We start from the raw sequence: 56141 nt of genomic DNA on the forward strand, positions 1-56141 counted from the left end.
CGGGATCCTCCGGCCTGTGGGGACGGGGTCGCGTATCGCGGCCGGTCACCCCTGCCGGTGAACACCACGAGCAACCCGCCAGGCCCCCGGGCACGGTTTCGGCCCCTTTTTCAAAGATGATCTTGCTACCAGAAGCGAAATCGGCGCCGAACTTGCTTCTGGTAGCAAGATCACCGGGGATGGAGTGGTTTCGGAAGCAGCGGACAGCACCAGACGCGGGTTACGGACACCCTGGCTTGCCCAGGGCCGACACCACAACGCTGAACCCCATCCTCACCGCCGGGTGTCCGATGGCACGATTGACCGGCCGCGACACGCGGCCCGGTCCTCGCGGGGCTGGGGGTGCTCCGGCCGAAGGCCGAGGTAGTTGAGCTTGGGCTCCGACCACTCCTCCCCCGTTTCCCGGTAGCCGCCAACCGCCGTCGCATCGGGGGCTGCCGCTGCCGGGCGGATCGACCGCCCTCCCGAACGGGCGCACCGGCGGCTGCGGCGAGAGCTCCGGTGTCAGCCCATGGTGCACGGGCCGACACCGCAGCAAGCGGGACCGTGCCGGATCAACGACCGATGGTCCAGGCCCCGTCGGCCTTGATGTGGATGAACTCGACCGCTTCGGGGCCGTCGAGCAGCGGCAGGTCGCTCATCCTGGTGCTGCCTTCGTAGTCGCCGATCTCGTTGACCATGCTCGCGTAACGGGTTCCGTCCGCGCCGTAGGTCACGATGATGAAGTTGGCGCTGCCGGAGTGGGTGAGCTGCAGGGTCGTACTGTCCGTCAGCGTCCAGTCCAACCGGTAGAACGCGTCACCGGAGCCGCTGAGCCAGTAGTTGTCACCGGCCCAGGTCACGGCCTCGGCGGGGTCCATGGGGAGCTCATCCTGGGTGCCGTCGGCGACGGTCTCCTCGGGCTCGTCCTCGGCGATTCCGTCCTCCTCGGACTGCTCGTCGGTGTCGGTCTCCGGTTCCTCTGCGGAGTCCACTGGCGCGGGCGTGTCCCCGCCGACAGGCTCAAGGTCGCCGAGCTGGAAGGAACACGAGGTCAGGGCCGCTGCGAGAGTCAGGGAGGCGGCACCGGCGGCCGCCCGTGCCAGGAGGGTGCAGCGCGGGGAGCCGGGGTTGAGGTCAAGGTTCATGGTGATGTCTTCCAGGAGAAGTGCGGGGAGCCCGCTTCCCCAGGGCAGGGGGAGGCGTTGCATTGGGGGAAGTGTTGTGTCGGGGGAATCGGTCGTTTGCTGTGACGCGAAGGATCCGGATTCAGTTCCGGGTGTCCGACGGTGACGATCTGACGACCGTGTGCTCCTGTGCAGGTCGGGCCATGGTTCCGGAAGGGATGCTCCGCGCGACGCGGGGTGCGGGCCGCCGCGACCCACACCGAAGCGACCCGACCCACCCCTCTGGGGCCGACCCCTTCATCCCCAAAGGCACGAACCCCGGGGCAACGTTGGCGATCCCGACACGTACCCGCCGGAGCTATCAACAAGAGCACGCCCGCCTGCCGCTCCGGCGCTAGCTCCTCCCTAAGAGGAGCAACGCCCAACGCCTAGCCACGTGTACGCCCCGACAGCGCCCGTGGCGCCAGACACAGCAGTGCCAACCCACAAAGGAATAAAGTGAGAAGTACTGGGAGAAAGCAAAAGAGAGCGGCCCGAGTCCCCTTGACGGGGCCCCGAAAACGGGGTGGTACCCCAGGCCGCCCAGCAGAAGCCACCCACCCACACACATAGCAGGCCAGGAGACCCCACCGCTCTACCCGGCCCCACCCCGATTACGGGAACCCACATGGCAAAACCGACCGAGCCCACCCACCTGGTCACCCTCACCGAATGGGCCCAACAACACGGCTTCAGCGAAAGCTACGCCCTACGCCAACTTCCCTACCAAAACGAGAACTTCCCCGAACCCGAAACCACCCGCACCCTCATCCGCTACCAACACCCCACCCCCATCGACCTCCCCGACCACGACCCCGACACCGCAGTCACCCTCAACGGATTCGCGCGCATCCTCGACGTCTCCGCCCACCTGATCACCCAGACCCGCGACAAGGACCCCAACCTCCTACCCTCTCCCCTAACGAACCCGCCCCGCCCCACCCGAGGCCGCCCCACCCACCACTACCGCCTCGGCGACCTCCTCACCTGGTGGAACAACCGACCCCCCATCACACGCGGCAGCGTCCAAGTCGGCCTCTACGACCCCGCCAAACTCGCCCCCTTCGAACCCCGACGCAACAAACCCGCAGAGCTTCCCGGCCACGACCCCAACAGCGAGGTCACCCTCGGCCGCTTCGCCACCCTCATCGGCGTCAACCGCAGCACCGTCTCCCAGTACAAACGCAAGACCCCCGACGCCCTGCCCGACACCATCGAGGGCTACCGCCCCAACCGACTCCCCCCGCACACCCGAGCGAAGTTCCGCCTCGGTGACCTCCTCGCCTGGTGGAACAGCCGCCCCGGAAGCATCGCCGGATACCGCTCCCCCACCGGAGGCACTGCCTCCCCACGCCACCCCCCTATAACCGATTCGGAGGGTGAATATTAATGGGTGATTTGTCTTCGCTGTCCAAGTGTCAGCAACTTACAGATACTGGTTTCTTGGCCCACTGAACGAGTAGGTCACCGAGGCTGCTCCCCTCGCACGCGGGGATGGGCCCGCCATGTACGCCGGGCCCATCCCCTTTACTTGAACGCTGCGCTGTAGCTGCGGTGGTTAGAGCGGGAACCCGGCCTGGAAAATGGTTTCGCCGAGCGATTCAATTTGGGAGTGGACGAACAACAACGCGGCGCTGATGGCCACGGCGGGCCAGGACCACCACCGACGTGGAGCACGGTGGCGGCCCCGGTTGGGACTGGGCAGGGGCGGGTCTGGTCGACGGGGTTCCCGCTTGACCTGTTCGCGGCGTCGGCGGGTGACCTTCGCCCAGTGCGGCACAGCGTGGTGCTGGAGCCGGTAGGCCAGGTGGGGATCACCTTCCATCTGGCGCAGTAGCCGTTCCTGGCGGTCCTGGTGCGACTCGGGCGGAGCCACCAAGCGGCGGTTGGCGCCAGGGCGGGAGAAGCGGTGGCCCCGGGGCGCGGACAGGCGTTGGCGTACCTCGGGACTCACATGGTGCGGACCGCTCACCGGGCCGCCTCGGGGAGAGCGGCCTCGGGGAGGGTGAACTCGGCCCAGGTCACGGTGCCCAGCCCTTGGCAGAAGGGGAAGTCCAGCACCGAGCGGGTACCCCACCGGTCGGCGAGGTGCCCGATCAGCAGCAGGCCTCGGCCGCGTTCGGCCTGCTCCCACTCCTCGATGGTGTGCTGCGGGGTTTGCGGAGCCTGGAACTCGGCGTGGTCGGTGCGCTGGCCGTCGTCGATGATCGCGACCTGGAGGGTGGAGGCGGTGGGCATGTGCAGGGTGCGGATGACCCGGCCCTCGACGTCTTCCCCCGAGAGGCTGTGATCGACCGCGTTCGAAAACATCTCGCTGGCGCACAGGACGATGTTCTCGCTGGTCTCGGCAGGCAGTCCGACCAGGCGGTGCAGGTCGGCGGTCAGGTCCGCGCGCACCCAGCGGGTCTGGGCCAGGTCGCCGGGGTAGAGGCGGGAGGGCCAGCGACGTCCCGCGAACGGGGGTGTGGGGGTGTGGATGTTTGACACAATGGCCATGTCGGCAACTCGCTTCCTGTTGCAATCGGGTTTGGTTGTCGGCCTGCTCTGGGGGTGTTGTCGCACCCGCCAGAGCTTTCTTATGAGTGCTGAAGGCCTGGAGGGTTCAGCGTGTGGCGGTGATCGTGTGCCCGCAGTAGCGGCAGGTTGCGGTGGCCGTGTTGCCGCGCTTCACGGGTGGCTGGTCCGGGATGTAGTCGTGGCCGTTGCGGTCTGAGCAAGGCGTTTGGTTGTCCATCGCACCCGAGTCATGGGGGTGGGCCGCGCGCCCGCCGGGCCTTGGGGACCGGTGCCACAGCGGGCGCGCGGGGTTGTGAGGGTGAGCCGGACTCAGTTGGCAGGCGGGTTGGTTCCCAGGAGCCGGTAGCCGAGCAGGCGCAGGAGTTCGTGGCGGGTGGGCGCGGTGACACGCTCCCAGCGGTCGCCCTCGCCCGTCCAGTCAAAGGGGCGCCGAGCCACATAGACCTCGTGGGGCGGCTGACCCTCGATGGTCAGGTTCCAGTTCAGGTAGAGCAACGGGCACAGGATGTGCTCGGGGATGGGCAACTCCCCCTCGGCGGGCGAGGGTTGCTGTGCGGGCGTGGGCAGGCTCGCCCCGTCACCGCCGACTACTCGGATCGCGCCGGGCGGGTTGGGGTGCTTGAACATGGCCTGATCGACGAGCTCGGTAGCCAGCTCGGTGTCAGCCTCCTCGTGGGCGATGCGCAGCGCTTCCCTGATCAGGGGTAGCCGGTTGCGCAGGGTGTGGGAGTGCCACTCGGCCCTCTGGGAAGCGGTCAGGTGCGCGGGTGGCTGAAGGGCTTCGTCGATGACGGTGAGCAGGTCCCTGGAGTAGATGTCGCGCATCAGACCGTCACCCCCAGCCGACGCAGCCCCGCCAGGAGCAGCTGAAGAATCTGGAGAGGTGCGGAGTCCAACGGCCGCCGGGGCGCCGGGACCCGTGGCGGTCGAGGTGAGCACAAGGGCTGCCCCAGGATCAGGGCCCGGGGAACCGGGGCATAGGCCCGGATACGTCCGGCCCGACGGGGACGACAGCGGAGCCCGGCGGGAAGGGTGCTCCACGCGTCGTTGATCCTCGAATGGGGCCAGGGGATAAAGTCGGTCATGTCAGCGCTCCAAAGCAGCGTTGGCCAGGCCCCGGACGTGCCAGCGTCGCGGGGCTCTTCTTGCCGCATCGCGAGGGAGACCAGCAATCGGGTCAACCACTCCCCGGTTTGCGGAGATTTCAGTTTCCACCGCGCCTACAAAAAAAGCAAGTGGCTTACACAACTTGATGAAGCTACTCTGTTACGCAAGTCCGTTTCATCCCCTTGTGGCATCCTGGGGGCATGAGCAGCAAGGAAAAGCCACCGCCCACGGTGGCGCGGTGGGTTTTGGCCCGAGAGTTGCGCCGTCTCCGTGGTGATAGGTCCTTCACCGGCGTGGCCAAAGCGATCCGATCCCAAGGCTCATCACTGGCACGTTGGGAGTCAGGGAAGGCCGACGGCCAAGTCCCAGGTGTGCACAGCCTCGAGAGACTCTTGGCGCACTATGAAGTGACCGAAGAGGAAACCGCTCGCCTCATGGACCTCCGAGGCATCGCCCGCACCCCCGGATGGTGGCAGGGGCGCGATATCGGACGGCCCTACGGAACCTTCATTGGGCTTGAAGCGGCTGCCAGCGAGATGGCCGAGTACGAATCCCAGATCATCCCCGGCCTTCTCCAGACCGAGGACTACGCTCGCGCGGTGATCAGGGCAGTGAGCGCACCGGAGCGAGTGCGAGCAGAAGAGGTCGCCGACCGCGTCGCCGTCCGCCTGCGCCGACAAGAAGAGTGGCGCACTCGGAGAACACCTCATCTGTGGGCAATCATCGCGGAGAGCGCGCTCCGGTCCAGAGTGGGTGGGCCCGAGGTGATGCGCGAACAGTTGAAGCAAGTCCTGAGCTTGTCTGAGGAAGAGGACATGTTCACGCTTCAAGTGCTGCCGCACGACACCGGCGCGCACGCGGCCATGGAGATCAGTGCGTTTACGCTGATAGACGTATCCGACGCTGGTTTGGCATCTGTGTATATCGAGGGGCCAACCGCCGATATCTTCATGGACGACCCAGGCGACGTCACAAGTTACCGCCGGGTGGCTGAGCACCTGCGCAAGGCCGCGCTGAGCGGGCCCGGTTCTCGGGCCCTGATTTCACAGATGTTGGAGGATCTTCCCTCATGAGCACCGACCCGAAGTACCACAAGTCCTCGTACAGCGGCGGCAACGGTAACTGCGTCGAGGTCGCCGAGCTGCCTACTGGTGCTGCCGTTCGCGACACCCAGAACCGGCAGGCCGGTCATCTGTCCTTTACCTCCCAGGAGTGGGCAGCGCTGCTGTCCACCATGCGCCCGTAGCCACACACGGGAAAGGGGCCCCTCGTTCAGTGAGGGGCCCCTTCTCAGTTCCTGGACACTTCGCCCTGGGCTGTCCTGGGCGGGAAGTGGGCTCTACTAGCCGTAACTGGTCAGGAGTTCGGGACGTTTTTCTCTGATTCCGGGGCGCAGCAGTGGGGCCGAGACCGTCAGAGGTTGGTGACCTCGGGGTGGGCGGCTCGGCGGACGATCTCGCGTGAGCGCTCTGGGCTGTCGGCGGCCAGGGCGAGCTCGGCCAGGCCACGGCACTCGGCTTTGGAGTGGTGGGCGAGGGCGAAGCGCACGGCGGGGAGCGCCGGTGAGGCCGTGGAGAGGCTGGTGACGCCCAGGCCGACGAGGACCAGGGCGAGCAGGGGATCAGCGGCGGCCTCCCCACAGACACCGACGGATCGGTCGGCCCTTCTACCGGCGTCGCCGACGCTGTCGATCAGGCTCAGCAGGGCGGGCTGCCAGGGGTCGAGCAGGTCGGGCAGCGCCCCCAGGGTACGGTCTGTGGCCATCGTGTACTGGGCGAGGTCGTTGGTGCCGATGGACACGAAGTCCACGTGGTTCAGCAGCCGGTCGGCGAGCAGGGCGGCGGCCGGGACCTCCACCATGACGCCGATCTCGGCGGTGGTGCCCAGTCCGGCGGTGCGTGCCAGGGATGCGAACTCTTCGGCTTCGGCGGGTGTCGAGACCATCGGCGCCATCACCCGGACCTTGGCCTGGTGGTCGGGCTCGCGGGCGGCCGCCGCGATGGCGGTGAGCTGGTCGGAGAGCAGGGTCGGGTGCACACGCGCGGTGCGAAAGCCCCGAACACCGAGGGCCGGGTTGTCCTCCGGGCCGGTCTCGGCGAAGGCCAGGGGCTTGTCCGACCCCGCGTCAAGGGTGCGCACGGTGACGGTTCGGCCGGTGAAGGCCCGGAACAGGCGGGTGTAGGCCTCGGTCTGCTCGGCGATGGTGGGCGGCTCCGCCCGCTCCAGGAAGAGGAACTCGGTGCGCAGCAGGCCGATGCCCTCGCTGTCGTGGGCGGCGGCCTCGTCGGGGTCACCCTCACCGGCGTTGAGCAGCAGGGACACAGGGACCCCGTCGGAGGTGCGGCCCGGTCCGGAGGCGGCGGAGAGCACGGCCCGGCGGCGTTCGACACGTCGGCGGACCTGTTCGGCGACCTCGGGGGCGGGGTCGACCTCGACGGTGCCCGCGTCGCCGTCCACCGCGACGGTGGTGCCGTCGGTCAAGGTGCCGGCACCCACGCAACCCACCACGGCGGGCAGGCCGAGTGAGCGGGCCAGGATCACGGTGTGGCTGGTGGGACCGCCCAGGCGGGTGACGATGGCCAGGACCTGGGAGGTGTCGAGCCGGACGGTGTCGGCGGGCGCCAGATCCTCGGCGACCAGCACGTGCGGGTGGCCAGGGTCGGGCAGTCCGGGCATCGGCAGTCCCAGGAGCACCGCGACGGCGCGGTCACGGATGTCGCCGAGGTCGGCCGCGCGCTCGGCCAGGTAGCCGCCGGCGGCCAGGAGCAGATCCTGGTACCGGCCGCAGGCGTCCCGCACCGCCCAGGCGGCGGCGCGGCCGTTCTGAACCTCCTCCTCCACCTGACGCCGCAGTTCGGGATCGCGGGCCATGAGTGCTTGGGCGTTGAGCACCGCCGCCGCTTCGCCGTCCAGTTCGGCGGCCCGCCCCTCCAGATCCGCGGCCACACTGACCAGCGCCTCACGGGCGACCGACTGCTCCTCGACCGTGTCGGCGACCTCGGGCTCACGTTCGGGGAGCGAGGGCGGGGCCGCCATCCGAGCGACCGGGGCGACGGCCCCGCCGGGACCGGCCGCGATGCCCTTCAGCACAGGCGCGGTGGGGTTCGGGGCGGATTCCGTCTGCTCCATGAGTGCTCTCCTGTGACGGCTGGGGGTGCTGCGGTCGGTCGGGGTGGGGCCGGGTTGGTGGTGGGCATGGCGGTACTGGCGGGACCTTGAGTCCCCCAATAGGTCAAGACAACCCGGAAACGGCCCGGGGCGCCAGACCGGATTCCGAATCTGTGGATAACCGGTCCGGGTGGCACCCGCGGGCCGTTCGGTCAGGGCTGGATGGTCACCTTGACGGCGGTGCCCGAGGCGACGGTCTCGATCGCCTTGTGCACGTCGGACAGGGACATCCGCTCGGTGATGAGATCCGCGACCGGGACCTCGCCGGTGGAGATGAGTTCGAGGGCGCGCTTGTTGTGTGCCGGGCTGGAGCCGTTCGCGCCGAAGATGGAGATCTCCTTGTAGTGCACGACGTTGGCGTCCAGCTGGATGATCGGCGCGTCCTTGGGCAGTCCGCCGAAGAAGCTGATCCGGCCGCTGCGCGCCACCATCTTCAGTGCGTCCTCCTGGGCCCGGCCCGAGGCGGCGGCCGTGATGACCAGGTCCGCTCCTCGGTCACCGGTCAGGCGCAGGACCTCGGCGACCGCGTCGGTCTCCTCGCCGCAGATTGCGGCGTCCGGCTCCACGAGGGCGGCGGACATGTCCAGTCGGCCCCGGTTCAGGTCCACCAGGTACACCTTGGCCGCGCCCTTGGCCCGGGCCAGACGCACGTGCAGGCAGCCGATGGGACCGGCGCCCATGACCACCACGGTGTCTCCCTCGCCGACCCCGGCGATCTCCTGGCCGTTGAGCACACAGGCCAGCGGCTCGGCCACCGACGCCTCGGCGAGGTCCACGTTGTCGGGCACCCGGTTGACCCCGTCCACGGCCAGAACCGCCTCGGGGATGATCATGTACTCGGCGAACCCGCCGTCGTAGTGGTAGCCCATGGACTCCTGGTTGGAGCAGACCGTGAACCGGCCGTCCGCGCACTCGACGCACTTGCCACACGGGATGGCCGCGATGACCTGGACGCGGTCGCCCTCGGCCCAGCCGGTCACGCCCTCGCCCGCCTCGACGATCCGGCCCGCGATCTCGTGGCCGATCACCCGGGGCGGTCGGATGTGGTGGTGGCCGTGCCGAGAGATCTTCACGTCGGTGCCGCAGGTGGAGCAGTTGGCGACGACGATCTTGAGCTGCCCCGGTCCGGGGGTGGGCTCGGGTGCCTGCTCCAGGCGGATGTCACCTGGGGCGTAGAAGCGGGCGACGAGCATGTTCGGGCCTTTCTGGTGGGGCTTGGCCGGGGCGGGGTTCTCCGCCCCGGCCGGTGGGGCGACGGAGTCGGTCAGTGGCGGGTTTCGGGTAGTGACCGGGCTGCGGTTGGTAACCGGGCTGCGGTTTCTCAGCCCGTTGCCGGGGCGAGGAGTTCGAGGACCTCGTCCACTCCGGCGGCGGAGCGCAGGCGGGCCGCGCGTTCGGGGTCGGTGAGCACCCCGGCCAGCGAGGACAGCACCTGGAGGTGTTCGTCTCCGGAGGCGGCGATGCCGATGGCGACGTGCACGGTCTGCCCGCCCCAGTCGACCCCCTCCGGGAACTGGATTACCGCCAGGGCGGTCCGTTTGACCAGCGCCCGGGAGGCGTCGGTGCCGTGCGGGATGGCCACGCCCTCACCCACGAAGGTGGGAATGGAGGCCTCCCGCTCGTGCATGGCGGTCACGTAGCCGGGTTCCACGGCACCGAGCTCCACGAGGAGGGCGCCGCACTGGTCGATGGCGTCGGCCCGGTCCCGGGCGGCGCCGCCGAGCCGCACGGACTCGGCGGTGAGGGTGAGGTCAGTCGGCAAGGGTGCCACCGTCCCGGATCGCCGCCTCCACGCGGGTGAAGGCGGGGTCGCCGAGGAACATCTGGAAGGCCACGACCACCGTGTCGTCGACCCGGTGGCGGGCCCGGTCGACCAGGCCGCTGTGGCACAGGACGAGGTCGGCGTCGTCGGGGATACGGTCGACCGGCGAGTGCTCGACGGTGACCCCGTACGGGGACAGGCTCTTCTTGAGCTGTGTGGTGAGCAGGACGCTGCTGCCCATCCCGGCGTCACAGGCGACGACGACCTTCTTGATGTCGGAGCCTTCGATGGTGGCCATGGGTGCTTCTCCCGGTTCTGTGCTGCTGCCCAGTGGTGGTGTTCGGTGCTTTGTGGTGCTGCTGCGCTGGTGTTCGGAGGGCTACTCGCCCTTGCCGGCCCCTGCCTGCTCGGCCGCCTGGGCCGCCTCGCGTTCGGCCTTGCGCTCGGCCCGGCCGAAGCCGAGGAGGAACGAGGCCACCACGAACGAGGCGATGGTTCCCACGGCGACACCGGCCAGGACACCGAGGTGGTCACCGCGCGGGGCGACGGCCATCAGGGCGAAGATGCTGCCGGGCGCCGGAGTGGCCAGCAGCCCGACGTCGAAGATGAGGAAGGTGGTGATGCCGGACATGCCGCCGGCGATCGCCGCGAGGATGAGCTTGGGCTGGGCGAGGATGTACGGGAAGTAGATCTCGTGGATGCCGCCGAAGAAGTGGATGATGATCGCGCCGGGGGCGGTGGCACGGCTGAGCTTGGGGCCGAAGAGCATGCAGGCCAGCAGGATGCCCAGGCCCGGGCCGGGGCTGGTCTCGATGAGGAACTCGATGGCCTTGCCCTGCTCAGCCACCCGGGCAACGCCCAGCGGTCCGAGGACGCCGTGGTTGATGGCGTTGTTGAGGAACAGGACCTTGGCCGGTTCGACCAGGATCGACACCACCGGCAGCAGTGACATGTCGATGAGGAACTGCACGCCCCGGCCGAGCCAGCCCGCGACGGTGGTCACCACCGGGCCGATGGCGAAGAGCCCGATGATCGCCATGACACCGCCGAGGATTCCGGCGCTGAAGTTGTTGACCAGCATCTCGAAACCGCTGGGGGTCCGGGGCTGGACGAGCTTGTCGAACTTCTTGAGCAGGTACGCGGCGAGCGGGCCGACGACCATCGCGCCGAGGAACATCGGGATGTCCGCGGAGACGATCACACCGACCGTGGCGATCGCGCCGACCACACCGCCGCGCTTGTCGTAGATGAGGTAGCCGCCGGTGTAGCCGATCAGCAACGGCAGCAGGAAGGTGATCATCGGGCCCACCAGCTCGGCCATCTGCTCGTTGGGCCACCAGCCGTCGGGGATGAACAGGGCGGTGATGAGGCCCCAGGCGATGAACGCGCCGATGTTGGGCATCACCATGCTCGCCAGGAAACCGCCGAAGCGCTGGACTCCGGATCGCACGGAGACGAGTCTGCCTTGCTCAGTGGACATGGGGGGGAACCTCCTGGGAGGTCCGGCGGGCGGTCAGCCTCGGCCGGGGTGGGATGGCTGTGGAGCGCGGGCGCTCTGGCTAGACGGCCCGGACGGAGAGTCCGGTCGCCTCCAGTTCGTCCGCGAGCCCGTCTGCGAGACCGTTGTCGGTGATGACCAGGTCGAGGTCCTCGACAGCGGCGAAACGGGCGAAGTGGTCGTTGCCGACCTTGGTGTGGTCGGCGAGCAGGACGGCGCGCCGGGAGGAGGCGATCATGGCCCGCTTGACCTCGGCCTCGGCCGGGTCCGGGGTGGTCAGACCGCGTTCGACGGACACGCCGTTGGTGGCCATGAAGGCCACGTCCACGTAGCACTCGGCGAGGGCGCGCAGGGCCCAGGCGTCGACGCTGGCCTGGGTCCTGGTGCGCAGACGGCCACCGAGCAGCATGAGGTTGATGTTGGTTCGGGGAGTGAGTGTGAGAGCTATCGAGAGCGAGTTGGTGACGACGGTGAGCTCGCGGTCCGTGGGCAGCTGTTCGGCCAGCCGGCCGGTGGTGGAACCCGCGTCCAGGAGGATGGCGCCCTCGTCGGGAAGTTCGGCGAGCGCGGCCTTGGCGATCCGCTCCTTCTCCTGGGTCATGACGGAGTCACGCACGTTGAGCGCGGGCTCGAAACCCAGCCGCTCGACGGGGATCGCGCCGCCGTGGACCCTGCGCAGGACCCCGTGCCGCTCAAGGGCGGTGAGGTCGCGACGGATGGTCTCGTAGGTGACGTCGAACTCAGAGGCGAGCCCCGTGACGTCGACCCGGCCTTCGTGGCGGGCGCGTTCGAGGATCACCTTCTGGCGTTCTTCCGCGTACATGTTGGATCACCTGTGTTTCGGTGTGGTTTTCGGTGAGCTTAATGGTGTTGCCTGGGACACACAAGGGGTATCTCCACCTAATATCCCAGCAACCCCACTCAGGCCGCCAACAGGGGGATCATCCGACATGTAGCTAGCGTGAACAGGAAGGGACATGGCTTGGCCACCCCCCGGATGCCCCGTCCGCGCACCGCCCGACCCGGGCAGCACCATTGACACACACAGGCAAACACACATAATCAAAGGCAGAACCACACCATCGCAGCGTGGAAGCAGCTCTGGGTTGGAAGCAACACAGCACGGCACCACGGCAGAGCCGTCTTCCGGACCGGGCGCGTCACACCCCTCGAAAAGAGCACCCATGATCCTGACCCTCACCCCGAACCCGAGCGTCGATCACACACTGGAGGTCGACAGCCTCGTACGAGGCGAGGTCCTGCGGGTGCACGCCACCCGTGCCCAGGCGGGCGGCAAGGGCGTCAACGTCTCCCGTGCGCTGCTCGGCGCCGGCGTCCCCACCCGGGCCGTCCTCCCGGTCGGCGGTGGCGGCGGCGCCGAGCTCACCACCCTCCTCGGCGACCTGCCCAGGGTCACCGTGCCCATCGACGGAGAGACCCGTGGGAACGTCACCGTCACCGAGGCCGACGGCACCACCACCAAGCTGAACGCCGCCGGGCCCGCCCTCTCCACCGAGGAGGTCGAGGCCCTGCTCGCGGCCCTGGATGACGAGCTCTCCCACTCCCCCGACTGGGTGGTGGCCAGCGGAAGCCTGCCCGCCGGGGTCCCCGACGACCTCTACGTACGCGTGGCCCGCCTGGCCGCCTCCTACGGGGTCCCCCTCGCCCTGGACACGTCGGGCGCACCGCTGGCGGCCGCCGCCTCGGCCGGTTCGATCGCACTGCTCAAGCCCAACCACGAGGAACTGTCCGCGCTGGTCGACCGTGCACTACCCACCGTCGGCACCGTCACCGAGGCCGCCCGCGAGGTGCTCTCCTGGGGCAACGAGGCCGTGCTGGTCACCCTCGGCAGCCACGGGGCGCTGCTCGTCACCGGACAGGACGTGCTCTGGGCGCGCGGCCCCCGGGTGCGCACCCGCAGTACCGTGGGCGCGGGCGACAGCGCGCTCGCGGGCTTCCTCTCCCGTGAGGACACCCCCCAGGAGCGCCTCCGGCAGGCCGTGGCCTGGGGCACCGCCGCCGTCGCCCTGCCCGGAACCACCGTCCCCCAGCCCGACGACGTGGCCACCGACAGCGTCAGCCCGGTGACCGAGCCCGACCCCCTGTGGCGAATCGACAAGCTGTGACCGCCGCACGCTCCACCAGCACCACAACCACCGCCCGCCGCGCACGGGGCCGGACCGCCCGGCCCCGCCCGACACCCTCCAAGGAATGACATGCCCGAGCGCACCGTAGTCATCGGCTCCCTCCTCGGCCTGCACGCCCGACCCGCCGCCCTGTTCGTCCAGGCTGTCAACGAGACCGGCCTACCCGTGAAGGTCTCCCGCGACGACCACAAGCCGGTGGACGCCAGCAGCGTGCTGGCGGTGATGTCGATGGGCGCCGCCCACGGCGAGGCCGTCACGCTGACCTGCGACGAGGAGGGTTCGGAGGAGGCTCTGGACGGCCTCGTGGAGATGCTCGGCAAGGAACTCGATCCGAGGTAGGCACCGAAACCGGTCGCGGGCACCGCCAGAGGCTCCCGGCAGTGCCCGCGATCGTCTTTCGCCTCTTCGCCCGGCCGTCAGTCCGCGTAGCCGTCGAGCATGGGGCGGGTCGGGTTCCAGCCCTGTCCCCGGCGACGCGCGGCGATCCCCGACAACGCCTCCAGCACGACCCGGTTGCCCAGCATCGCGGTGATGTCGGCGTGGTCGTGGTCCGGGGAGACCTCCACGATGTCCAGGCCGACGACCGGCAGCTCCACACAGATCCGGCGCACCGCGTCGAGCAGCTGACGAGATGTGAGCCCGCCGGGTTCGGGAGTGCCGGTTCCGGGCGCCATGCCCGGGTCGACGACATCGACGTCCACCGACAGGAACACCCCCTCGCACTCGTCGGTGGCCAGGGCGAAGGCCTCGTCCAGACAGGTGTTGAGACCCCGGGCGTCCATCTCACTCATCTCGTAGCAGCGCATCCCCTGCCGAGCCATCCAGGACAGGGTCTCCGGCTCAGGCCAGTACCCGCGCAGACCCATCTGGATGAACCGGTCGCCGCGCACGGCGCCGGACTCGATCAGCCTCCGCATGGGCAGGCCGTGTCCGAGCAGGGACCCGAAGTCGATGTTTCCGGTGTCGGCGTGCGCGTCGAAGTGGATCACCGACACGCGGCCCCAGCCGTGGTGGCGGGCGACCCCCTGCACGTCGGGCAGGGCGATGGTGTGGTCGCCGCCCAGCATCACCGGGATCTTGCCGGCGGCGGCGACCCTGGTCACCGCATCGCCGACCTTCTCGACCATCCCCTCGATGTCACCGTTGAAGCACTCAATGTCGCCCGCGTCCTTGGTGTTGAGCTCACGCAGGCCGTCGGTGCGCAGGGCCAGGTGCGGACGCTGTCCGTCGTGGGGCAGGTAGTCGGTGCCGCGCAGCGCCCGAGGGCCGAACCGGGTACCCGCCCGGTAGGAGGTGCCCCCGTCGAAGGGCACCCCCATGATGACGGCCTCGGCATCGGCCCAGGTCTCAGGCCGGTCCAGGTCGCACTCATCGACCCCCAGGAAGGTGTAGTCGGGGCCGAACATCGATCCGTAGCGGGTCATTCCATCTCCGTTGTCGTTGTGACGGGCTGGTCCGGGACCTGGGCGAACGCCGGTCGGCCCCGTACGAGCAGGTAGTAGACGAGCGCGGCGGCGGGGCCGCCGAGCAGGGACAGGTCCGCGCCGAGGGCGGCGGCCAGCGGCCCGACCCACAGCACCGAGTCGGCGGCCAGCGCCGACAGGGCGGTTCCGGCCACCAGGGCGGTCAGGCCGGCCCGGTGGAAGCCCCGCGTGTAGCGGTAGGTTCCGCCCTCGCGGTCGTAGAGCCCCGTGATGTCGAAGCGGGCGCGGCGCAGCCACATGTCGCAGAGGAAGACTCCGGCCCAGGGGGTGAACACGACGACCATCACCGACAGGAAGGCCAGGAGCGCATCGGTGAAGTCGACGACGAACAGTGCGACAGCCGAACCGGCGGTGACCAGGACGACCTGGATCAGGACTGTCCTGGCCCGGTTGAGGGGGACGCCGAGGATCTGCAGGTTCAGGCCGGACGAGTACAGCGTCATGATCGTGTTGGTGACGCAGCCGCCGACCACCACAGCCAGGAAGGGGACCTGGAACCACACGGGCAACAGGGTGGCGACGGCGGTGACCGGGTCGGTGGCCTCGACGACCTCGACCCGGGTGGCGGCGGCGATCCCGATGACTCCCAGGACCGTGGCCGGGACCATCGCGCCGAACCCTGTGGCCAGGGTGATCCCGCGCGCCCGGGAGGCGCGCGGCAGGTAGCGGGTGAAGTCGGCGCAGATCGCGATGTAGGACAGCGGTCCGCCCGCGACGGCGACGAGCAGGCCGACGGACCACGCCCACAACCGCGATCCGTCGGTTCCGCCGTAGGACAGGTCGGCCTGCGGCAGGACCAGGACACCCAGCACGACCGTGCACACGACCAGGCCGATGGCGAGCCAGCGCTGCATGACCTGAACGGTGGCGTGGCCGAGCACGGCGACGCTGGCCGTGCAGGCGATCATCACGACCAGCCCGGCCACCAGCACGGGCGCCCCGGTCCCCAGCCCCGCGGCGGCGCCCAGGACGGCGAGCGCCAGGACGCCCACGACCGTGTTGAGAATGATGTAGCCGACGCTGACCAGCCAATTGAGGACGGCCGCCGGGTAGTTTCCCCACCTCCCGAAGGAGGCCCGGGCCACGACCAGGGTCGGTGCTCCGGCCCGGGCCCCGGCGACCGAGGCAGCACCCACGAGGAAGAACGCCAGGTTTCCGACGGCGAAGATCGCGACGGCCTCCCAGAAGCGGAGGCCGAGGCCGATCACCAGGGCCCCGTTGATGACGAAGGTGAAGGTGAGGTTGGCGCCGAACCACACCCAGAACAGGTCGCGCGGCCCGCCGTGCCGGTCGGTGTCGGGAATCTGGTCCATCCCGTGCGCTTCGACACGGAAGACCTCGTCGGTGGCGACACCGGTGGTCGGCGGGCGGATGCCGTGGGGGTCGGACATGCGGGCTCCTCCGGTTGCTGACTTTAAAATCAGTTACCTGATGTTAAAGTCAGCACCCTCGGCGAGACAAGGGGCAAGTGGTAAAGAATGGGCCCATGACCAGTCCCGACACCCGCACACGCATCCTGGACGCCGCCGTCGAGCTCATCGCCCGCGACGGCTACGACGGCGTACGCCTGGCAGAGATCGCCAAGCGCGCGGGCGCCTCCACCGCCCTGCTGCACTACCACTTCGCCAACCGCGCCCAGCTGCTCGCGGCCGCCATCTCGCACTCACTGGACCGTGAGCGCTCCCGGGCCGAGCGCAGGGCCCACGCCCAGGAGCGCTCCTCACCCGCCGAGCGCGTGGCCGACCAGATCGATTTCTGGCTGCCCATCAGCCCCGACGACGTACGCGAGTGGCTGCTGTGGAGTGAGCTCGAGGGCCGCGCGGTGCGCGACCAGGACCTCGCCAAGGCACTCACCGACCTCTACACGCGGCTACGGGCGCCACTCGTCGAGGCCATCGCCGACGGTGTCGCCACCGGGGACTTCGGCCCCTGCGACCCGGAGGAGAGCGCCGCCGTGGCCCACGCCCTGCTCGGTGGGATGACGGTACGCCTCCTGGCCCGCGACCCCGGGCTGACCCTGCCCTGCGCCCGGGGCCTCGCGGGCCGCCACGTGGCACTCACCGTCGGTTACCCGGGCACGCTTCCCTTCGCCGACCGCGACATCCCCCTCCACGTCCCCGACCCGGGGATCGAACCGGCGCCGCCACGCCGTCGCGCCGCCCGCGCCACACGCTCACAGGGGTGAGCGGCCCCGCCCCGAGGCGGGCGGCGACGCCGAACGGCCGCCCCCGAGGGGACGGCCGTTCGGTGCTTCGGGGTCACTCCGTGCCCGTCGCTACTCCTTGACCCGGTGGATCTTGTGCTGCGCGGCCTGGGCGCGCGGGCGGACCACGAGCAGGTCGATGTTGACGTGCGGGGGCCGGGTGACCGCCCACACGATGGTGTCGGCGACGTCCTCGGCGCTCAGCGGGTCGGGCACCCCGTCGTAGACGGCCTCGGCGCGGTCGGCGTCCCCGCGCAGGCGGTTGAGGGCGAACTCCTCGGTCTTGACCATGCCGGGGGCCACCTCCAGCACCCGGACCGGTTCCCCGCACAGCTCCAGGCGCAGGGTCGCGGCGAGCGTGTGGGCGCCGTGCTTGGCGGCCACGTAACCGCCGCCTCCCTCGTAGACCACGTGCCCGGCTACCGAGGAGACGACCAGGACGGTGCCGTCGCCGCTGGCGATGAGCTTGGGCAGCAGCGCCTGGGTCATGTTGAGCACGCCTAGGACGTTGACCTCGTACATCTTCCGCCAGTCGGCGGGGTCGCCGGTGGCGACGGTCTCGGTTCCGATCGCGCCGCCCGCGTTGTTCACCAGCACGTCGCAGGCGTCCAGGGTCTCGGCGAAGGCATCGACCGCGGCGCGGTCGGTGACGTCGAGGACCTGGGCCCGGGCCGAGTGGCCGCTCTTGGCGATCTCCTCGGCCAGCGCCTCGATCCGGTCGGCGCGGCGGGCGACCAAAACCACGTCGTAGCCCTCGGCGGCGAGCCCGCGCGCGGTGGCGGCACCGATCCCGCTACTGGCTCCGGTGACGACCGCGGTCGCTGTCATGTGGTTCCTCCCAAGGTCAGGTGTCGCGCCGAGCGTATCCGGGTGGGCGGGACGGAGTGCGCGTCGGGCGGACCTGGCGCCATCGGGGGAGGAACACGCAGTTCAGCACAGGGCACTCGAAGCTCGCACTTAGGAAACGTTGCGTTTTCTACAAGACCCGCCTAGCATTAGGGAACGAAGCGTTCTCTAATGATCTGGGAGGTAGGCTCCGATGACCGGTGGGGGCAACGGGGTGGGCACAGCGCGGCGCCGCGGGTCGGTGGCTCCCGTCCTGCCAGGACTCCTTCTGGTGATGCTGCTGGCCCCGCTGGACCAGACCTCCGTGATCCCGGCGCTGCCGGTGATCGCCGGGGACCTGGGCGGACTGGACCAGATCCCCGCGGTCATCACCGCCTACCTGGTGGCTGCCACCGCGGTGCTGCCGGTCTACGGCAGACTCGGCGACCGCTTCGGCCGAAGACCCCTCCTCCTGATCGCCCTGTCCTTCTTCGTCCTCGGCGCCCTGCTGTGCGCCCTGGCCGCCTCCTTCCCGATGTTCGTGGCCGCCCGGGTGCTCCAGGGGGTGGGCGGCGGCGGGCTGATGATCGGTGGGCAGGCCACCCTCGCCGAGATCGTCAGCCCCCGTGAGCGCGGCCGGTACATGGGGCTCATGGGCTCGGTCGCCGTGCTGCCCGCGGTGGGCGGCCCCCTACTGGGCGGGGTGCTGGTCGACCTGTTCTCCTGGCGGTGGATCTTCGCGGTCCACATCCCGCTGGGGGCGGCCGCCTTCGTCCTCCTCGCCCTCACCCTCCGCCTGCCCCGGCCGACCACCCGGAAGCCGGTCGACCTGTTCGGAGCCGCCGCGCTCGCCGCGACCGTGGTCGGTGCCGTACTCCTGGCCGACCTGCTCGCCGGGAACGGGGGACGGCCGGGGTGGGCGGTCCCGGTACTGGCCGGGGCCACCCTCGCCGCATCATCGCTGTGGCTGGTCTCTGCCAGGCTGGCGCGCGACCCCGTGCTGCCCGCCCGGCTGCTGCGGCAGCGGGGGGTCGCCGTACCGGTCCTGCTCAGCTTCGCCGTGGGGTTCGCGCTCTTCGGCATCCTCGCCTACGTGCCGACCTTCGCCCAGGTGGCGCTGGGCACCACCGCCACCCAGGCGGGGTTCCTGGTCACCGCGCTGATGGCGGGCGCCCTGGTCACCATGAACGTCTCGGGAAAGCTGATCACCCGCAGCGGCCGGTACTGGTGGTCCCCGGTCACCGGCACCGGACTCATGGCCCTTGGCCTGCTCCTGTTCGGCCTGCTCGGGGCGTCCGGCGGCGTACCGGGCCTGGTGGCGGTGCTGTTTCTGATCGGCCTCGGGGTCGGGATGGTGATGCAGGTGGTGCTGCTGGCCGCGCAGAACGCCACCGACCCCGCCGATCTCGGCGCGGTCACCTCCTCCGTCCTGTTCCTGAGACAGGTGGGTGCCAGCGTGGGCGTCGCCCTGATGGGTGCGCTGGTCACCCGATCCTTCGCCGCACACTCCCCGGCCGGGGTCGCCGACCCCGGCGACCTCACCCCGGAAGCCATCGCCGCGCTGCCCCCCAACACCCGAGAACTGGTGGAGACCGCCTTCGGTACCGCCGTACCGGCGGCGACCCTGACGGTGGCCCCGCTGCTGGGGCTGGCCTTCCTCTTGGCACTGTTCCTGCCGGCGCTCCCCCTGCGCACCAAAGCACTGACCGACCTCGATCAGGAGAATTCATGAGCTCAACCGCTGTCACTCCAACCCCGTCCGTCGCCCCGCTGACCGCCTTCGGCGCCGAGGACCTGCCCGTCGCCGGAGGCAAGGCCGCCAACCTGGGCGAACTGCTGCGCGCTGGGCTTCCGGTACCCGAGGGCTTTGTGGTGACCACCGAGGCCTACGCCGCCGTCGCGGAGTCCGCGGGCCTGCAGGATCTGGTAGCCGCACTGGAAAGAACCCCGCTGGCGGAAGGCGCTCCGGACGGGAGCGCCCCGGAGAGAAGCGCCGAGGAAGAGGAAGCCCTCAGCCGAGTGGTGGGCGACGGGACCGGAAAGGGTCCCGCTCCCGCGGACCTGCGGGCTGCGCTGGTGGGGGCGGTCGTTCCGGACGCGCTCAGGGAGGGCATCGTCGCCGCCTACGGGCGGTTGGGCGCGGACGTTCCCGTGGCGGTGCGGTCCAGTGCCACCGCCGAGGACCTGCCCGGTGCGGCCTTCGCCGGGCAGCAGGACACCTACCTCAACGTGATCGGCGCCGAGGCGGTGGTGGACGCGGTCCGCCGGTGCTGGGCCTCGCTGTGGACCGACCGTGCCGTGGCCTACCGGCGCGAACGGGCAGTGGACCAGGCAGAGGTCCGGATCGCCGTGGTCGTGCAGGTCATGGTGGACTCCGAGGTGGCCGGGGTGATGTTCACCGCCGACCCGGTGAGCGGGGCCCGGGACCGGGTCGTGGTGGATGCCGGGGCGGGGCTGGGCGAGGCCGTGGTGTCCGGGCTGGTCACCCCCGACCACTACCTGTTGGACCAGCGCGGACGGGTCCTGGAGTGGAAGCCGGGGCGCGGCGAGGTGGTGATCCGCTCGGTCGAGGGCGGCGGGGTCCGGCAGGAGAGTGAGCGGGCGGAACCGTCCGAGGGCGGCGGAGGCGGGGGGTCGCGGAAGGCGCTGCTCTCCGATGACCAGCTGACCGTCCTGGCCGCGCACGCGCGGACCGTCGCCGAGCACTTCGGGCGGCCGCAGGACATCGAGTGGGCCCTGTCCGACCAGCGGTTCCGGATCGTGCAGGCCCGACCCATGACCGCACTGCCGCCGCCCTCCGTCCCGCTCAACCGGCGTCAGCGACTGCAGGCCTCGGTACTCACCGAGTACCTGCCCGTACGCCCCTACCCCATGGACGTCAGCACCTGGCTGGGGCGCGGCCCCACCGAGATGATGCGTAAGATCGCCGAGTACTACGGCCTGGTGGGCACCTTCCAGAACTACCTGCGCGAGGAGGACGGGGTGGTCGTCCAGCTCGTCCCACCCTCCCCGCACCCGGCGCCGCGTGTGGTGCTCACCCCCTGGAAGCTGGCGCGCAAGGCCCTCAGGTTCCGACCCGCCGACTGGGCCAGGGACCCGCGGTTGGCGGACCTGATCGCCGAGGCCGACACCCTGGACGCCCTGGACCTGCCCGCCCTGCCCTGGGCCGAGCTGCTCCAGGTGCCCGAGCGGGCCCTGCGGCTGATGGTTCCCTGCCAGGAGCTGCGGACCGACTACCTGCCCGGCAGCGGCCTGGCACTCGCCCGGATGGCGGTGACCACCGGCCTGCTGGGCCGCCGGGAACTGCTCGCCGACCTGCTGGGCGGGGCCCGCACCCGGACCGAAGACTCCAACGGGGCGCTGCGCGCGCTGGCCGAACGGGTCCGCGCCGAACCCGAACTGCTCCGGCTGTTCAACGACCGGGAACCGGCCGGGGTCATGGCCGCGCTGCGGGAGGAGACCGGGACCAGGTTCGCTGAGTTCCGTGCCCGGCTCGACGCCTTCCTGCGTGAGTACGGCCGGCGGGAAACCGCCTCCCCGCTGCTGGTCAGCCCGCCGACGTTGGCCGAGTCCCCCGAGGTGGTGCTGGGGCTGGTGCGTTCCCAGCTGTCCGAGAGCGCGGGGCCGGAGGACGGGGCCTCGCGGTCCGCGCAGGCGTTGGCGCGGTTGCTTGAACACCCGTTGTTGCGCGGGCGCCGGGCTCGGGCCAGGGTCGGGCGGTGGCTGCGCGCCGCCCAGGACGGGGTGGCCTTCCGCGAGGACAGCCACTTCTACTTCACCGCGATGCTCCCGGCTCTGCGCCGCTCCCTGTTGGAGATCGGCGAGCGGCTCCGGCGGGCCGGGGTTCTGGAAGAGGCCTTCGACCTGTTCCACCTGCGGTTGGAGGAGGTTGGTGAGGTCGAGGACGTCACCGCGATCCCGGCTGGGCAGGCCGAGCGGCTGAGCTCCCTGGTCCGGGATCGGGCGGCCAAGCGCGCCGAGCTGGCCGGGGTGCCGATGATCGATCCGGCCCGGGTCTTCCCGCGCGGGGACACCGGGGACGCCGTGGTCGCGGGGTCACCCGCCAGTTCGGGCACGGTGACCGGTCCGGTCCGGGTGGTCCTGGGCGCCGATGACTTCCACCGGCTCCGGGAGGGCGACGTCCTGGTCTGTCCGTACACCAACCCGGCGTGGACCCCACTGTTCCAACGGGCCGCCGCGGTGGTCGTCGATTCGGGGGCGATCGCCTCGCACGCCGCGATCGTGGCCCGCGAGTACGGCATCCCGGCGGTGATGGGCACCGGCACCGGAACGGCCGTGCTCGCCGATGGAGAGGTCGTGACCGTGGACGGCGGCAGTGGCAGAGTCACCAGAGCTTCGTAGGATGCGAACATGTCCGTCGAGAGCACCGACCACCGCAAACGCCCCCGCCGCAGAGGGGAGGCCCTGGTCAACGCCATCCTCGAAGCCACCATCGAGGAACTGGCGGAGCACGGGTACGCGGCACTGACCATGGAGGGGGTCGCCGAGCGGGCCAGGGCGAGCAAGGCCTCCCTGTACCGGCGCTGGACCTCCCGGTCCACCCTGGTGATGGACGCGGTGTACCACCTGCTGCCCAACCCGTCGGACATCCCCGACACCGGTGAGCTGCGCGGTGACCTGCTGGTGCTACTGCGCCAGACCGCACAGACCCTCTCCGGGCCCGCCGGAGCGGCCCTGCGCGGGCTGCTCGGGGAGGCCCTGCCCTACCCGGAGCACGCGGTGGAGATCCGCTCCCGTTCCCAGGGGATGGGTCGGCAAATGATGGCGGAGGTCACCCGCCGGGCCGTGGCCCGGGGGGAGATCCCCGCCGAGGCCGCCGTGGGCCCCCGGTTGGAGGTGGGGCAGGCGCTGCTGCGCAACCACTTCCTGTTCCGGTTGGAGCCCATCCCCGACAGCCTGGTGGTGGAAATCGTGGACACGGTCCTGGTCCCGCTCTTCCACACGGTGCCGTACACCCCACCGCACAGCACCCGAGGTCCCGCGCCCGGACCGGCCTCGGAACTGGGCGCGTAGCCAGGTCGCAGCCGGGTCCAGGGCCGGGTCCGGGGCCAGGCGCCATGAACCGGTGGCAGGGGCCGGTTTAGGGGCGCCGCTGGAAAAACACGTGGAGTAGTCAGGCACGGGCTGTTAGCGTCGGCAAAATCCCAGCGGCCCCCGGGCCCTGACGGAAGCGGACCGCCTGTGGCCTCCACACCCCCTGCCAGTGAACCCTCTCCAACCGAACCCGCGGCCGCTGCCCCCCTACCGCAGGAAGAGCCTCGGTCCGCTCCCCCAACACCCCCGCCCGTCATCGAAGGCGGCCGGTTCTCGCTGCTGTCCAGGCTCAGCGTCTACACGCTGATCAGCACCGCGGCCGACTTCGCGTTCGGCGCGGTCTTCGTCACCGTGATCCTGGCACGCGGCGCCGACCCCTGGGCCGTGGGGCTGATCCTCGCCGGGGGCCACCTGATAGGCCTGGTCATGGAGGCGCCCAGCGGTGCCCTGGGTGACCGGTACGGCCACCGGCGGCTGCTGACGCTCGGCCTGCTGGTGTGGGGTACGGGTTTCGTGACCCTCGGGCTGACCGACGGGCTCGCGCTCACCGTGGTGGGTGTGTGCCTGGGCAACATCGGGATGTCGCTCAAGTCCGGCACCCTCAACGCGATCCTGATCAACCGGGTCGGTGAGCACGACCGGAACAACCGCATCACGCGGATCGTCCGGGTCGGAGCGATCTCCACCCGGGTGGGTTCGGTGCTGGGCGCGGCCTCGGTGATGGTGGCGGGGACGTGGGTGACCGCGGACGCGATGATCGCCGTGGGCGGTGTTCTGGTGCTGCTGCTGGCGGTGCTGGCCCCGGTGTGCTTCCCGCCGACCCCGGGGCAGTCGGACCGGCGGATCGGGACGATCGTGCTGGAGTCGGTGCTGCTGGTGGCCACCCGGCGGTTCGTTCCGCTGGTGGTGTTGGCGCTGTCCCTGATGTCGGCCACCATGCTGCTCGTGGTGTCCTGGCAGCCGATGCTGCTGGCCGAGTACGGCGGCGAGGACGTGCGGCTGAACGGTCTGGTCATGCTGCTGATGACGGTGTCCCTGACCGCCGGGGCGGTCTGCGCGCGCTGGGTGAACAAGGACCGCCCGCACGTGTGGGGTTCGGTGGCCTCGATGGGGATCGGGCTGCCGCTGGTCCTGGCCGCGTACGAGGTCGTCCCGCTGGTGGTGGGGCTGGTGGTGGCGGAGTTCCTGATCGGGTTGGGCGGCGTGCTGTCCGGGGTGTGGGCGCAGTTGATGTTCACCGACGCCAACCGGAACACCATGTTCTCGGCGGTGACGGTGGTGACCCTGCTCGGCAGTGCGCTCACGACCGGTTCGTTCGGCTGGATGTGGGATGTGTGGGGTATCTCCACCGCGGTGTCCGTGCTGGCGGTATTCGCCTTCGTGTGCTCGCTGGTCGCGCTGTTCCTGGCCCGAATCTTCCCGGAGTCCGCGGACTTCACCTGGGCGGTTCGGCAGAACCGGGCCGCCGCCCGGGGCTGAGCGCACCGCCTGTTAGCCTGCGGCCCAGTTCGCGAGTGAGAAGGCGAGACACCATGAACCTGCCCGAACTCCTCAGGGCGCGTCCGATCCTGCAGGCCCCGATGGCCGGGGGCACCTCCACCCCCGCTCTGGTGCACGCTGTGTCCGGGGCGGGCGGGCTGGGTTGGCTCGCCGCCGGGTACCTGTCCGCCCAGGCGCTGTCCGAGCAGATCGACGCGGTCCGGGAGCTGGGCACCGAGGTGTTCGGCGTGAACGTGTTCGTGCCCTCCGGCTCCCCCGCGCCTGCGCCCGCGGTCGAGGCCTACCGGGCCGAGCTGGCTGAGGACGCCCGCCGCCGCGAGGTGGAGGTCGGCCCGGCCACATATGACGACGACGCGTGGGAAGCCAAGCTCGACCTCCTGCTCTCCGCCGCCGTCCCGGTCGTGAGCTTCACGTTCGGCTGTCCGTCCGCTGAGGTTCTGGAGCGGCTGCGAGGTGCGGGGACGGCGACGGTCGTCACCGCCACCACCGTCGAGGAGGCGCGGACCGCGGTGGCCCGGGGTGCGGACGGGGTGTGTGTCCAGGGGGTGGAGGCCGGTGGGCACCGGGCCACCTTCGATCCCGCGCACGGCGATGACCAGCCGCTGTTGCAGCTGCTGCCCGAGGTCGTCCGTGCGGTGGAGGTGCCGGTGATCGCGGCTGGGGGCCTCATGACCGGCGCTGACATCGCAGCCGCGCGGGCCGCCGGGGCCGGCGCAGTCCAGCTGGGGACAGCCTTCCTGCGCTGCTCGGAGAGCGGTGCCCAGGCCGCGCACAAGGCCGCGCTGGCTGACCCCGCCTTCACCGAAACCGCGTTGACCTGGGCGTTCACCGGGCGTCCGGCCCGAGGGCTGAGCAACCGGTTCATGGGTGAGCACCGTAACGCCCCTGGGGCCTACCCCGAGGTGCACCACATGACCAAGCCGCTGCGGACCGCGGCGGCCAGGGCGGCCGACCCCGAGGGCATGGCCCTGTGGGCGGGCACGGGTTTCCGGCAGGCCGGGGAACTCCCCGCCGCGGACCTGGTCGCCCAGCTGCGCGCTGAGGCCACCGAGGCGGGCGCCCGCTTCTGACAGGCTCTCTCCCCCGGTGATCTTGCTACCAGGAGCAAGTTCGGCGCCGAACTTGCTCCTGGTAGCAAGATCACCGAAGGGGTGACGGTCAGAGTTGACCTGGGGCGGGCGGGCTCGCCGGATTCACCCTTCCCTGAGCGCTCCCGGGTTTGTCAGAGGCGAAAGTTAGGGTGGCGCCGCCCCGGCGACCACCACAGCGAGGACCCTCGTGACCGAGACCCCCGTCCAACGCCGTTCCCTGTGGCGGTTCAGCCGCGACGAACGCACCCTCGTCCTGGGTTCGCTGCTCAACTCCATGGCGTTCTTCGCGGCCCTGCCGTTCGCAGCGCTCTACCTGGCGGACCGCACGGAGCTGTCCGCCGCGGGGATCGGCGCGGTCGTGGGCGGTATTCCGATGATCGCGGCCTTCGGCGGGCTGCTGAGCGGGATGGTCGCCGACCGGTTCGGCGCGGTCCGGCTGATGCGCCTGGGTCTGCTGTTGAACGTGGTCGTCTACGGAGCTCTAGCCTTCGTCGCCGCGCCCGCCGCCGTCGTGATGCTCTTCCTGTCCCTGGGACTGGCACGCACGATGGTCGAGCCGAGCATGAAGAAGCTGCTGTCCCTGGCCGACACCGGTGACGGGCGCATCTTCCGGATCCGCTACATCACCCTGTGCATGGGTGCGATCGTCGGCCCGGCCGTGGGCGGTGTGCTCTACCACGCGAGCCCGGCGGCGTTCTTCCTGGCCCCGGCGGCTTTCTTCGCCCTGTACCTGGTGGTGGTCCTGGTCCGCGGCGGTGAGCTGTGCCGGTTGGAGACCGTCTCGACCATCACCGCCTCGGTCCCGTGGACGAGCGCCCTGCGCGATCCCCTGCTGATGGCCGCGATCGGCGCGGGCACCGTGGTCTTCCTGGTCATGGCGCAGATGGACACGTCCATCCCGCTGTACATGAAGAGCACCTACGGGGACAGCACGGAGTACCTGTTCGCGTCGCTGCTGGTGGTGAACGCCGCCCTGGCCCTGCTGGTGCAGCCCCCGGTGATCTGGCTGTCCGAACGCCTCGCCCGCGGCCCCCTGGTGCTCCTGGGTTGCGTGTTCTTCTCGGTCGCCTTCGTCTGCATCTGGCTGGGCACGACCAACGTGGTGCTGCTGTACGTGGCCATCGTGTTCTGGACCCTGGGCGAGGCGATCCTGCTCCCGCTGCCGGACATCGCGGTGCACTCCCTGGCCACGGACGACCGCAAGGGCACCTACTTCGGCCTGTCCGAGCTGCGCTACCTGGGTTTCTTCGTCGGCCCCGTCATGGGCGGGGTCCTCCTGGACCTGTCCGCGGCGGCCTACTTCGCCACCATGGCCGCCGTCGTCTTCCTGTGCGTCCCCCTGCTCCTGCGCTTCCCTAAGCCGGACCTACCAGTTGGTAACAATTAGAAAAGGGGAACACTGAGACCTAGAGCACGTGAGCCAGGACACCCTAAGGTTCCATCATGGGTGTATTGCGGAAGCGTGTCCTTCTTCGTGTTCTTTTGGGCCTTGTGGCCACTATTGCGTCCCTTGCGTTGATCGCATCGCTTCTGGGCGTTTGGGCGGTGCGGCAGTCGTTTCCGACGACCTCCGGGGAGCTGACCCTCTCCGAGCTCAGCGGACCGGTGACGGTGCTGCGGGACGGGCAGGGGGTGGCGCACGTGTACTCGGACAACGCCGAGGACCTGTTCGTCGCCCAGGGGTTCACGCACGCCCAGGACCGCTTCTGGGAGATGGACTTCCGCCGCCACGTCACGGCCGGGCGCACCGCCGAGCTCTTCGGTGAGGGTCAGGTGGAGACCGACATCTACCTGCGCACCATGGGCTGGCGGCGGGTCGCCGAGCAGGAGTACGACCTCCTGGAAGAGGACACCCAGCGCTACCTGGACGCCTACGCGGCCGGGGTGAACGCCTGGATCGACGACAACCAGGGGCTTTCAGCCAGCCTCGAATACGGGCTGCTCGGGATCACCGCGGACAACTACACCGTGGAGCCCTGGACGCCCGCGGACAGCCTCGCCTGGCTCAAGGCCATGGCCTGGGACCTGGGCGGCAACCTCCAGGCGGAGACCGAACGCGCCCAGCTGCTCGCCAAGGGGCTCGACCGGGAGATGATCGAGGAGCTCTTCCCGGCCTACCCGACCCAGCTGCACGCGCCCATCACCGACACCGACGGGCACAACGGGGCCGAGGTCGAGGCCGACCTGGGCCGCGCCCCCGAGCTTCCGGAGGACGCCCTCGCCGCGCTCGACGGGCTCTCCGAGATCCACGCGGCCATCCCGGACCTCCTGGGCCCGTCCACCAGCCCCGACCTGGGCTCCAACTCCTGGGTGGTCTCCGGAGAGCACACCGAGACCGGCTCGCCGCTGCTGACCAACGACCCCCACCTGGGCGCCTCCATGCCCTCCACCTGGTACCAGATGGGCCTGCACTGCACGGAGCTCACCGAGGCCTGCCCGTTCGACGTGAGCGGCTTCAGCTTCTCCGGCCTGCCCGGGGTGATCATCGGCCAGAACGAGTCCATCGCCTGGGGCTTCACCAACCTCAACCCCGACGTCATGGACCTGTACCTGGAGCAGGTAGACGGCGACGAGTACGTGGTGGACGGCGAGAAGCGACCGCTGGACGTCATCGAGGAGACCATCGTGGTCTCCGGCGGCGCCGACCGCGACCTGACCGTCCGCTCCACCCACCGCGGACCGATCCTGTCGACCACCGCCACCGGGTCCAACCTGAGCGAGATCGGCCAGAACCCGGGCGAGGGCGACGACGGCCCCTACCAGGTGTCCCTGCGCTGGACCGCGCTCCAGCCCGGCAGCGCCGCCGACGCCATCTTCGACATGAACCAGGCCCGTGACTGGGACGGCTTCCGCAGCGCGGCGAGCAAGTTCGACGTGCCCTCGCAGAACCTCATCTACGCGGACAACGAGGGCAACATCGGCTACCAGGCGCCCGGTCTGGTCCCGGTCCGCGGCCAGGGCGACGGCCGCTGGCCCGCCCCCGGCTGGGTCTCGGACTACGACTGGGAGGAGGAGTTCCTCCCCTTCGACGAGCTCCCCAGCGTGTACAACCCCGAGTCCGGGGTGATCGTCACCGCCAACCAGTCGGTGGTGGACGAGGACTACGAGCACTTTCTGACCGCCGACTGGGACTACGGCTACCGCGGCCAGCGCATCAACGACCTGATCGACGAGGCGATCGCCGAAGGCCCGGTGGGCGTGGCCGACATGGAGCGGATCCTGATGGACTCCCACCACGGGGCCGCCGTCGCGATCACCCCGTACCTGCTGGACACGGACGTGCGGGGGAGCACCGCCGAGGCCCAGGCCCTGCTGGAGGACTGGGACCACTTCAACGAACCCGACTCCGCCGGGGCCGCGTTCTACAACGCCACCTGGCGCCAGCTCCTGCCGCTGCTCTTCGACGAGCTCGGTGAGCTGGACATGAACAGCAGCTCGCGCGGCATGTACGTGGTGACCCGGCTCCTGGAGGACCCCGACAACGCCTGGTGGGACGGCAGCGGGGCCAGCGGCCGCGAGGAGGTGCTCGCCGCCGCCATGGACGCCGCCGTGGAAGAGCTCACCGAGCTTCTCGGCGACACCCCCGCCGACTGGCGCTGGGGCGACCTGCACACCCTCACCGCGACCCACGACTCCTTCGGCACCTCGGGGATCGGCCCGGTGGAGTGGCTGTTCAACCGCGGCCCGGTAGAGAGCTCGGGCGGTTCCAGCATCGTGAACGCGACCGGTTGGGACGCGGCCAAGGGCTACGGGATCACCGCGGTGCCGTCCATGCGCATGGTGGTGGACCTGGCCGACCGGGACGCCTCCACGTGGATCCACCTGACCGGTAACTCCGGGCACGCCTTCCACCCCAACTACGACGACCAGCTGGAGCTGTGGGCGCGGGGCGAGACCCTGCCCTGGGCGGTGACCGAGGAGGCGGTCCGGAAGGCCAGTACGGACGAGCTCACCCTCGTTCCGTGACCCTTGGCCCGACCGCGTAACCGAGACACCCGCCGACGAACCGGCCCCGGAGACACCCTGACCGTCTCCGGGGCCGTTCGCTCTTCAGCGCGAAACCGAGTTCTCCGGCGGAACACCGATTCCTACAGCGGGCAACCGGGTCCTACAGCGGGAACGAGGTTTCGGTCAGCTTCTCGGACAGCTCCCACAGCTGCCTTGCCGCTTCGGGGTCCTGGGCTGCCGTGCTCCGGCTGGACGGTCCGGGGGCGCCGTTCATGAACAACCCGGTGGGCCCGGCGAAGGCGGCGCCGGGAACATCCTGGGTGGCGGCGTAGACGGTGGGCAGGGCGCCGGCGGCGGCGCTCTGGGCGACGATCCGGTTGAGGACCCCCATGAACCGGTCCTCCAAGGGCTTACCGGTGCGGCCCTGGAGGTTGGTGGCCGCGTAACCCGGGTGCGCGGCGGTGGCCAGTACCGAGGAGTCGGCCGCGTCCAGCCTGCGCTGGAGTTCCAGGGTGAACAGCAGGTTGGCCAGCTTGGACTGCCCGTAGGCCCGATAGGGGGTGTAGCGCCCCTCCAGGTTCGGGTTGTCGAAGTCAATACGGTTGACCGCCCGGTGCATCCCGGAGGAGACGGTGACGACCCGCCCCGTGACGTGCGGAAGGAGGAGGTTGGTGAGGGCAAAGTGGCCCAGGTGGTTGACGCCGAACTGGGTCTCGAAGCCGTCCCTGGTGCGGCCCTCCGGGACGGCCATGAGACCGGCGTTGTTGATGAGGAGCGCGAGGTCGCCCTTCCACCCGTCGGCGAACTCGCGGACCGAGGCCAGGTCGGCCAGGTCCAGGCGGCGCACATCGGCCTCGCCCTCGACCTCGCGGGCGGCTTCCTCCCCCTTGGCGGTGTCGCGGACGGCCAGCACCACGCGAGCGCCGCGCCGGGCCAGGACCTTAGCGGTCTCCAGCCCCAGGCCGCTGTTGGCACCGGTGATGACGGCGGTGCTTCCGGTCAGGTCGGGCAGGCTCACGTTGGTTTCGCTCATACCGCAAACGTAGGCCCCGTTTCGGAAGTTGTCAATGACAACAATGATGGCGTTGTAAACATCCCGCTATGCTGGTGGACATGGCTGAACGTCCCTACCATCACGGCGACCTGCGCTCCACCCTGCTGACCAGCGCCGAGCGCACGCTCGCAGAGCGCGGCCCCGCGGCGCTCTCCCTACGCGAACTGGCCCGGGAGGCGGGCGTCAGCCACGCGGCTCCCGGCCGCCACTTCAAGGACAAACAGGCCCTGCTCGACGCCCTGGCGCTCAGCGGGTTCCAACGCCTCCAAGTCGCCCTGGAGCAGGCCAAAGACGCCCAGCGACAGGACTCCGCCGGGACGGACGGGACGGACACCGAGGGCTACCTGCTAGCCCTGGCCCGCGCCTACATGGGCTTCGCGCTGCCCAACGCCGCCCTGCTGGATTTGATGTACGCGCGCAAGCACGACAGCGACATCTCCGAGCAGCTCGCCGCCGCCGTCGGCGACCTGCTCGCCATCGTCCTGAACGCCATCGCCGAGGGCCAGCGCGCCGGGGAGATCGTCGAGGGCGACCCCGGGGCCATCGCCTTCACCGTGGCCTCGACCCTGCACGGCTTCGCGTCCTTCAGCGCCAACAACACCGTGGAGGACGTCGACGGGAGCCTGAAGGACGTCGTGCACTTCCTGATGACCGGGCTCAGCCCACGCTGAGTGACGCCCCCGCCTGACCCCGCGGGCGGAGAGCGGCGCCGAGGCCGCCCTGGCGCCCACCTTCCGCGCGGCCCCGAAGGGGTGACGCGACGAAGGCCCACCGGGTGTTCCCGGTGGGCCTTCGTGATGCTGAGGGGCCGGTGCGGCGGTCGCCTCACGGCGGGTGGCACAACAGGGCTCCTGCCACCGCTAAGGTGCGGTATTCCCTGAAGGCGTTGTTTAGAGCCCGGGGGACACTTAAACCGCACCGACCCGCCTCGTGTAACGGCAGTACCCATGGAGCTATTCCGCGACCCCGGAGAGTTTTCTGGAAATCTTGGATCGCCCCGTCGGGATGTCGGCGATGCCCCCCTTTCACCCTTGCGTGGGTGCGGTCACCCGCCTGATTCCGGCTGACGATCGCCTCACCCCGGCTGTTGCTCGAAAGCCTGGGCTGACGGCGCAGGACAACGAGGCCAGCGCCCAGATCAGCGAAGGGTCGGGCAGGCCCTCGGGGCGGCCTGGACCGTGAAACGGCACGACAACTCCTGTGGTGAACGCGAGCGAGCGCGGGTGGCCGGGGCAGGAACCTTCCTACCGTGCCGCGCCGACACCCAGCCGCGCCCACCGACCACCGCCCGTCTCAGGCTCGGGCCCAGTTCCGGTCAGGCGCTGCTGACGGACAGTTTCACCGCGAACCCCAGGAACAGCGCGCCCGCCGCCGAAGTGGCCCCTGCGGAGAGCCGCCTGCGCCGCCCGAAGGCGGCGGCCAGCCGGGTCCCGCTGAAGATCAGCACGGACAGGTACACGAAACTGAGGAACTGGAGCAGGAAGCCCAGCACCAGGAAGGACAGCGCCGGGTAGGCGTAGGCCGGATCGACGAACTGCACGAAGAAGGAGATCAGGAAGAGGATCACCTTCGGGTTGAACAGGGACACCACGAGCGCTCTGCGGAAGGGGCGCTCCCGGTCGGCCGGGCCCGTCTCCGCGTCAGCGGCCCGTTGGTCCTCGGCCCGCTGGTACCGGGAGGTCCACATGGCGTAGGCGGAACGCAGCATCCCGATCGCCATCCAGATCAGGTAGGCGGCGCCCACGTACTTCACTATCGCGAAGAGCAATGGGTTGGTCTGGAGGAGTGTGGCCGCACCGGCCGCCGCGAGCAGCATCAGTACCGTGTCGCCGGTGAAGACGCCCGCGGCCGCCTTGTACCCGGTGCGGGTACCGCTGCGCGCGGCGACGGAGAGCACGTAGAGCGAGTTGGGCCCCGGCAAGAGGATGATCAGGATGAGCCCCGCCAGATAGGCCGGCAGGTCGGTGATACCGAGCATGGGCGGAGTGTTTCATCCGACCACCGGACGCCGGTACCCCGAACGCCTTTTTGTGACCGATCCCCTGGTCAGCACGGCCCGGGCCCGTCTGTCGCCCGGTGAGGCGGGTGCAATGCCTCCATACGAAGAGCCCTACTTCGCGGCCCGGGGACGGAGGCGTTCGCCGGTGCGCACGCAGTGCTCGGAACCGGCGCCGCGGGGGCACCTGACCACGTTCCGGTGTTCAGGCGCCCAGCGCGGGCCATCGTCGTCGACGCTCTGTCGGCGGCGCTCTGTCCTCGGGGCACCGGCACCGCCACCGGAAGGAGCCCGGGTGCCCGCAGTCACTCCGGGGCGGGCATCACCGGGTCAGACCAGCCACCGGTTGGTGATCGGCAGGCGCCGGTCCCGGCCCAGATTGCGTTTGGTGATCTTGGGGCCGGGCGGGTACTGGCGGCGCTGGTGCTCCGCCCGGTCGACCAGGCGTACGACGTGGCGTACCAGGTCGGGATCGAATCCCGCGGCGGTCAGCGCCGCGACGCCCTGGTCGGTGCCGATGTAGGCGTCCAGCAGCCCGTCGAGCATCTCGTGGTCCGGCAGCCCCGGGAACGCGTCGAGTGTCCCCCGGCCGCTGACGGGGTTACGGGCGAGGGAGCCCTCCGGAATCGGCGGCGTGCCGCCCCGGCGATCCTCCTCGGTGTTACGCCAGTGGGCCAGCTCCCACACCAGGGTCTTCCAACAGTCCATGAGCGGTGCGTACGCCCCCATGGCGTCACCGTGGTGGACGCACGACCCCGTCGCCAGTTCGGTCTTGTTGCCCTTGGCCAGGACCAGGTGCCCCTCCTGCCGGGACAGGGCCGTGATGAGGGTTCCCCGCGCCTGGTCCAGGAGGTCCTCCCGGCGGTCCCGTCCGACGTCGATCGTCGAATCCAACGCCTGAAGCAGCTGGCCCAAGGGGTAGAGGCGTCGGGTGAGGCCCAGCCGCTTGATCAGCTCCTCGGCGTCGTCCAGGCTCTCACCGCCGGATTCCGGGTCCGGCATGACCAGGGCGTGTACGTTCTGCGCCCCGATCGCGTCGGCCGCGATCGTCGCGGTGAGCGCGGAGTCCGCGCCGCCGGAGACGCTCACCAGGGCGGAGGTGAACCCGTTCTTGCCGACGTGGTCGCGTACACCCGTGACCAGCGCCGTGTAGATCTCACCGAGGTCGTTCATGGCCTCTCGGCGCGGGGTCACGACCGGGGGAGACGGGTCGTAGGGGGCGGGCGGCTGTTCCGAGACCGTGTACCGGACGACTCGGAAGCCGGCCGCGTCCGTGACTGCCGGCGCGGTGTCCTGCGCCTGGGGCAGGTCCATGTCGGTGACCAGCAGGGATTCCTCGAACTGGGGTGCGCGGGCGACGAGTTCGCCGTCGGCGTCGACGACGAGGGAATCGCCCTCGAAGACCAGGCCGTCCTGGCCTCCGGTCATGTTGACATAGCCGATGGCGGCACCGATCTCCCGTGCGCGCCGCTGGCACAGTACGAGCCGTACGTCGTCCTTGTGCCGCTCGTAGGGGGACCCGTTGAGGGTGACGAGCATCCCCACCCCCGCTTCGGCGACCGCGGCGACGGGGCCGCCGTCCTGCCACAGGTCCTCGCAGATGGCGAAGGCGATGTCGGCTCCGTGCAACCGGAGCACCGGCAGGGTGTCCCCGGGGACGAAGTACCGGAACTCGTCGAAGACCCCGTAGTTGGGCAGGTGGTGTTTGGCCGACACGAGCCGGATCCGGCCCCGGTGCAGCACCGCGAGCGAGTTCTGCGGGGCCCCTGAGGGCTGGCCGAAGCGGGGCCCCGGCCCCTGTCGCCGGTTCAGGAAGCCGACGACCGTCGGCAGGTGTCCGAGTCCTTCCTCGGCGAGCCTCTCGGCGAGCCGGTGGGTGGCCTTGGTGGAGGCGGAGACGAAACCGTCCCGCAGGGCGAGGTCCTCGACCGAGTACCCCGTGACGACCATCTCGGGGAAGACCGCGAGATGGGCTCCAGCGTCGCTCGCCTGACGAGCATGAGCGACGACGCTGTCGCAATTACCTTCCAGATCCCCCACAACCGGGTTGATCTGGGCCAGAGCTATACGAAGTTGCACCACGGCGGCGACAGTAGCGAATGAGTTAACACGGGTGCAACATGTCTCATATTTATAACATTGGAAATTTCGGACTAGCCAACTCGGGGCGGAACATGCATCAAGGCACCATTTTCACGGCACCAAAGTGATATGAACCACAACCCTTCTTTGCAGTTTTGGGCCTGCCGACCCCCTGGAACCCCACTCACCCGACCCCGTGCAGGACCGCCCGAAATACCGACAAACCCCCAGCCCAAAGGCGGTTCCTCGGATCCCGCCCCCGGCTCGCCGCCGACCACGGACACCCCGGGAGGCCCCACCGGGCATCACCCACGGGCCTTCGCACCAAAAATTCCGAATCCGATTCTAATGTGACCCATCTTGCAATTTGCGAGCTTTTGCTTTTATCTAGTCCACGGCCCGCCCACCTCTCGGCCGCCCAGGGCTCCCCGATCGGCGAAGACCTCGCCTATTCGGCATGCCCTGTGTCCGGACACCGCAGATCACAGCGCACCAAATCCCATCCCCCTCCCTGACAGCCGCGGAACACGAACCGGTCGCGGAGCGAGACAACGCCGTCTCCGCCGACGACGAAGGGAAGACCCCCTGTGGGTACCATCAACTCGGGCATCGTCGCCTTCAACGACGGGCTCTGGGCCTATCTGCTCATCCCCCTCCTGATCGTCCTCAGCCTGTACTTCACGGTGCGTTCGGGCGCCGTGCAGTTCCGGCTGCTCCCGGCGATGTTCAGGGCCATACGGGAGGACCCCGGCCTCACCAGCGACGGCGGCCGGCCCATCTCCGCCTTCCAGGCCTTCGCGGTGTCCGCCGCCGCACGCATCGGAACCGGGAACATCGTCGGAGTGGCCACCGCCATCGCGCTCGGCGGCCCCGGAGCGATCTTCTGGATGTGGGTGATGGCGCTGCTCGTGGGCGCGGCGAGCTTCGTCGAGTCCACGCTCGCCCAGCTGTACAAGGTCGGTGGGAAGGGCCTGTACCACGGCGGTCCCGCCTACTACATGGAACGCGGGCTCGGGTCCCGCTGGATGGGTGTGCTCTTCGCCGTCGTGATCACCGTGACCTTCGGTTTCGTGTTCACCAGCGTGCAGAGCAACACGATCTCCACCGCGATCGCCAACACGGCCTCCGCCGTCACCGGCGCCGAGAGCGCCTGGTGGCTCCCGTACGCGGTCGGCGTGGTGCTCGCCGTCTCCACCGGCGTGATCATCTTCGGCGGCGCCCGGCGGATCGCCCGGACCGCGACGATGCTGGTCCCCTTCATGGCGGCGGTCTACCTGCTCATGGGCCTGGCCGTGGTGGCGATGAACATCGACCAGATCCCCGCCGTGATGACCGACATCGTCATGCACGCCTTCGGGCTCCGCGAGATCGCCGCGGGCGGGATCGGCACCGCGATCGTGCAGGGCGTTCGACGCGGCATGTTCTCCAACGAGGCGGGGCTCGGCTCGGCACCCAACGCGGCCGCGAGCGCCTCGGTCAGCCACCCGGTCAAACAGGGGCTCGTGCAAACACTGGGCGTCTACTTCGACACCCTCGTCGTCTGTTCCACCACGGCCTTCATCGTTCTGCTGTCCGACCCGACCTACACCGAAGGGGCCGGTCCGACACTGACCCAGAACGCCCTGGAGGCCAACCTCGGATCCTGGGCGCTGCACCTGCTCACCCTGATCATCCTGCTGGTGGCGTTCACCTCGGTGCTCGGAAACACCTTCTACGGCTCGGCCAACGTGGGTTACCTGACGTCGAACGCGAACGTCATGACCGTGTTCCGCCTGTCGGTGGTCCTGGTGACGTTCCTGGGCGCGATCGGATCGAGCAGTCTGATCTGGAACCTGGCCGACACCACCATGGGGCTGATGGCCCTGGTCAACCTCGCGGCGCTCGCCCTGCTGGCCCCGACCGCCTGCCGGCTGCTCACCGACTTCGTCGAACAGCGCAGGAGGGGTGAGGACCCGGTGTTCACCAGGGACCGCATGCCCGACCTGACCGGTGTCGAGTGCTGGGACCAGGAGGAGTTGGCCCGCCTCAGGAAGGCCTCCGCCAGGGCCTGACCCTCACAGCGCAGCGCGGGCCCCGCTGTCCAGGGGTGCGGTGTCGCGGTGGCGACCCACTCCTCCGTCACTCGCCACCCCGGTCAACCATTGACCTGTCGGACCGCGCTCACGGGGCGGCCGGAGCGGGGGCCGTCCCGGTGAGGGCCCGGTTCAGCGGGGACGCGAGCCGGTTCTCCGGCACCGGGGCGGGCCTCAGCGCTGGCCCGGTGGCCCGGTGTTCTCGGGGTCAACGGCCTGGTCATCGGCGTCCCCGGGGGTGTCGGGCGCAACAGGGCAGGCTCCGGAGTCGGCGGAGACCGGCTCGTCCAGGGTGACCAGGTCCAGGAGCTGGCGGGAATCCGAGAGGGCTTCGGCCAGTTCGGTCTGTCCGGCCTCCGACATCTCGAAGAACGCGTTCTCGATCCAGCCCCGGGTGGTCGCCAGCCAGGTGACCACCCGGTCGTCGCGGGCCCGGGGCACGGTGTGCGCGACCTGGCCGACCAGGTCGGCCAGGGCCCACAGGGCCTGCGGGGTGTTCCGGCCCCACCAGGCATCCAGGTAGGGGGCGAGGTCGTCACCGGTCTCGGCCAGGGTGTCCAGGGGAGCGTCGGGGCGTTCCGTGCCGGCGAGTCCGTCCTCCCACCAGACGGACAGGCAGGTGCGGAGCGCGTCGCGTTCGTCCTCGGGCCAGTCCGTCCACCCGGCCTGGTGGAGTTTGGCAAACAGCCCGTGGAGGTCGCCCTCGCCGCGCAGGGCGAGTTCGAGCAGCCGGGGGAGGAAATGGCGCAGGTCGTCCACGTCGCCCCAGGTGTTGAGGGCCTTGTGGGAGAACCGGCGCAGCCGTTCGGCGTCCAGTTCCCGCAGCGGCGCCCCGAGCAGGTCACGGTGGTCGTTCTCGGTGACGCAGTGCTGGCAGCCCTCCACCCTCGCGGGTCGGGGGTAGCACGCGAACACCCGGTAGACGTTCTCGATCTCGCTCCGCACGACCCCAGGATGACCCAATCGCACCTGATTCCGCTACGGGTCGACCCGGGTGTTGGGGGTATCGGCCCCACCGGAGCCTCCCGTCGCCCCCGGTGCCTGCCCTCGGGGCCCGGTGTCCGGGGCGGTACCGCCGGGTCCGCCTGCTCAGCCCACGCAGTCGCAGTACGGCAGCACGATGTTGAGCAGGGTGGCCAGCGCGGTCAGGGCCAACGGCAGCACCACCACCAGCGCCGCGGCGGCGTTGGCGGCCCACCCCACCGGGGGCTGCGCGGGCTGGAGTTGGCGGCGCACCCGCCGCACCGGGCACGCTCCGGCTGCGGCCAGGGCCGGTTCCGTGCCCTGAGTACGGGGTTGGGCGCGGGCCATAACCCCCAGGGCGTGGGCCAGGACGTGGGGTCCGGTTTCCCGCGCCGCCTGGTCGTCCGCGGCCCACTCGACCAGTTCCGGGAGTTCGGACGCGGCGGCCCGGAGCAGGGGGACCGCGGGAAAGGCATGGTCGAGCAGCCTGGCCCAGCCCACGAGGATGTGGTGGCGGCCGGACAGGTGTGCGCGTTCGTGGGCCAGGACAGCGCTCAGCTCAGCAGGAGTGAGACTGTCCAGGGCCCCTTGGGTCACGACGATGCCGAACTGGCGGCCGGGCAGACAGTAGGCCGCCGTCTCGCTGGTGGGCAGTACCCAGACGCGGTCCGTGTGGACGGTGCGGAGTCGCCCACCCGACTGCAGCCTGCGTACGTGTTCCCTGGTCCAGGCGTTGCCTGCGGAACGGCGGCGCAGCGCCGTCCAGGTCAGCCGCGCCAGTCCGACCGCGCCCAGGAGCAGCGCGGTGAGGACACCGTTCTCGGCACCGTTGTCGTGGATCGCCTGGAGGAGGTCCACACAGGCGAAGACGAACGACTTCACCCCCGGCCCCATCACCCGGGTGACAAGGATGGCCAGCAGGAGGAAGCAGGCCAGGAGCCACAGTGCCGTGGCGAGGGTCCATAAGTGCACCATGACCCGTGCCGTGGGCCGCGCCCGCCTCTGGAAGCCCCGCAGGACGCGGGGCCCGACGACGCTCCAGAGCAGGAGGGCGGCCAAGGCGCCCAGGGACCAGATCATGGGTTCTCCCGCCGGGGGATGTCGGAGAGCAGGTCGCGCAGGACGTCCAGGTCCTGGGGGTCCATCCGGTCGACGAAGCGCAGGAGGGCGGTGTGTGCGTCACCGCTGTCGTCCAAGGCGCCGTGCATCCGGTCCGCGGCGTGTGAGGCGCGGTCCCGGAGCGGTCGGTAGAACCACAGGCGCCCGATCCGCTCCCGCTCGACCCACTCCTTGCGGCGCAGGTTCTCCAACACCGTGGAGACGGTCGTGTAGGCGGGGTCCCGGGCAGCCAGCGCCTCGACCACCTCGCGCACGCTCATGGGCGAGCCCCCGGCCCACAGGGCCTCGACCACCTCGGTTTCCAGGGGCCCGAGCCCCGGGGCCTCTCCACTCATGGACCACCACTTGTCATACGTTTCCTTCCGGCAGGATAGGCGGGAACCCCCGCGGCCACCAGTATCGCGTCACCGCCCCGCCAGGGGCGGCCGGTCCACCGCCAGGGGCGGGGACCGAACCACGCGGACCTCCCCTTCGGTCTAACCGGCGCGGTCATGCTCCTCCTCTTCCGTTGCGGCCCCTCGGCCACGGGTCTTGGACCGGGCCAGGAGCGTTCCGCCGACCGCGAGGGAGACCGTGAGCACCAGAGCGACCACGGCTACCGCGTCGGTGGTGCTTCCCAGCCGGGACAGGGGCGCCTGGGCGCTGAGCGCGAGGTCCTCCATCCACCTCATGCCCGGCAGACCGGAGATGGAGGCTGTGCCGTCGAAGACCAGGAAGAAGACACCGATGAGGACGAACAGGGTTCCCGACACCAGGGCCGTCGTGTGCGTGCGCACGGGCCCGAACTCCAGGCTCCGCCCCCTGAGCCAGCCCTTGCGGCCGAGGTCGAACCGGTCCCACAGCAGCGCCATGAGGAACATGGGCAGTGCCATCCCCAGGGCGTAGGCGGCCATGAGCAGCATGCCGCGGACCGGGGTGCCGGTGGCGGCGACCGTGAGCACCGCTCCGAGGATGGGGCCGGAGCAGAACCCGGCGAGCCCGTAGACGGACCCCAGGCCCAGCACAGAGAGGTTCCCCCGACCTCCAGCGAACCTGCCCTGGGCCCGGGAGAACACTCCGAAGGAGAAACCGATCCCCAGGATCTGTGCGATGCCCAGGACGATGATGAGGCTTCCGGCCACGGTGATGAGGATTTCGCGGTGCCCGTGGAACACGACGCTCACCAGTGCTGATCCCGCCCCCAGGGGAACCAGGGTGAGGCAGAGGCCGAGGTAGAAGACCGCGGTCCGGATCAGGAGGCGGCCCGCGTCGCGGAAGGCGTAGGCGAAGAAGGAGGGCAGGAGCAGGGCGCTGCAGGGGCTCAGCAGTGCCAGGACCCCTCCGACGACGGCGGCGACGAAACCGATGTCCATACGCTCACCCCTCCTGGGCCGAGAGGGCCTCGTCGATGCGGGCGGTGAACACGTCCAGGGGCTGGGCGCCCATGAGGGGTTCGTCGTTGATGAGGAAGGAGGGGGTGCCGCTCAGGCCGAGGCGCTGTCCTTCGCCGAAGTCCCGGTCGACGGCCTCGCTCAGGCTCGCCTCGTTCAGGTCCTGTTGGAAGCGCTCGGGGTCGAGGCCGATCTGCTCGGCGATATCCGTCATGACCGGTTCGGGGTCGCCCGCGGACCTGAGTTCGTCCTGACGCCGGAAGACCTCCTCCTGGTACTCCCAGAACAGGTCCTGCGCGGCTGCTGCCTCAGCGCCGACCGCCAGGGTGTGGGAGCGGTCGCCGAGGTAGGGGAAGGCCCTGGCCTCGATCCGCAGGTCACCGGAGTCCACGTAGCGCTCGGTCAGATCGGGCAGGGTCTCCTGTTCCCAGGAGGCGCAGAACGGGCACATGTGGTCGGCGTAGACGACCATGACCACGGGTGCGTCGGCCGCTCCCAGGCTCTTGGGGTCCTCGGACATAGGCCGCTCGGTCGGTGCCTCGTCTCCTTCAGCGTCTCGTTCCTGCTCGGAGGGGCCGGCGGTGGGTGTTCCCTCGTCCCGCGCGGTGGTGTCGCCTTCGAGGTTGAGGCCGACGAGGACGGCCACGATCAGGGAGACCAGGACCGCCGCGCCCAGCAGCAGGGGAGGAAGGCCTCGGCGTCGGGGATTCTCAGGCATTCGACTCCTCATTTCTATCTTGCGTAGAGAGTAAACTATGCAAGGTAGAAAGTGGAGGCCCCCATGATCCCGCATCGGCTTCGCGAATCCGGGTCCGCCCGCCGCAGAGCCGAACGGCGGCGCGGCGCAGACCTAAGCCCGACCAACCAGCGCCGAAAAGAGGCCGGGCACCGCCGCGGCAAGGACGGTGCCCGCGACCGTCACTCCCCGGCCGCAGCGAGGGCGGTGTCGACGCTTCGGACGAACACGTCCAGTGGCTGCGCGCCCATGACGGGGTCGCCGTTGATGACGAAGGCGGGGGTGGCACTCACCCCGATCTGCTGGCCCTCGACGAAGTCGTGGCCGACCGAGATCCCGCTCCGCTCAGCCCCCAGGTCCTCCTGGAACCGCTCACTGTCGAGCCCGAGCTCCTCGACGATCTCGTCGAGGACCCCATCCGGGTCCGAGGCGGACTTGAGCTCGTCCTGCCGGTCGAAAACGGCCTCCTGGTACTCCCAGAACGCGTCCTGCTCACCGGCAGCGACCGCCCCGACCGACAGTGTCTGGGACAGTTCGCCCAGGTAGGGGAACTCCCGCCACTCGATCCGCAGGTCGCCCGAGTCCACGTAGCGCTTGACCAGCTCGGGCTGGGTCTCCTGGGCCCAGGTGGCGCAGTAGGGGCAGGCGAAGTCGGAGTAGGCGACCAGCACCACGGGGGCGTCGGCGCTACCCAGGGCCATCGGATCGTCCGCGGTGCGCCGGGCCAGGGCCTGCCCCCACTCGCGCTGCTCCGCGTCGATGTGGTCGACCACCGATGCCGCGTCCGGGGACTCCCCGTCTGGGTCACCGCCCTCCAGGCGCAGCCCCACGACCACCGCGACGACAAGGGCCACGACGACCGCCCCGCCGATCAGCAGCGGCGAGACGCCCCCTCGCCTGGCGTCCTTCGGCTTGGCCGGGCCCCCGGAGCCCTTGCCCTTCGTGGCTTTCGCGCTCTTGGCGCCCCCATCGCTCCTGGCGCTCCTGGCGTCCTTCGGCATACCTCTCCCAGCCCCGTTTTCCATGGCAGGCAGAGAGTATCTCTATGCGCCATAGAAATAAGCCGCGGCGTGCCGTCGCACCACCCGAAGCAAACGGTCACGCGCGCGGCGGCCCCAGAGCGCGCCAGCGATGAGCGACGACCTTCGTCGGAAAGGGTGGGGACATCCACACGAGGTGATTCCGGAAGGCCACCGCGGAGAGTTCAGCTCGGGAAGGGCTGCGGGGGCCGGTTGCGGAATCGGCCACCGGACCGCTCGGCGGGTGAACCGGTCACTCGCCGGTGATCATCCGGGATACGTAGAGCACCGCCCCGGCGGCCAGGGCGGCGATACCCATCGACGCCACCAGGGAGGCCAGACCCAGGACCACGCCCTGCAAGGCGACCCAGGACTCCAGGAAGTCCCGGGTGGCGGTCCGAGAGAGCACGAACACACCCATGAAGACGACGAACGCGATGATCGGGGAAAGCTTGTTCACCCGAACATCCTAGGCACCGGCCCGAACCGGTCCGGCCGATGGTCCGTTGTTTCCCCAGGTTGCCCGGTTCATCCCGGCTTCGGGGCGGGTATCACCCGGCTGAGACCGGCCTGGGGGAGGCCGGTCGTCGAACCGCAGGGGAGAGCAGATGCGAGCGATCGTCGGGGACCGCCTGCACACGCACGGGGTCACCAGCTCCAAGGGCGAGCACGAAGCCGAGATCATCGACGTCCTCGGGGCCGACGACGGCCCGCCCTACATGGTCCGCTTCGCCGACGGCGAGGAGAGGGTCATCTACCCGGGCCCCAAGACCGTGGTGCATCCCAGGACGCCGAGCGACTGACCGAGAAGACAGACGGAGCCCCGGCAGACCGCCACCAGGGCGCCGCCGGGGCGCCGACGTGCGCTCTTGACAGTGCGTCGCGGGCAAACGTACCTTCACTGCAAGAAAGCGCTTTCCAACGAGCGGTCCGGGAGCCGCGGTGAGCCCAGAGGCCGAGACCACCCGCCCAAGCGGACCCCCTTCCCTCCCGGGCGGGGTCGGGCTGTCCCGGCTGCGCGTCTACGACTGGCCCGCCGCCCCGGGCTCCGACGGTTTCTGCGGCGGTTCCCCGCACATGCACCTGGCCTGCACCGAGGCGTATGCGGTGACCGGTGGTTCCGGCGCGGTACAGACCCTCACCACAGGCGGGTTCGCCTCCCACCCGCTCGGCGAGGGCGACCTCCTGTGGTTCACCCCCGGAACCGTGCACCGACTCGTCAACGACGGCGACCTGCGGTTGGTCGTCATCATGCAGAACGCGGGCCTGCCCGAGGCCGGTGACGCCGTCCTCACCTTCCCGCCCGACGTCCTGGCCGACCCGACCGCCTACGCCCGAGCCGTCGCCCTCGACCCCGCCGACCCCGAGGGTTCGGCCCGCAAACGACGCGAACTCGCCGTCGCGGGCTTCACCGAACTGCGCGAACGCCTGGACGCGGGTGACGTGAGCGCGATGACCGACTTCCACGCCGCAGCCCTGCGCCTGGTCTCCGCCGGTCTGCCCGCCTGGCGGACCCGCTTCGAACAGGGCCCGGCGGCCGACGTCGCCCGCACCGCCGCCCGCCTGGACGCGCTTGAGGCGGGCGACACCTCCCACCTGACGTCCGCTGCGGTCCTCCGGAGCGAGCCCGCCCCGGCCTGGGGCATGTGCGGACACCTCGAGAAGTTCGAGACCACCGAGCCGACCGCCAATCCCGAGTAGCCCGGGAGGGGCGAGTGCGCCAGGCCCCCTGAGCAAGGCGGGACGCCTGGGTAGGCCGCTCGCCGAACTGGAGCAGGAGGCTCTTTTCCAGCCTCGGGTTCCAGCCCCTACGGATCCCCTCGGTCCTGCGGACCGAGGCCTACGCAGGAACGGTCATGCGTGCGGTTACTCCGCGGCGCCCGGCTGAGATTCTTCAGAAGCTCCTGCAGGACCGTAGGGAGCACGCGAGCCGCTGCCCGGCGAGCGATGACCCCATTCTGGTGACGGTGATCAACTCAGCTGCCCTCGATAACCCCATCTGTATCGGCCCCGTCATGGGAACAGCTTGAGTACCTGCGCACCCTCGCCGCCAAGGAACGAACCACGCTGCGAGTGACCACCTGACGCAAGCACCCTGGCCGGATAGGCTCCTTAGGATGCGTTCCCTCACATCACACGGCCGAATTTCGAAGCCGCCAATCAGGCCACGGAAAGAGGCTCCCTACAGTCATCCGAATCAAGCAAGAGGACTCCACTCAGAGACAAATCAGAGATGTCATCAATGTAAGGACACTCCCCCTCCCTGGTCGCGCAGAATGTCACACTTCCAGTAACGATATTTTCATCGAAAAGCGTCGGTCCTATCGTTACGTACGCGACAGCAGATGGTGCCCCTGGAACTCGCCCCAAAGAAAACAGTGCACAATGAGCAAAAGAATACCCACGTCGAAACAACGTTTCAACTCGACGACTGTCAGCGAAATCGAGGTCAAGGTCAGGAATCGCCCTACCGTTCACCGAAGCCTCGTAGTCAATAAGATCAGAAAACTGCGATTCGACACCTGCATAACCTCCCCGAAGGGACCGGAGCACCCAAGCTCCACTATCTTCCTTGAGCCACCCCGCTTCAAGAACGTTCTTATGGAAATCGGTCAAATCGTCTTCCGAAACCGCACCAGAAAGACTCGTGTCAATCATACTCTCAAGCATCGAGTTGAACATCAAAACAATCGCCACCAAAAACGTCTTCAAAGTTCACAAGAACCGGGGAATTATGGAAACTTACTTCGACGGAGGATCGATAAGCAGACCTCCTCAGACCCGCGTCCCTGCCAGAGTCTGACCCCAAAACGCGCTGGCCTGGTCAATCTGCAACTCTGACACCAGAGAATACAGCAGAGCCATACATCCGGATAAATATAGCATCAGCATACTGCCACAAAACAACCCAGACGAAGGCCCCGAACTCGTGAGCATTATTAGATCCTGGATTGAAGCCGAGAGCGCAACGCGTCTCGAATTGTTCCTGCGCGAATGGTACGGAACCCCCACCGGGAAGCCGATAAATGAGACCCTCGCCAGAGAAATTCCCGAACCGCTGAGAAGGTGGCACGAACTATATCAACTTTGGGAAACCAGGATCACACACCAGAACCACGCAATCCCAGTAAATGAACTCGCGCCAGAGAGAGGAAAAATACCATTTTGGTCAGAAAACCAAGGGAACTTCCTGTGGGCCTTCGACCCAGAGAATCCAGATTCAAAAATATATGAATATCAAAGCGACAACTCCTGGAGAGGAACTCACGTCGACATATCCCGTTTTCTTGACGTTTCCACAGTGAATGAAGCCGCTTACGGGTCCCCCATCAAAAAATTCTTTGAGACCCGCGACCCTTGGAACCTCTTCTTCTCCGTTGAGGCTTTGCAGATCGCACCACTAAAACTCGGATGGCCCCACCCTGAATCCAGGACAGTCCTAGGTTCGGACTGGCTTGCCCTTGTCGATCCAGGACTGAACCCAGGAACATACGAAGTAATCATCGCCTCCAAATCAGAACGCTCACTTCGTAAATTTATGCCGAGCACGCAAAAAACATGATAGCTATTCTGGTGTCGCGAGAGCTGAGGCTTTGAAGCGAGCCCTAAGCAGTCAGCCACCTGCAATTAAAGTCTTTGGACTTCACTAGAACTAATCCACCTGTGAAGGCAATTTCATGGCTACATCCTGCGGAGTCAGGCAGCACCTCATCGAGCTTTACACTCCCGAGCCCAGGCGGAGGATATCCTCCCCGACTGAAATCTTCGGTCGACTCAACTTCAAATTTCGAAACGGAGAAATAATCCACAACCATCCCCGAGTCATGCTTGAAAGGATTCCCCTTGAACCGAATGGAAACATTCAAGACACCACCACCGACCGGGGAAAACTCAACCCCTTCCAACTCGAGATCCTTGACGCATCTGCGCCCAAAGAAATCATAGTGATCAGGGCTCGTCGCGTAATCACGAGCACCGGATGGAAGTTCAGCGGATATTTCAGGGAGGCTACTCAGGTAGGGATTGGGGTCAAGAAACCTGACCCGCCGACCATCTTCCTCTTTGTGGAGCACGATGAATTTCACTAAAAATCCTCTCCGACAACCGGACGCTTCCAATCATATCCCGGCTGATGTTGAATTATCGCAATTATTTCTCAAGGGGCAGTCCGAACCCGGCCAGACACCTGTCGAGCATCCCGGGACGGTACTGTCCGAGTCTGTAGTCAGGTACGAGACACGTCAGCAGTGGCAGGCTCGGGATTGCGCCTGTCGGGAGCGTCCAAACACTGACCGGGACGGCATGTGCTCCGCGTCTGGCAGCAAGCGAACAGGGCGTGCCAGGCCGGGGCGTAGGCCGGATAGACCACTACTTGGCAGCGCTCGATCCTTCCGGTAGCGCCCGAGTTACCAGGGGTTGTTTCACAAGGTGCAGGGGTCTGCGCTGGAGCAGCAAGAAACCCGGAAGCTCATTTAGCAGCTGCTGGACGAAAAGTACAGGTAGGGGCAGGTAGGGAAGAGACGACCGTGGAGAACGGGTGGAACAACTGGCGTAAGTCCAGCTACAGCGGTGGGCACGGCGGAGAGTGTGTCGAGGTCGCGGACCAAGGTGGAGATGTGGCGGTCCGCGGCACCAAACACCGCCAGCACGGCCACCTTTCCTTCCAGAGCACGGAGTGGACCAACCTGCTGAACACACTTCGGCGCTGACAGTGCGCGGGTACCCCGACCAAACACTCGGGGTACCCCGGCCCCCGCCGCAGCCAGGCAGCACGGAACGCCTTCAGGTTCGACGCCCGAGCCGGAGAAATCCGCAGCACGAGCCCGGAGGGAGCTGTGGTCGGCTGGCCCTCCGGGAACGGCCGGTCATCCCCCTGCCCGAGCCCGGTCGAAAGCGCGTCAGGCCCGCCGCGACCGGCTAACTCCTCACGCGGGGGCGCAGTCCGTACCGTCTTCGCAGCAGACCGTCTCGCCCGTGGTCAGGCCGACGCCCTGGCGCCGTTCCAACAGAACGGTGTCGCGCCAGTGGCCGTGGTGTCGGGCGATGCGTTCGCGTACGCCCACGGTGCGGAAACCCGCCTGGTGGTGCAGCGACAGGCTGGCGCGGTTCTCGGGGAAGACCGAGGTCTGGAGCGTCCACAGCCCGCCGGTGTCGGCCTCGGTGACCTGGCGGTAGAGCAGGGCCTTGCCCACTCCGCGGCCACGCGCCCCTTCCGCGACGTACACCGACGTCTCGGCCACCCCGGCGTAGACCGCCCGGTCGGAGACCGGTGAGGCGGCGGCCCAGCCCACCACGACCCCTTCTGCCTCGGCGACCCAGCGGTGCTCCGGGAGCCACGTGGTCTTCAGGTCCTCGACGGAGGGCGCCCGGGTCTCGAAGGTGGCGTGGCCGGTGGCGATGCCCTGCTCGTAGATGTCGCGAACCTTCTCCAGGTCGGCGTCGGCCATGGGGCGGGTGGTGATGTCGGCGGGCAGGTCGGTGGGGCAGCAGGGCCGTGCGTTGAGGACGCCCATGACGATGTCGGCGGCGTGCGGCAGGCCGGTGCAGCAGTTGGGGTTGACCGCGACCTGGGTGGAGGTACCCACCTTGGTCAGGGTCACGAACCCGACGTCGGCGAGCTTGCGCAGGTGGTGGGAGACGGTGGGCTGGCGGACGTTCACCATTGCGGCGAGCTGGCCCACGCTGACCGATCCCGGGGTGGTGGCGATGGCATGGAGAAGCTGAACGCGCATGGGTTCGGCCAGGCAGGCGAACCAGGCGGCGTAGGTCTGCGCGTCGGTCTGGGACAGCGCTGGCGCGGCGGGCTCGGATCGTGTCGCGGTCATGCCTCACATTATCGACCACGATCTATGGTTGCGTCCATCGACATAGATCGATAAAGTCCTCGTTCATAGACACCAATCGATGAAAGAGGTGTGTCATGACCGACGAGCGTCCCGTCGTGGTGATCGGAGCCGGACCCGCAGGGCTGGCGGCAGCAGCGGAACTGGTGGCCCGCGACCTTCCGGTCCTGGTCCTGGAGAAGGGCGACCGGGCGGGTGCGGCGGTGTCCGAGTGGGGGCACGTACGACTGTTCTCGATGTGGCGCGACCTGGTCGCCCCGGCCGCGGAGAAGCTCCTCTCCAGCACGGGCTGGCGGCGCCCGGACGACAGCGGATATCCGACCGGCCGCGAGTGGGCCGAGGACTACCTCGCTCCCCTGGCCGAGGCCCTCGGCGAGCGGGTGCGCTTCGGCGCACGGGTGACCGGGGTGAGCCGCCTGGGCCGGGACCGGGTCGTGGACGCCGAGCGCGCCGAGCAGCCCTTCACCGTTCGACTGCGCACCCGCGAGGGCGAGGAGCGGCTGTTGGCCCGCGCGGTCGTGGACGCCTCGGGCACCTGGGGATCTCCCAACCCCGTGGGCGGCGACGGCCTGCCCGCGTTGGGCGAGGCCGCCGCGGCCGGGCGGATCTCCTACCGGATCCCCGACCTCGGCGAGGAGGAGACCCGGAGCCGCTATGCGGGAAGGACCACCGCGGTGGTCGGGAGCGGCCATTCAGCCCTGTCCTCCCTCGTCTCCCTGGCCGCGCTGGCCCAGGAGAGCCCGGAGACGAAGGCGCTGTGGGTGCTCCGTCGCGGCGAGGTCGGGGACGCCTTCGGCGGAGGCGCGGACGACCAGCTCGCCGCGCGCGGCGCCCTCGGCCAGCGGGCCCGCGCGGCCATCGAGGCGGGACATGTCGAGGTGGTGACCGGGTTCCGCACCGTCGAGGTACGACCGGCCCGAGACGGCCTGGTCCTGGTGGGCGAGGACGGCCGCAGGCTGGAGCAGGTGGACGAGGTCGTGGCCCTGACCGGGTTCCGGCCCGACCTGTCCCCGCTCTCCGAGGTCCGCCTCGGCCTGGACCCCGCGCTCCAGGCGCCGGTGGAGCTGGCCCCGCTCATCGACCCCAACCAGCACTCGTGCGGCACCGTCTACCCGCACGGCGCGGCCGAGCTCTCCCACCCAGAGGAGGGGTTCTTCCTGGCGGGGATGAAGTCCTACGGACGCGCCCCCACCTTCCTGGCCCTGACCGGCTTCGAGCAGGTGCGGAGTATCGCCGCGCATCTGGCCGGGGACCACGAGAGCGCGGCCCGCGTGGAGCTGGTTCTGCCCGAGACGGGGGTGTGCGGCGGCGCCGGTCTGTTCGACGACCCCACCGCCGCCAAGACTGACACCGAGGCCGACACCGAGGCCGACACCGTTGGCTGCTGCGGCCCGGTGCAGCAGGCGGAGCCGGGTGAACCGGTCCGGGTCCCGTGACACCGGTTTCCGGTCGGGTCTCCGGCGCGCCCTCCACTGCGGTGGTCGGGGCGCGCCGGGGCCTGGTGGCCCTGTGCGTCACCGTCACCACCGGCTACGGGGTGCTGTTCTACGCCTTCCCGGTCCTGGCACCGGGCATCACCGCCGACACCGGGTGGTCCCTGGCCACGGTGACCGCGCTGTTCTCCGCCTCGCAGGTCATCGCAGGGCTGGCGGGCATCCCGGTAGGGCGCTGGGTCCAGGCCCGGGGTCCGCGCCCGGCGATGACGGCGGCGGCCCTGCTCTCGGTCCCCGCCGTGGCCGCCATTGCACTCGCCTCGAACCTGTGGGTCTTCGCCACCGCCTGGCTGGCGGCGGGGGCCGCGATGGCCGGGCTGTTCTACCCTCCGGCCTTCGCCGCACTGACCCACTGGTTCGGGAAGGCCAAGGTGCGGGCCCTGACCGCGCTGACCCTGGTCGCCGGGCTGGCCAGCACCATTTTCGCTCCCCTGGCAGCGGTCCTGGAGGGGGTGTGGGGGTGGCGGGGCGCCTACCTGGGGCTCGCCCTCGTACTGCTGGTCGTGGTGGTTCCCCTGCACGCCCTCGCCCTGCCTCGCGATTGGTCTCCCGACGGTTTCAGCGAGCGCGGCGAGCGAGGGCCCGGAGCGCGTGCTGTGCTGCGCAGCCGGGCGTTCTGGGCTCTGACGACGGCCCTGACTCTGGGGTCCTTCACCGTCTACGCGGTCGTGGTCAACCTCGTTCCCCTCCTGGCGGAACGCGGTTGGGGTACGGCGGAGGCGGCCTGGGCGCTGGGGGTGGGCGGGATCGGACAGGTCCTGGGCCGTCTGGTCTACGCGCCCCTGGAAAGGCGGACCAGTCCGGTGGCGCGCGCCGTGGCCGTACTGGGCGCCTGCGCGGCGACCACCTTCCTCCTGGCACTGGTGCCGGGGCCCTGGGGACTGGTCCTGGCCATCGCGGTCCTGGCGGGCATGGCACGGGGCATCCTCACCCTCCTCCAGGCCACCGCGGTCTCCGACCGGTGGGGCACGACGCACTACGCCACCCTCAACGCCGTCGCGCACACCCCGCTCATGCTGGCCATCGCGATCGCCCCGTGGGCCGGGGCGGCGCTGGCCGGACCGCTGGGCGGTTACCCGGCGGCGTTCACCGCCCTGGCGGTTCTGGCGGCTCTGGGCGCGGTGACCGGTCTGGCCACCCGGGCCGAAAACCGGCGATCCCAGGTCTGCGCTTCCTCCTGAACACCCCCGCGTGTAGCCGCCGCAACGGTTCCGCGCTCACGAGAACGAAGGAGCCCCCGCATGGAAGAGACACCCCTCACCGTCATCGGTGCAGGTCAGGCAGGCCTGGCCACCGCCTGGGCCGCTAACCGCAGAGGGGTCCGCCCCCTGGTGCTGGAGAGGTCCGAACGGCCGGGCGGTTCCTGGCCGCACTACTACGACAGCCTGACCCTGTTCTCCCCAGCACACTTCTCCGGCCTTCCCGGGCGGGCGATGCCAGGCGACCCGGGGCGCTACCCCCTCAGGGACGAGGTGGTGGCGTACCTGCGCGACTACGCCTCCCGACTGGACGCGGATCTGCGCTGCGGCCAGCCCGTGGAGAGCGTCGAACGCGACGGGAAGGGGTTCGTCCTCACCACCGGCGACGGCTCCCAGGTGCGTTCTTCGGCGGTGGTCGCGGCCACCGGCGGCTTCAGCCGGCCGCACCGCCCCGCGCTACCCGGGCTGGAGGGCTTCACCGGGGCTGTGCTGCACACCGCCGACTACCGTTCCCCCGATCCCTTCGCCGGTCAGCGCGTGGTGGTGGTCGGTAGCGGTAACTCCGGGGTGCAGATTGCCGCCGAGCTCGCCGGGGCGGCCCGAGTCAGTCTGGCCTCCCGAGCGCCGGTGGCCTGGACAAACCAGCGGCCCCTGGGCCGGGACATCCACTGGTGGTTCACTCGCACTGGCCTGGACACCGCCCCGTTGCGCCGCGTCTGGGAGAAGGGCCCGACCCTGGTCATCGACGACGGCCGCTACCGCGCGGCCTTCGGCACGGGCAACCCCGACCGGCGAGAGATATTCACCCGCTTGGAGGGCGACAAGGTGACCTGGGGCGACGGAACCGTGGAGCAGGTCGACTCCCTGATCCTGGCCACCGGCTACCGCCCCGCCCTGGACTACCTCGCACCGACCGGCGCGCTCGACGCCCAGGGGCGTCCGCTCCATCGGGGCGGGATATCCACCACGGCCCCCAGGTTGGGATACGTGGGGCTGGAGTTCCAGCGCAGCTTCTCCTCGGCCACCCTGCGCGGGGTCGGCCGCGACGCCCGGTACGTCCTGCGGCGGCTCCGGCTGGGGAGGTGACCGAGCCCCGCCGTGACCGGCGGGGCTTTCGGGTTCCACTACGTCAGGGCGGTAGCAGGACGGGGACCTGCGGGGCCAGGGCTACTCCGCCTGCTCCAGGCCCCGCACGACCTCGGCGACAGCGCCCTTGGCCGTGCGTCCCGCGCCGATGATGGTGGCCGAGGCCGCGCCCGTCCAGTCCCCGTAGCCGAGCAGGTGCAGCCGGGGCTCGTCCACGGAACGGGTTCCCTCGACCTTGATCCGACCGTCCGGACCCGCCGGGACCAGCGGTTCCAGGTGGTCCAGGACGGGCCGGAACCCGGTGCACCACAGCACCGCGTCGCATTCCCAGACGGTGCCGTCGGCCCAGGCGACCCCGGTCGGTGTCAGCCGGTCGAACATGGGCTCGGCACTGAGCGCACCCCGGTCCCGGGCCCGGCGCACGCTGGGCACCACGACGATGTCGCCCAGGTCGGAGACCCCCTGGGCGGCCTCACCCCGTTCGGCGGCCTGTTGGCGGCGTGTGGCGATGGAGAACAGCGCACGGCCGTCGACATCGTCGGGCAGGAACCGGGGCTGGCGCAGCGTGACCCAGCGGGTCCGGGCGACCAGGGAGAGTTCCGCGAGGATCTGGGCGGCGGAGTTCCCGCCGCCGACCACCACGACGCGCTGACCGGCGAACTCCTCCGGGCCGCGGTAGTCAGCGGTGTGCGCCTGTCTGCCCCCGAAGAGCCCGCGTCCGGGCAGGTCGGGCACGTGGGGTGCCCGCCAGGTGCCGGTCGCGCTGATCACGTACCGCGCCCGCCAATCGCCGCGGCCGGTGTGCAGCAGCAAGCCGTCGGCGTCACGTTCGACGCGGTCCACGTGCACCGGCCGGTGGACGGGCAGGTCGTAGCGGCGCTCGTACTCGGCCAGGTACCGGGCCGCGTGTCGCGCCGAGGGGTACTCCTGCCCCTCCTCCTCGGGCATCCACCAGCCCGGCAGCATGCTGTGCCCCGCCGGGGAGAACAGCCGGAGCGAGTCCCAGTACTCGCTCCACGCCCCGCCCGGCGCCGCACCGTCGTCGAGAATGGCGAAGTCAAACTCCAGGCGCCGCCTGGCGCGGCGCAGGAAGTATCCTGCTGCGAGCCCGGCCTGGCCCCCTCCGATCACCGCGACATCGACGCTTTTCTGGGAGCTGCCCATTCCCGTCCTCTCCTCAGGTTCCGTACGGCCGCACCGGCTCCGCTGACCGCCCGTTCGGCCGGTCGCTCTGTCGGGACCGCGCCCCGGGGCACGGTCCCGACACCGCTGTCCCGTCTCCTACCGGCGTTCCGGCGCGAAGCGCTTGCGCCAGGCCAAGGACACGTAGACCAAGGCGATGAGGACGGGTACCTCGATGAGCGGGCCGACCACCCCGGCCAGCGCCTGGCCGGAGGTGACCCCGAAGGTCGCGATCGCCACCGCGATGGCCAGCTCGAAGTTGTTGCCCGCGGCGGTGAAGGCCAGCGTGGTGGTGCGGTCGTAGTCCATTCCGATCGCCTTGGCGAAGGCGAAGGTGCCGAACCACATCAGCACGAAGTAGACCAGCAGCGGCACGGCGATCCGGGCCACGTCCCAAGGCTGGCTCGTGATCCGCTCCCCCTGCAGGGCGAAGAGCAGCACGATGGTGAACAGCAGGCCGTAGAGCGCCCACGGCCCGATCTTGGGCAGGAAGTCGGCCTCGTAGCGCTCCCGGCCCATCTTCTGCTCGCCGAACCGGCGGGTGAGGAACCCGGCGGCCAGCGGGATGCCGAGGAAGATCACCACGTTCAGGGCGATCAGCCAGGGGGAGACGTCCAGGCCACCGCTGTCCAGGCCGAGCCAGCCGGGCAGCAGGTCCAGGTAGAACCAGCCCAGTACCCCGAAGAGCAGGACCTGGAAGACCGAGTTCAGGGCCACGAGCACGGCGGCGGCCTCGCGGTGCCCGCAGGCCAGGTCGTTCCAGATGATGACCATGGCGATGCAGCGGGCCAGCCCGACGATGATCAGGCCGGTGCGGTACTCGGGCAGGTCGGCCAGGAAGATCCAGGCGAGGGCGAACATCACCGCCGGGCCGACCACCCAGTTGACGACCAGGGAGGAAATGAGCAGTCGCCGGTCGCGGGTGACGGTGTCCAGGCGGTCATAGCGGACCTTGGCCAGCACCGGGTACATCATGACCAGCAGGCCCAGGGCGATGGGCAGGGAGATCCCGCCGACCTCCATCGCCGCCAGGAGTTCGTTCAGGCCGGGGACCACACGGCCCAGACCCAGGCCGACCGCCATGGCGAGCAGGATCCACACCGCCAGGAACCGGTCCAGGGTGGACAGCTTCGCCACCGCGGAGGCGCTGACCTCACGCGTGGTGTTCTCGGGGCGGCCCATCAACAGGCCCGCCTGTTCTGCGCGGCGTCCGTGGAGCGGGCCGTGGCCGCCAACTCGGACAGCCCTTCGGAGAGGGACTCCAGAGCTTCCGGGCGCAGCCGGTAGTAGGTGAACCGGCCGCACGGCTCGGTCTCCACCACCCCGGCCTCGCGCAGCAGGCGCAGATGGTTGGACAGGTTGGTCTGTCGGGCCCCGGTCTCCTCCATCAGATGGGTGGTGCACAGGGTCTCGCGGGCGAGCAGGGAGACGATCCGCATCCGGAGCGGGTCGGCCAGGACCTTCATTAGATCAGTATCGACTGACATCAGCATGCGCTGATACTATCTCATCACCCGATCCTGATGCATCGCCCGCCGGCCTCTTTCCTCCGGGAGCCCAGACCATGACCACACCCGATCCCCAACCCCTCCTGCACGAACGCGCCGAGCTGGGCGCCGCCCGTCTGGCGGCGCGCTACCGGGGACACTTCTCCGAGGAGACCGTGCGAGCGCTGATCGCCGACTCCTACCAGCGCCTCGCCCTCACCGCCACGGTGACCACCCACCTGAACGTGCTCGCCGAACACCTGGCAGCCGAACGCCTGGACGCCCTGGCCGCCGCGCGGCAAACACCCGCCGCCCGGCCGGTGCGCGTGCTGTTCGTGTGCGGACACAACTCCGGACGCTCCCAGATCGCCGCCGCCCTGCTCTCCCACCGGGCCGACGAACCGATCACCGTCTCCTCCGCCGGCACCGACCCCGACTCCGCACTCGAACCCCACCTGGCCGAGATCCTGGCCGAGGTCGGCGTGGACCTGGGCCGTGCCTACCCCAAGCCGCTGACCGAGGAGGTCATCGGGGCGGCCGACTTCGTCATCACCCTGGGCTGCGGTGACGCCTGCCCTGTGGTTCCGGGGCGCCGCTACCTCGACTGGCCCACACCCGACCCCCACGGGGCATCGCTTCCCGAGCTGCGCCGCATCCGCGACGCGATCGACGCCCACGTCAGCGACCTGTTGTCCTTGATCGCGACACCTACGTCCACGACCACCACCGACTCGAAGTAGAGGGACACCCGTCATGACCGGCACCGACAAGCCGTCCGTCCTTTTCGTCTGCGTGCACAACGCCGGACGCTCCCAGATGGCCGCCGCCTGGCTGCGCCACCTCTCCGAGGGTCGGATCGAGGTCCGCTCGGCGGGCTCGGCTCCCGCGGACACCCTCAACCCCGCCGTGGTGGAGGCCATGGCCGAGGTCGGCATCGACATCACCGACCAGAGTCCCAAGGTCCTGACGACCGACGCGGTCGAGGCCTCCGACGTGTGCGTGACTATGGGCTGCGGCGACACCTGCCCGTTCTTCCCCGGCAAGCGCTACCTCGACTGGGAACTCCCCGACCCCGCCGGACAGGGTGTGGCGGCCGTCCGCCCCATCCGTGACGACATCCGCAAGCGCGTCGAAGAACTCATCGGCGAGCTGCTCCCCGACTGATCTGCCGGGAGGCCTGCCCGCAGGTGCAATACGCGCGCCCAGGGCCGCGGATTGCTGTGCGAACAGCGGGGGCGGAGTGCGCGAAGCGCACTCCGCCCCCGCTGCCCGCACTCTCCGCGCTGTCCGCGTGAACGCGGGAATCAGCGGTGCGCCGGGGCTGTTCTCCACCGACATGACTGAGTCGTGGCAGGACCCGAAGACCATCGACCGCTTCCTCGACGACACCAGGACCTGGGCGATCGTCGGCCTGTCGAATGACACGGGGCGTACCGCCTACGCGATCGCCCAGTTGCTGCAGGCCAGAGGCAAGCGGATCATCCCCGTCCACCCCGGCGCCGCCGCCGAGGGCGTGGAGGTCCTCGGCGAGAAGGCCTACGCGACCCTGGCCGAGGCGTCCGCCGCGGTCGGGACCATCGACGTCGTCGACGTCTTCCGCCGCTCCGAGGCGGCCGGCGAGTTCGCAGACCAGGCTGTCGCGATCGGTGCGGGCGGTGTGTGGTTCCAACTCGGCGTCATCGACGAAGAGGCGTTCCGGCGCACGACAGATGCCGGGGTGCCGATGGTGATGGACACCTGCCCCGCCATCGAGTGGGGCAGGCGCGCTGCCTGAGCGGGCATGTTAAAGGTTCGGGTCGGAAAGCAGGGACCTCGTGCGTTGCAGCGCCATGCGGGATGAGGCGACCAGCTCCTCTGCGGCGGTGTCGCGGAGGCGAAGGTCGAGCGCGGTTTCGAAGGCCCGGGCGGCCTTCGGGTAGTCCCGGCCGACGAAGTGGGCCTTGCCGAGGTGCTGCCACAGGGCGGCCTCGCGCGCGGTGCCGCGGGCCTG

Annotated in this window: 55 protein-coding genes and 1 pseudogene (1 of these 56 running past the window's edge); 26 read left to right on the forward strand and 30 right to left on the reverse strand. The window is 69.5% G+C overall.

Annotated elements, in window-relative coordinates; genetic code table 11:
* Positions 1-554: 554 nt before the first annotated feature.
* Positions 555-1190, reverse strand: a complete 636-nt coding sequence (locus tag D457_RS0113675; RefSeq protein WP_239646096.1) for a hypothetical protein — start codon at positions 1188-1190, stop codon at positions 555-557.
* 583 nt (positions 1191-1773) lie between these two features.
* On the opposite strand from D457_RS0113675, the gene D457_RS0113680 reads away from it, so the two are divergent.
* The gene (locus tag D457_RS0113680) at positions 1774-2535 is read left to right on the forward strand and encodes a hypothetical protein (protein ID WP_017581232.1); all 762 of its coding nucleotides are present in this window, start codon (positions 1774-1776) and stop codon (positions 2533-2535) included.
* A 168-nt stretch (positions 2536-2703) separates the two neighbouring features.
* Here the strand turns inward: D457_RS0113680 and D457_RS37025 are convergent, their stop codons facing one another.
* The 3 genes from D457_RS37025 to D457_RS0113700 all read right to left on the reverse strand — a co-directional run bounded on the left by D457_RS37025 (position 2704) and on the right by D457_RS0113700 (position 4487).
* The gene (locus tag D457_RS37025) at positions 2704-3117 is read right to left on the reverse strand and encodes a hypothetical protein (protein ID WP_239646097.1); all 414 of its coding nucleotides are present in this window, start codon (positions 3115-3117) and stop codon (positions 2704-2706) included.
* Complete coding sequence (locus D457_RS0113695) at positions 3114-3641, reverse strand: ATP-binding protein (RefSeq protein WP_017581234.1); 528 nt, start codon at positions 3639-3641, stop codon at positions 3114-3116. The genes D457_RS37025 and D457_RS0113695 overlap by 4 nt, the downstream gene beginning before the upstream one ends.
* Positions 3642-3971: 330 nt before the next feature.
* Entirely contained in the window at positions 3972-4487 is a 516-nt protein-coding gene (locus D457_RS0113700) for a hypothetical protein (protein ID WP_017581235.1), read from the reverse strand.
* Positions 4488-4969: 482 nt separating this feature from the next.
* Here D457_RS0113700 and D457_RS0113705 point away from each other — a divergent pair, with 482 nt between their 5' ends.
* Together D457_RS0113705 and D457_RS34740 are read left to right on the forward strand one after the other, a co-directional pair.
* Positions 4970-5842: a helix-turn-helix domain-containing protein gene (locus tag D457_RS0113705; protein WP_026116626.1), complete on the forward strand. Its 873-nt coding sequence runs from the start codon at positions 4970-4972 to the stop codon at positions 5840-5842.
* The gene (locus D457_RS34740) at positions 5839-6015 is read left to right on the forward strand and encodes a DUF397 domain-containing protein (protein ID WP_017581237.1); all 177 of its coding nucleotides are present in this window, start codon (positions 5839-5841) and stop codon (positions 6013-6015) included. Before D457_RS0113705 ends, D457_RS34740 begins: the two co-directional genes overlap by 4 nt.
* A 167-nt stretch (positions 6016-6182) precedes the next feature.
* Here D457_RS34740 and ptsP read toward each other — a convergent pair whose 3' ends face one another.
* The 6 genes from ptsP to D457_RS0113740 form a co-directional block, all read right to left on the reverse strand.
* Positions 6183-7898 carry a phosphoenolpyruvate--protein phosphotransferase gene (gene ptsP, locus D457_RS0113715; protein ID WP_017581238.1) on the reverse strand — a complete coding sequence of 572 codons (1716 nt, stop codon included), beginning with the start codon at positions 7896-7898 and terminating at the stop codon, positions 6183-6185.
* Between the two features lie 191 nt (positions 7899-8089).
* On the reverse strand, positions 8090-9130 hold the full coding sequence (locus tag D457_RS0113720) for a zinc-dependent dehydrogenase (RefSeq protein ID WP_017581239.1): 1041 nt from the start codon (positions 9128-9130) through the stop codon (positions 8090-8092).
* A 128-nt stretch (positions 9131-9258) separates the two neighbouring features.
* Positions 9259-9699, reverse strand: coding sequence for a PTS sugar transporter subunit IIA (locus D457_RS0113725; RefSeq protein WP_017581240.1), 441 nt, complete (start codon positions 9697-9699; stop codon positions 9259-9261).
* Positions 9689-9997, reverse strand: coding sequence for a PTS lactose transporter subunit IIB (locus tag D457_RS37030; RefSeq protein WP_017581241.1), 309 nt, complete (start codon positions 9995-9997; stop codon positions 9689-9691). The genes D457_RS0113725 and D457_RS37030 overlap by 11 nt, the downstream gene beginning before the upstream one ends.
* 81 nt (positions 9998-10078) lie before the next feature.
* A complete protein-coding gene (gene mtlA / locus D457_RS0113735; protein ID WP_017581242.1) occupies positions 10079-11179 on the reverse strand; it encodes a PTS mannitol transporter subunit IICB in 1101 nt (366 codons plus the stop codon).
* A 79-nt stretch (positions 11180-11258) separates the two neighbouring features.
* Positions 11259-12020 (reverse strand): DeoR/GlpR family DNA-binding transcription regulator, encoded by a 762-nt coding sequence (locus tag D457_RS0113740; protein ID WP_017581243.1) that lies wholly within the window; start codon positions 12018-12020, stop codon positions 11259-11261.
* A gap of 361 nt (positions 12021-12381) precedes the next feature.
* On the opposite strand from D457_RS0113740, the gene pfkB reads away from it, so the two are divergent.
* Together pfkB and D457_RS0113750 are read left to right on the forward strand one after the other, a co-directional pair.
* Positions 12382-13323, forward strand: coding sequence for a 1-phosphofructokinase (pfkB, locus tag D457_RS0113745; protein ID WP_017581244.1), 942 nt, complete (start codon positions 12382-12384; stop codon positions 13321-13323).
* 90 nt (positions 13324-13413) lie between these two features.
* Positions 13414-13683 carry an HPr family phosphocarrier protein gene (locus D457_RS0113750; protein ID WP_017581245.1) on the forward strand — a complete coding sequence of 90 codons (270 nt, stop codon included), beginning with the start codon at positions 13414-13416 and terminating at the stop codon, positions 13681-13683.
* A 77-nt stretch (positions 13684-13760) separates the two neighbouring features.
* Here D457_RS0113750 and speB read toward each other — a convergent pair whose 3' ends face one another.
* Together speB and D457_RS0113760 are read right to left on the reverse strand one after the other, a co-directional pair.
* The gene (gene speB / locus D457_RS0113755; protein ID WP_017581246.1) at positions 13761-14768 is read right to left on the reverse strand and encodes an agmatinase; all 1008 of its coding nucleotides are present in this window, start codon (positions 14766-14768) and stop codon (positions 13761-13763) included.
* Entirely contained in the window at positions 14765-16219 is a 1455-nt protein-coding gene (locus D457_RS0113760) for a purine-cytosine permease family protein (RefSeq protein ID WP_017581247.1), read from the reverse strand. Before D457_RS0113760 ends, speB begins: the two co-directional genes overlap by 4 nt.
* Before the next feature lie 95 nt (positions 16220-16314).
* Here D457_RS0113760 and D457_RS0113765 point away from each other — a divergent pair, with 95 nt between their 5' ends.
* The gene (locus tag D457_RS0113765) at positions 16315-17013 is read left to right on the forward strand and encodes a TetR/AcrR family transcriptional regulator (protein ID WP_017581248.1); all 699 of its coding nucleotides are present in this window, start codon (positions 16315-16317) and stop codon (positions 17011-17013) included.
* 90 nt (positions 17014-17103) lie between these two features.
* Here D457_RS0113765 and D457_RS0113770 read toward each other — a convergent pair whose 3' ends face one another.
* A complete protein-coding gene (locus D457_RS0113770) occupies positions 17104-17859 on the reverse strand; it encodes an SDR family oxidoreductase (protein ID WP_017581249.1) in 756 nt (251 codons plus the stop codon).
* A 211-nt stretch (positions 17860-18070) separates the two neighbouring features.
* Here D457_RS0113770 and D457_RS0113775 point away from each other — a divergent pair, with 211 nt between their 5' ends.
* The 7 genes from D457_RS0113775 (at position 18071) to D457_RS0113805 (ending at position 29468) form a co-directional block, all read left to right on the forward strand.
* Positions 18071-19588 (forward strand): MFS transporter, encoded by a 1518-nt coding sequence (locus D457_RS0113775; RefSeq protein WP_017581250.1) that lies wholly within the window; start codon positions 18071-18073, stop codon positions 19586-19588.
* Positions 19585-22218 (forward strand): PEP/pyruvate-binding domain-containing protein, encoded by a 2634-nt coding sequence (locus tag D457_RS0113780; RefSeq protein ID WP_017581251.1) that lies wholly within the window; start codon positions 19585-19587, stop codon positions 22216-22218. Before D457_RS0113775 ends, D457_RS0113780 begins: the two co-directional genes overlap by 4 nt.
* Before the next feature lie 9 nt (positions 22219-22227).
* Complete coding sequence (locus D457_RS0113785; RefSeq protein ID WP_017581252.1) at positions 22228-22890, forward strand: TetR/AcrR family transcriptional regulator; 663 nt, start codon at positions 22228-22230, stop codon at positions 22888-22890.
* A gap of 168 nt (positions 22891-23058) precedes the next feature.
* The gene (locus tag D457_RS0113790; protein ID WP_017581253.1) at positions 23059-24390 is read left to right on the forward strand and encodes an MFS transporter; all 1332 of its coding nucleotides are present in this window, start codon (positions 23059-23061) and stop codon (positions 24388-24390) included.
* A gap of 53 nt (positions 24391-24443) precedes the next feature.
* Positions 24444-25481, forward strand: coding sequence for a nitronate monooxygenase (locus tag D457_RS0113795; RefSeq protein WP_017581254.1), 1038 nt, complete (start codon positions 24444-24446; stop codon positions 25479-25481).
* Between the two features lie 208 nt (positions 25482-25689).
* Positions 25690-26889, forward strand: a complete 1200-nt coding sequence (locus D457_RS0113800; protein WP_017581255.1) for an MFS transporter — start codon at positions 25690-25692, stop codon at positions 26887-26889.
* Between the two features lie 158 nt (positions 26890-27047).
* Positions 27048-29468, forward strand: a complete 2421-nt coding sequence (locus tag D457_RS0113805; RefSeq protein ID WP_017581256.1) for a penicillin acylase family protein — start codon at positions 27048-27050, stop codon at positions 29466-29468.
* A gap of 142 nt (positions 29469-29610) precedes the next feature.
* Here the strand turns inward: D457_RS0113805 and D457_RS0113810 are convergent, their stop codons facing one another.
* Positions 29611-30483, reverse strand: a complete 873-nt coding sequence (locus D457_RS0113810; RefSeq protein WP_017581257.1) for an oxidoreductase — start codon at positions 30481-30483, stop codon at positions 29611-29613.
* A gap of 80 nt (positions 30484-30563) precedes the next feature.
* Here D457_RS0113810 and D457_RS0113815 point away from each other — a divergent pair, with 80 nt between their 5' ends.
* The gene (locus D457_RS0113815) at positions 30564-31175 is read left to right on the forward strand and encodes a TetR/AcrR family transcriptional regulator (RefSeq protein WP_026116629.1); all 612 of its coding nucleotides are present in this window, start codon (positions 30564-30566) and stop codon (positions 31173-31175) included.
* 644 nt (positions 31176-31819) lie between these two features.
* On the opposite strand, the gene leuE is transcribed toward D457_RS0113815, so the two are convergent.
* Both leuE and D457_RS0113825 read right to left on the reverse strand, forming a co-directional pair.
* Positions 31820-32482, reverse strand: coding sequence for a leucine efflux protein LeuE (gene leuE / locus D457_RS0113820; RefSeq protein ID WP_017581259.1), 663 nt, complete (start codon positions 32480-32482; stop codon positions 31820-31822).
* 348 nt (positions 32483-32830) lie between these two features.
* Positions 32831-34582 carry an NAD+ synthase gene (locus D457_RS0113825; protein ID WP_193374500.1) on the reverse strand — a complete coding sequence of 584 codons (1752 nt, stop codon included), beginning with the start codon at positions 34580-34582 and terminating at the stop codon, positions 32831-32833.
* 587 nt (positions 34583-35169) lie between these two features.
* Between D457_RS0113825 and D457_RS0113830 the strand changes: the two genes are divergently transcribed.
* Positions 35170-36633: an alanine/glycine:cation symporter family protein gene (locus D457_RS0113830; protein ID WP_017581262.1), complete on the forward strand. Its 1464-nt coding sequence runs from the start codon at positions 35170-35172 to the stop codon at positions 36631-36633.
* A 195-nt stretch (positions 36634-36828) separates the two neighbouring features.
* Here D457_RS0113830 and D457_RS0113835 read toward each other — a convergent pair whose 3' ends face one another.
* The 7 genes from D457_RS0113835 to D457_RS0113865 form a co-directional block, all read right to left on the reverse strand.
* Positions 36829-37599, reverse strand: coding sequence for a hypothetical protein (locus tag D457_RS0113835; RefSeq protein ID WP_017581263.1), 771 nt, complete (start codon positions 37597-37599; stop codon positions 36829-36831).
* A gap of 144 nt (positions 37600-37743) precedes the next feature.
* On the reverse strand, positions 37744-38697 hold the full coding sequence (locus D457_RS0113840; RefSeq protein ID WP_017581264.1) for a M56 family metallopeptidase: 954 nt from the start codon (positions 38695-38697) through the stop codon (positions 37744-37746).
* On the reverse strand, positions 38694-39071 hold the full coding sequence (locus D457_RS0113845; RefSeq protein ID WP_017581265.1) for a BlaI/MecI/CopY family transcriptional regulator: 378 nt from the start codon (positions 39069-39071) through the stop codon (positions 38694-38696). Before D457_RS0113845 ends, D457_RS0113840 begins: the two co-directional genes overlap by 4 nt.
* Positions 39072-39212: 141 nt before the next feature.
* On the reverse strand, positions 39213-40088 hold the full coding sequence (locus tag D457_RS0113850; RefSeq protein ID WP_017581266.1) for a cytochrome c biogenesis CcdA family protein: 876 nt from the start codon (positions 40086-40088) through the stop codon (positions 39213-39215).
* Positions 40089-40092: 4 nt separating this feature from the next.
* Positions 40093-40824, reverse strand: a complete 732-nt coding sequence (locus D457_RS0113855) for a DsbA family protein (RefSeq protein ID WP_017581267.1) — start codon at positions 40822-40824, stop codon at positions 40093-40095.
* A gap of 200 nt (positions 40825-41024) precedes the next feature.
* A complete protein-coding gene (locus tag D457_RS0113860; protein ID WP_017581268.1) occupies positions 41025-41843 on the reverse strand; it encodes a thioredoxin domain-containing protein in 819 nt (272 codons plus the stop codon).
* 271 nt (positions 41844-42114) lie between these two features.
* Positions 42115-42321 (reverse strand): hypothetical protein, encoded by a 207-nt coding sequence (locus D457_RS0113865; RefSeq protein WP_017581269.1) that lies wholly within the window; start codon positions 42319-42321, stop codon positions 42115-42117.
* A 148-nt stretch (positions 42322-42469) separates the two neighbouring features.
* Here D457_RS0113865 and D457_RS0113870 point away from each other — a divergent pair, with 148 nt between their 5' ends.
* From D457_RS0113870 to D457_RS37805, 3 genes and pseudogenes are all read left to right on the forward strand, one after another.
* Complete coding sequence (locus D457_RS0113870) at positions 42470-42664, forward strand: DUF1918 domain-containing protein (RefSeq protein ID WP_017581270.1); 195 nt, start codon at positions 42470-42472, stop codon at positions 42662-42664.
* A 139-nt stretch (positions 42665-42803) separates the two neighbouring features.
* Positions 42804-43562 (forward strand): cupin domain-containing protein, encoded by a 759-nt coding sequence (locus D457_RS32520; RefSeq protein ID WP_017581271.1) that lies wholly within the window; start codon positions 42804-42806, stop codon positions 43560-43562.
* 110 nt (positions 43563-43672) lie between these two features.
* A pseudogene (locus D457_RS37805) lies at positions 43673-43891 on the forward strand (Scr1 family TA system antitoxin-like transcriptional regulator); the annotation flags it as partial.
* Positions 43892-44021: 130 nt separating this feature from the next.
* Here D457_RS37805 and D457_RS35735 read toward each other — a convergent pair.
* A complete protein-coding gene (locus D457_RS35735; protein ID WP_152514237.1) occupies positions 44022-44558 on the reverse strand; it encodes a hypothetical protein in 537 nt (178 codons plus the stop codon).
* A 232-nt stretch (positions 44559-44790) separates the two neighbouring features.
* Between D457_RS35735 and D457_RS35740 the strand changes: the two genes are divergently transcribed.
* Complete coding sequence (locus D457_RS35740; RefSeq protein WP_152514238.1) at positions 44791-45423, forward strand: hypothetical protein; 633 nt, start codon at positions 44791-44793, stop codon at positions 45421-45423.
* Between the two features lie 43 nt (positions 45424-45466).
* On the opposite strand, the gene D457_RS34745 is transcribed toward D457_RS35740, so the two are convergent.
* Positions 45467-45946: a hypothetical protein gene (locus D457_RS34745; protein WP_239646099.1), complete on the reverse strand. Its 480-nt coding sequence runs from the start codon at positions 45944-45946 to the stop codon at positions 45467-45469.
* Positions 45947-46387: 441 nt separating this feature from the next.
* Here D457_RS34745 and D457_RS0113880 point away from each other — a divergent pair, with 441 nt between their 5' ends.
* Complete coding sequence (locus D457_RS0113880; protein ID WP_017581272.1) at positions 46388-46570, forward strand: DUF397 domain-containing protein; 183 nt, start codon at positions 46388-46390, stop codon at positions 46568-46570.
* A 216-nt stretch (positions 46571-46786) separates the two neighbouring features.
* Here D457_RS0113880 and D457_RS0113885 read toward each other — a convergent pair whose 3' ends face one another.
* A complete protein-coding gene (locus tag D457_RS0113885; protein ID WP_017581273.1) occupies positions 46787-47686 on the reverse strand; it encodes a helix-turn-helix domain-containing GNAT family N-acetyltransferase in 900 nt (299 codons plus the stop codon).
* A 95-nt stretch (positions 47687-47781) separates the two neighbouring features.
* On the opposite strand from D457_RS0113885, the gene D457_RS0113890 reads away from it, so the two are divergent.
* From D457_RS0113890 to D457_RS0113900, 3 genes are read left to right on the forward strand one after another with little or no spacing between them, the layout of a single operon-like run.
* Positions 47782-49140 carry an FAD-dependent oxidoreductase gene (locus tag D457_RS0113890; protein WP_017581274.1) on the forward strand — a complete coding sequence of 453 codons (1359 nt, stop codon included), beginning with the start codon at positions 47782-47784 and terminating at the stop codon, positions 49138-49140.
* Positions 49137-50378, forward strand: coding sequence for an MFS transporter (locus D457_RS0113895; RefSeq protein ID WP_017581275.1), 1242 nt, complete (start codon positions 49137-49139; stop codon positions 50376-50378). The genes D457_RS0113890 and D457_RS0113895 overlap by 4 nt, the downstream gene beginning before the upstream one ends.
* Positions 50379-50438: 60 nt before the next feature.
* The gene (locus tag D457_RS0113900) at positions 50439-51482 is read left to right on the forward strand and encodes a flavin-containing monooxygenase (RefSeq protein WP_017581276.1); all 1044 of its coding nucleotides are present in this window, start codon (positions 50439-50441) and stop codon (positions 51480-51482) included.
* Positions 51483-51563: 81 nt separating this feature from the next.
* On the opposite strand, the gene D457_RS0113905 is transcribed toward D457_RS0113900, so the two are convergent.
* The 3 genes from D457_RS0113905 to D457_RS0113915 all read right to left on the reverse strand — a co-directional run bounded on the left by D457_RS0113905 (position 51564) and on the right by D457_RS0113915 (position 54130).
* On the reverse strand, positions 51564-52646 hold the full coding sequence (locus D457_RS0113905) for an ArsO family NAD(P)H-dependent flavin-containing monooxygenase (RefSeq protein ID WP_017581277.1): 1083 nt from the start codon (positions 52644-52646) through the stop codon (positions 51564-51566).
* A gap of 117 nt (positions 52647-52763) precedes the next feature.
* A complete protein-coding gene (gene arsB, locus D457_RS0113910) occupies positions 52764-53846 on the reverse strand; it encodes an ACR3 family arsenite efflux transporter (RefSeq protein ID WP_017581278.1) in 1083 nt (360 codons plus the stop codon).
* Positions 53846-54130: an ArsR/SmtB family transcription factor gene (locus D457_RS0113915; protein ID WP_017581279.1), complete on the reverse strand. Its 285-nt coding sequence runs from the start codon at positions 54128-54130 to the stop codon at positions 53846-53848. The genes arsB and D457_RS0113915 overlap by 1 nt, the downstream gene beginning before the upstream one ends.
* A 98-nt stretch (positions 54131-54228) precedes the next feature.
* Between D457_RS0113915 and D457_RS0113920 the strand changes: the two genes are divergently transcribed.
* From D457_RS0113920 to D457_RS0113930, 3 genes are all read left to right on the forward strand, one after another.
* Complete coding sequence (locus D457_RS0113920) at positions 54229-54891, forward strand: arsenate-mycothiol transferase ArsC (protein ID WP_017581280.1); 663 nt, start codon at positions 54229-54231, stop codon at positions 54889-54891.
* 13 nt (positions 54892-54904) lie between these two features.
* Complete coding sequence (locus D457_RS0113925; protein WP_017581281.1) at positions 54905-55315, forward strand: arsenate reductase ArsC; 411 nt, start codon at positions 54905-54907, stop codon at positions 55313-55315.
* Positions 55316-55487: 172 nt separating this feature from the next.
* Positions 55488-55925 carry a CoA-binding protein gene (locus D457_RS0113930; RefSeq protein WP_026116632.1) on the forward strand — a complete coding sequence of 146 codons (438 nt, stop codon included), beginning with the start codon at positions 55488-55490 and terminating at the stop codon, positions 55923-55925.
* 9 nt (positions 55926-55934) lie between these two features.
* Here the strand turns inward: D457_RS0113930 and D457_RS0113935 are convergent, their stop codons facing one another.
* Positions 55935-56141 carry the final stretch of a tetratricopeptide repeat protein gene (locus D457_RS0113935; RefSeq protein WP_039831280.1) on the reverse strand. Its footprint extends 318 nt past the window's final position, so only the last 207 of its 525 coding nucleotides appear in the window; its start codon lies off the right edge, out of view — the gene reads right to left on this strand; the stop codon is at positions 55935-55937.

It is taken from the genome of Nocardiopsis valliformis DSM 45023, from assembly GCF_000340985.1.
GTDB lineage: Bacteria > Actinomycetota > Actinomycetes > Streptosporangiales > Streptosporangiaceae > Nocardiopsis > Nocardiopsis exhalans.

Coding starts and splice junctions, on each gene's coding strand:
- D457_RS0113675 (WP_239646096.1), bottom strand. CDS start 1,190: ATGCAACGCCTCCCCCTGCCCTGGGGAAGCGGGCTCCCCGCACTTCTC.
- D457_RS0113680 (WP_017581232.1), top strand. CDS start 1,774: ATGGCAAAACCGACCGAGCCCACCCACCTGGTCACCCTCACCGAATGG.
- D457_RS0113695 (WP_017581234.1), bottom strand. CDS start 3,641: ATGGCCATTGTGTCAAACATCCACACCCCCACACCCCCGTTCGCGGGA.
- D457_RS0113700 (WP_017581235.1), bottom strand. CDS start 4,487: ATGCGCGACATCTACTCCAGGGACCTGCTCACCGTCATCGACGAAGCC.
- D457_RS0113705 (WP_026116626.1), top strand. CDS start 4,970: ATGAGCAGCAAGGAAAAGCCACCGCCCACGGTGGCGCGGTGGGTTTTG.
- D457_RS34740 (WP_017581237.1), top strand. CDS start 5,839: ATGAGCACCGACCCGAAGTACCACAAGTCCTCGTACAGCGGCGGCAAC.
- ptsP (WP_017581238.1), bottom strand. CDS start 7,898: ATGGAGCAGACGGAATCCGCCCCGAACCCCACCGCGCCTGTGCTGAAG.
- D457_RS0113720 (WP_017581239.1), bottom strand. CDS start 9,130: ATGCTCGTCGCCCGCTTCTACGCCCCAGGTGACATCCGCCTGGAGCAG.
- D457_RS37030 (WP_017581241.1), bottom strand. CDS start 9,997: ATGGCCACCATCGAAGGCTCCGACATCAAGAAGGTCGTCGTCGCCTGT.
- mtlA (WP_017581242.1), bottom strand. CDS start 11,179: ATGTCCACTGAGCAAGGCAGACTCGTCTCCGTGCGATCCGGAGTCCAG.
- D457_RS0113740 (WP_017581243.1), bottom strand. CDS start 12,020: ATGTACGCGGAAGAACGCCAGAAGGTGATCCTCGAACGCGCCCGCCAC.
- pfkB (WP_017581244.1), top strand. CDS start 12,382: ATGATCCTGACCCTCACCCCGAACCCGAGCGTCGATCACACACTGGAG.
- D457_RS0113750 (WP_017581245.1), top strand. CDS start 13,414: ATGCCCGAGCGCACCGTAGTCATCGGCTCCCTCCTCGGCCTGCACGCC.
- speB (WP_017581246.1), bottom strand. CDS start 14,768: ATGACCCGCTACGGATCGATGTTCGGCCCCGACTACACCTTCCTGGGG.
- D457_RS0113760 (WP_017581247.1), bottom strand. CDS start 16,219: ATGTCCGACCCCCACGGCATCCGCCCGCCGACCACCGGTGTCGCCACC.
- D457_RS0113765 (WP_017581248.1), top strand. CDS start 16,315: ATGACCAGTCCCGACACCCGCACACGCATCCTGGACGCCGCCGTCGAG.
- D457_RS0113770 (WP_017581249.1), bottom strand. CDS start 17,859: ATGACAGCGACCGCGGTCGTCACCGGAGCCAGTAGCGGGATCGGTGCC.
- D457_RS0113775 (WP_017581250.1), top strand. CDS start 18,071: ATGACCGGTGGGGGCAACGGGGTGGGCACAGCGCGGCGCCGCGGGTCG.
- D457_RS0113780 (WP_017581251.1), top strand. CDS start 19,585: ATGAGCTCAACCGCTGTCACTCCAACCCCGTCCGTCGCCCCGCTGACC.
- D457_RS0113785 (WP_017581252.1), top strand. CDS start 22,228: ATGTCCGTCGAGAGCACCGACCACCGCAAACGCCCCCGCCGCAGAGGG.
- D457_RS0113795 (WP_017581254.1), top strand. CDS start 24,444: ATGAACCTGCCCGAACTCCTCAGGGCGCGTCCGATCCTGCAGGCCCCG.
- D457_RS0113810 (WP_017581257.1), bottom strand. CDS start 30,483: ATGAGCGAAACCAACGTGAGCCTGCCCGACCTGACCGGAAGCACCGCC.
- D457_RS0113815 (WP_026116629.1), top strand. CDS start 30,564: ATGGCTGAACGTCCCTACCATCACGGCGACCTGCGCTCCACCCTGCTG.
- leuE (WP_017581259.1), bottom strand. CDS start 32,482: ATGCTCGGTATCACCGACCTGCCGGCCTATCTGGCGGGGCTCATCCTG.
- D457_RS0113840 (WP_017581264.1), bottom strand. CDS start 38,697: ATGATCTGGTCCCTGGGCGCCTTGGCCGCCCTCCTGCTCTGGAGCGTC.
- D457_RS0113845 (WP_017581265.1), bottom strand. CDS start 39,071: ATGAGTGGAGAGGCCCCGGGGCTCGGGCCCCTGGAAACCGAGGTGGTC.
- D457_RS0113850 (WP_017581266.1), bottom strand. CDS start 40,088: ATGGACATCGGTTTCGTCGCCGCCGTCGTCGGAGGGGTCCTGGCACTG.
- D457_RS0113855 (WP_017581267.1), bottom strand. CDS start 40,824: ATGCCTGAGAATCCCCGACGCCGAGGCCTTCCTCCCCTGCTGCTGGGC.
- D457_RS0113860 (WP_017581268.1), bottom strand. CDS start 41,843: ATGCCGAAGGACGCCAGGAGCGCCAGGAGCGATGGGGGCGCCAAGAGC.
- D457_RS0113870 (WP_017581270.1), top strand. CDS start 42,470: ATGCGAGCGATCGTCGGGGACCGCCTGCACACGCACGGGGTCACCAGC.
- D457_RS0113885 (WP_017581273.1), bottom strand. CDS start 47,686: ATGACCGCGACACGATCCGAGCCCGCCGCGCCAGCGCTGTCCCAGACC.
- D457_RS0113890 (WP_017581274.1), top strand. CDS start 47,782: ATGACCGACGAGCGTCCCGTCGTGGTGATCGGAGCCGGACCCGCAGGG.
- D457_RS0113900 (WP_017581276.1), top strand. CDS start 50,439: ATGGAAGAGACACCCCTCACCGTCATCGGTGCAGGTCAGGCAGGCCTG.
- D457_RS0113905 (WP_017581277.1), bottom strand. CDS start 52,646: ATGGGCAGCTCCCAGAAAAGCGTCGATGTCGCGGTGATCGGAGGGGGC.
- arsB (WP_017581278.1), bottom strand. CDS start 53,846: ATGGGCCGCCCCGAGAACACCACGCGTGAGGTCAGCGCCTCCGCGGTG.
- D457_RS0113915 (WP_017581279.1), bottom strand. CDS start 54,130: ATGAAGGTCCTGGCCGACCCGCTCCGGATGCGGATCGTCTCCCTGCTC.
- D457_RS0113920 (WP_017581280.1), top strand. CDS start 54,229: ATGACCACACCCGATCCCCAACCCCTCCTGCACGAACGCGCCGAGCTG.
- D457_RS0113925 (WP_017581281.1), top strand. CDS start 54,905: ATGACCGGCACCGACAAGCCGTCCGTCCTTTTCGTCTGCGTGCACAAC.
- D457_RS0113930 (WP_026116632.1), top strand. CDS start 55,488: ATGACTGAGTCGTGGCAGGACCCGAAGACCATCGACCGCTTCCTCGAC.